The 56294-nt window shown below is 61.7% G+C and carries 52 protein-coding genes and 1 tRNA gene (2 of these 53 only partly in view); 25 read left to right on the top strand and 28 right to left on the bottom strand.

The window, feature by feature from the left end; all coding sequences use genetic code 11:
• Positions 1–707: the 3' portion of a crotonase/enoyl-CoA hydratase family protein gene (locus ACR3XE_RS13880; protein ID WP_473699622.1), read on the top strand. 79 nt of this gene lie to the left of the window's left edge; 707 of the gene's 786 nt are visible here — the last part of the coding sequence; its start codon lies off the left edge, out of view; it ends in the stop codon at positions 705–707.
• Here ACR3XE_RS13880 and ACR3XE_RS13875 read toward each other — a convergent pair.
• The 5 genes from ACR3XE_RS13875 to ACR3XE_RS13855 are packed head-to-tail and all read right to left on the bottom strand — an operon-like array spanning position 704 to position 3832.
• Entirely contained in the window at positions 704–1393 is a 690-nt protein-coding gene (locus ACR3XE_RS13875; RefSeq protein WP_473699623.1) for an ATP12 family chaperone protein, read from the bottom strand. The genes ACR3XE_RS13880 and ACR3XE_RS13875 overlap by 4 nt on opposite strands.
• Positions 1394–1627 carry a hypothetical protein gene (locus ACR3XE_RS13870; RefSeq protein WP_473699624.1) on the bottom strand — a complete coding sequence of 78 codons (234 nt, stop codon included), beginning with the start codon at positions 1625–1627 and terminating at the stop codon, positions 1394–1396.
• Positions 1624–2244 carry an FMN-binding negative transcriptional regulator gene (locus tag ACR3XE_RS13865; RefSeq protein ID WP_473699625.1) on the bottom strand — a complete coding sequence of 207 codons (621 nt, stop codon included), beginning with the start codon at positions 2242–2244 and terminating at the stop codon, positions 1624–1626. The genes ACR3XE_RS13870 and ACR3XE_RS13865 overlap by 4 nt, the downstream gene beginning before the upstream one ends.
• Positions 2244–3458, bottom strand: coding sequence for an RluA family pseudouridine synthase (locus ACR3XE_RS13860; protein ID WP_473699626.1), 1215 nt, complete (start codon positions 3456–3458; stop codon positions 2244–2246). The genes ACR3XE_RS13865 and ACR3XE_RS13860 overlap by 1 nt, the downstream gene beginning before the upstream one ends.
• The gene (locus tag ACR3XE_RS13855) at positions 3455–3832 is read right to left on the bottom strand and encodes a CrcB family protein (protein ID WP_473699627.1); all 378 of its coding nucleotides are present in this window, start codon (positions 3830–3832) and stop codon (positions 3455–3457) included. The genes ACR3XE_RS13860 and ACR3XE_RS13855 overlap by 4 nt, the downstream gene beginning before the upstream one ends.
• A 282-nt stretch (positions 3833–4114) precedes the next feature.
• On the opposite strand from ACR3XE_RS13855, the gene ACR3XE_RS13850 reads away from it, so the two are divergent.
• Both ACR3XE_RS13850 and ACR3XE_RS13845 read left to right on the top strand, forming a co-directional pair.
• On the top strand, positions 4115–5134 hold the full coding sequence (locus ACR3XE_RS13850; RefSeq protein ID WP_473699628.1) for a MarR family transcriptional regulator: 1020 nt from the start codon (positions 4115–4117) through the stop codon (positions 5132–5134).
• Positions 5135–5195: 61 nt separating this feature from the next.
• Positions 5196–5271 (top strand) — tRNA-Val (locus ACR3XE_RS13845).
• A 53-nt stretch (positions 5272–5324) separates the two neighbouring features.
• Here ACR3XE_RS13845 and ACR3XE_RS13840 read toward each other — a convergent pair.
• The 3 genes from ACR3XE_RS13840 to acnA form a co-directional block, all read right to left on the bottom strand.
• Complete coding sequence (locus ACR3XE_RS13840; RefSeq protein ID WP_473699629.1) at positions 5325–6110, bottom strand: DUF4864 domain-containing protein; 786 nt, start codon at positions 6108–6110, stop codon at positions 5325–5327.
• A 142-nt stretch (positions 6111–6252) separates the two neighbouring features.
• Positions 6253–7833, bottom strand: coding sequence for a TIGR00341 family protein (locus ACR3XE_RS13835; protein ID WP_473699630.1), 1581 nt, complete (start codon positions 7831–7833; stop codon positions 6253–6255).
• Positions 7830–10505 carry an aconitate hydratase AcnA gene (acnA, locus tag ACR3XE_RS13830; protein ID WP_473699631.1) on the bottom strand — a complete coding sequence of 892 codons (2676 nt, stop codon included), beginning with the start codon at positions 10503–10505 and terminating at the stop codon, positions 7830–7832. Before acnA ends, ACR3XE_RS13835 begins: the two co-directional genes overlap by 4 nt.
• A 230-nt stretch (positions 10506–10735) precedes the next feature.
• Here acnA and ACR3XE_RS13825 point away from each other — a divergent pair, with 230 nt between their 5' ends.
• Both ACR3XE_RS13825 and ACR3XE_RS13820 read left to right on the top strand, forming a co-directional pair.
• Entirely contained in the window at positions 10736–10984 is a 249-nt protein-coding gene (locus ACR3XE_RS13825) for a type II toxin-antitoxin system RelE family toxin (protein WP_473699632.1), read from the top strand.
• A gap of 21 nt (positions 10985–11005) precedes the next feature.
• Complete coding sequence (locus ACR3XE_RS13820; protein ID WP_473699633.1) at positions 11006–11338, top strand: helix-turn-helix transcriptional regulator; 333 nt, start codon at positions 11006–11008, stop codon at positions 11336–11338.
• 111 nt (positions 11339–11449) lie between these two features.
• Here ACR3XE_RS13820 and ACR3XE_RS13815 read toward each other — a convergent pair whose 3' ends face one another.
• Together ACR3XE_RS13815 and ACR3XE_RS13810 are read right to left on the bottom strand one after the other, a co-directional pair.
• On the bottom strand, positions 11450–11872 hold the full coding sequence (locus ACR3XE_RS13815) for a hypothetical protein (protein WP_486185811.1): 423 nt from the start codon (positions 11870–11872) through the stop codon (positions 11450–11452).
• A 52-nt stretch (positions 11873–11924) separates the two neighbouring features.
• Positions 11925–12848: an HNH endonuclease gene (locus tag ACR3XE_RS13810; protein WP_473699635.1), complete on the bottom strand. Its 924-nt coding sequence runs from the start codon at positions 12846–12848 to the stop codon at positions 11925–11927.
• A gap of 101 nt (positions 12849–12949) precedes the next feature.
• On the opposite strand from ACR3XE_RS13810, the gene ACR3XE_RS13805 reads away from it, so the two are divergent.
• Positions 12950–13414: a RidA family protein gene (locus tag ACR3XE_RS13805; protein WP_473699636.1), complete on the top strand. Its 465-nt coding sequence runs from the start codon at positions 12950–12952 to the stop codon at positions 13412–13414.
• 43 nt (positions 13415–13457) lie between these two features.
• On the opposite strand, the gene ACR3XE_RS13800 is transcribed toward ACR3XE_RS13805, so the two are convergent.
• From ACR3XE_RS13800 to ACR3XE_RS13780, 5 genes are read right to left on the bottom strand one after another with little or no spacing between them, the layout of a single operon-like run.
• Positions 13458–14453: a DUF2891 domain-containing protein gene (locus tag ACR3XE_RS13800; protein WP_473699637.1), complete on the bottom strand. Its 996-nt coding sequence runs from the start codon at positions 14451–14453 to the stop codon at positions 13458–13460.
• A complete protein-coding gene (locus tag ACR3XE_RS13795; RefSeq protein WP_473699638.1) occupies positions 14450–15391 on the bottom strand; it encodes a DUF979 domain-containing protein in 942 nt (313 codons plus the stop codon). Before ACR3XE_RS13795 ends, ACR3XE_RS13800 begins: the two co-directional genes overlap by 4 nt.
• The gene (locus ACR3XE_RS13790) at positions 15388–16062 is read right to left on the bottom strand and encodes a DUF969 domain-containing protein (RefSeq protein ID WP_473699639.1); all 675 of its coding nucleotides are present in this window, start codon (positions 16060–16062) and stop codon (positions 15388–15390) included. The genes ACR3XE_RS13795 and ACR3XE_RS13790 overlap by 4 nt, the downstream gene beginning before the upstream one ends.
• 3 nt (positions 16063–16065) lie before the next feature.
• Positions 16066–19797: a hydantoinase B/oxoprolinase family protein gene (locus tag ACR3XE_RS13785; RefSeq protein WP_486185810.1), complete on the bottom strand. Its 3732-nt coding sequence runs from the start codon at positions 19795–19797 to the stop codon at positions 16066–16068.
• Positions 19790–21451, bottom strand: a complete 1662-nt coding sequence (locus tag ACR3XE_RS13780; protein ID WP_473699640.1) for a CHASE domain-containing protein — start codon at positions 21449–21451, stop codon at positions 19790–19792. Before ACR3XE_RS13780 ends, ACR3XE_RS13785 begins: the two co-directional genes overlap by 8 nt.
• Positions 21452–21617: 166 nt before the next feature.
• Here ACR3XE_RS13780 and ACR3XE_RS13775 point away from each other — a divergent pair, with 166 nt between their 5' ends.
• Positions 21618–22265, top strand: coding sequence for a glutathione S-transferase family protein (locus ACR3XE_RS13775; RefSeq protein WP_486185809.1), 648 nt, complete (start codon positions 21618–21620; stop codon positions 22263–22265).
• Positions 22266–22284: 19 nt separating this feature from the next.
• On the opposite strand, the gene hemH is transcribed toward ACR3XE_RS13775, so the two are convergent.
• The 4 genes from hemH to ACR3XE_RS13755 form a co-directional block, all read right to left on the bottom strand.
• Positions 22285–23283, bottom strand: a complete 999-nt coding sequence (gene hemH / locus ACR3XE_RS13770; protein WP_473699643.1) for a ferrochelatase — start codon at positions 23281–23283, stop codon at positions 22285–22287.
• Positions 23280–25568 carry a xanthine dehydrogenase family protein molybdopterin-binding subunit gene (locus ACR3XE_RS13765; RefSeq protein WP_473699644.1) on the bottom strand — a complete coding sequence of 763 codons (2289 nt, stop codon included), beginning with the start codon at positions 25566–25568 and terminating at the stop codon, positions 23280–23282. The genes hemH and ACR3XE_RS13765 overlap by 4 nt, the downstream gene beginning before the upstream one ends.
• A 69-nt stretch (positions 25569–25637) precedes the next feature.
• Positions 25638–26060, bottom strand: a complete 423-nt coding sequence (locus tag ACR3XE_RS13760; protein WP_473699645.1) for a CoA-binding protein — start codon at positions 26058–26060, stop codon at positions 25638–25640.
• A 1-nt stretch (position 26061) separates the two neighbouring features.
• On the bottom strand, positions 26062–27057 hold the full coding sequence (locus ACR3XE_RS13755) for an Mrp/NBP35 family ATP-binding protein (RefSeq protein WP_473699646.1): 996 nt from the start codon (positions 27055–27057) through the stop codon (positions 26062–26064).
• Positions 27058–27173: 116 nt separating this feature from the next.
• Here ACR3XE_RS13755 and hflK point away from each other — a divergent pair, with 116 nt between their 5' ends.
• The 6 genes from hflK (at position 27174) to ACR3XE_RS13725 (ending at position 33445) form a co-directional block, all read left to right on the top strand.
• The gene (hflK, locus tag ACR3XE_RS13750; RefSeq protein WP_473699647.1) at positions 27174–28298 is read left to right on the top strand and encodes an FtsH protease activity modulator HflK; all 1125 of its coding nucleotides are present in this window, start codon (positions 27174–27176) and stop codon (positions 28296–28298) included.
• 1 nt (position 28299) lies between these two features.
• Positions 28300–29151 (top strand): protease modulator HflC, encoded by an 852-nt coding sequence (gene hflC, locus ACR3XE_RS13745; RefSeq protein ID WP_473699648.1) that lies wholly within the window; start codon positions 28300–28302, stop codon positions 29149–29151.
• Between the two features lie 137 nt (positions 29152–29288).
• Positions 29289–30788 (top strand): trypsin-like peptidase domain-containing protein, encoded by a 1500-nt coding sequence (locus tag ACR3XE_RS13740; protein ID WP_473699649.1) that lies wholly within the window; start codon positions 29289–29291, stop codon positions 30786–30788.
• Positions 30789–30894: 106 nt separating this feature from the next.
• Positions 30895–31263: a VOC family protein gene (locus ACR3XE_RS13735; protein ID WP_473700282.1), complete on the top strand. Its 369-nt coding sequence runs from the start codon at positions 30895–30897 to the stop codon at positions 31261–31263.
• 72 nt (positions 31264–31335) lie between these two features.
• Positions 31336–32943 carry a helicase HerA-like domain-containing protein gene (locus tag ACR3XE_RS13730; protein WP_473699650.1) on the top strand — a complete coding sequence of 536 codons (1608 nt, stop codon included), beginning with the start codon at positions 31336–31338 and terminating at the stop codon, positions 32941–32943.
• 34 nt (positions 32944–32977) lie between these two features.
• Positions 32978–33445: a hypothetical protein gene (locus ACR3XE_RS13725; protein ID WP_473699651.1), complete on the top strand. Its 468-nt coding sequence runs from the start codon at positions 32978–32980 to the stop codon at positions 33443–33445.
• Between the two features lie 10 nt (positions 33446–33455).
• On the opposite strand, the gene ACR3XE_RS13720 is transcribed toward ACR3XE_RS13725, so the two are convergent.
• Positions 33456–36146 carry a M1 family metallopeptidase gene (locus ACR3XE_RS13720; RefSeq protein ID WP_486185808.1) on the bottom strand — a complete coding sequence of 897 codons (2691 nt, stop codon included), beginning with the start codon at positions 36144–36146 and terminating at the stop codon, positions 33456–33458.
• A 122-nt stretch (positions 36147–36268) separates the two neighbouring features.
• On the opposite strand from ACR3XE_RS13720, the gene ACR3XE_RS13715 reads away from it, so the two are divergent.
• A complete protein-coding gene (locus ACR3XE_RS13715) occupies positions 36269–37555 on the top strand; it encodes a cytochrome P450 (RefSeq protein WP_473699654.1) in 1287 nt (428 codons plus the stop codon).
• A gap of 72 nt (positions 37556–37627) precedes the next feature.
• On the opposite strand, the gene ACR3XE_RS13710 is transcribed toward ACR3XE_RS13715, so the two are convergent.
• The 3 genes from ACR3XE_RS13710 to queF all read right to left on the bottom strand — a co-directional run bounded on the left by ACR3XE_RS13710 (position 37628) and on the right by queF (position 39204).
• The gene (locus ACR3XE_RS13710; RefSeq protein ID WP_473699655.1) at positions 37628–38098 is read right to left on the bottom strand and encodes a hypothetical protein; all 471 of its coding nucleotides are present in this window, start codon (positions 38096–38098) and stop codon (positions 37628–37630) included.
• A gap of 175 nt (positions 38099–38273) precedes the next feature.
• Positions 38274–38684 (bottom strand): acyl-CoA thioesterase, encoded by a 411-nt coding sequence (locus ACR3XE_RS13705; protein ID WP_473699656.1) that lies wholly within the window; start codon positions 38682–38684, stop codon positions 38274–38276.
• Between the two features lie 49 nt (positions 38685–38733).
• Positions 38734–39204: a preQ(1) synthase gene (gene queF, locus ACR3XE_RS13700; protein WP_473699657.1), complete on the bottom strand. Its 471-nt coding sequence runs from the start codon at positions 39202–39204 to the stop codon at positions 38734–38736.
• Between the two features lie 126 nt (positions 39205–39330).
• Between queF and ACR3XE_RS13695 the strand changes: the two genes are divergently transcribed.
• The 4 genes from ACR3XE_RS13695 (at position 39331) to ACR3XE_RS13680 (ending at position 44320) form a co-directional block, all read left to right on the top strand.
• Positions 39331–40728: a hypothetical protein gene (locus ACR3XE_RS13695; protein WP_473699658.1), complete on the top strand. Its 1398-nt coding sequence runs from the start codon at positions 39331–39333 to the stop codon at positions 40726–40728.
• 206 nt (positions 40729–40934) lie between these two features.
• Positions 40935–41777: a 3-mercaptopyruvate sulfurtransferase gene (gene sseA, locus ACR3XE_RS13690; protein WP_473699659.1), complete on the top strand. Its 843-nt coding sequence runs from the start codon at positions 40935–40937 to the stop codon at positions 41775–41777.
• A gap of 9 nt (positions 41778–41786) precedes the next feature.
• Positions 41787–43001, top strand: a complete 1215-nt coding sequence (gene metC, locus ACR3XE_RS13685; RefSeq protein WP_486185807.1) for a cystathionine beta-lyase — start codon at positions 41787–41789, stop codon at positions 42999–43001.
• Positions 42998–44320: a mechanosensitive ion channel family protein gene (locus ACR3XE_RS13680; protein WP_473699660.1), complete on the top strand. Its 1323-nt coding sequence runs from the start codon at positions 42998–43000 to the stop codon at positions 44318–44320. The genes metC and ACR3XE_RS13680 overlap by 4 nt, the downstream gene beginning before the upstream one ends.
• A gap of 42 nt (positions 44321–44362) precedes the next feature.
• Here ACR3XE_RS13680 and ppa read toward each other — a convergent pair whose 3' ends face one another.
• Positions 44363–44899, bottom strand: a complete 537-nt coding sequence (gene ppa, locus ACR3XE_RS13675; protein ID WP_473699661.1) for an inorganic diphosphatase — start codon at positions 44897–44899, stop codon at positions 44363–44365.
• Between the two features lie 71 nt (positions 44900–44970).
• Positions 44971–46893, bottom strand: a complete 1923-nt coding sequence (locus ACR3XE_RS13670) for a M61 family metallopeptidase (RefSeq protein ID WP_473699662.1) — start codon at positions 46891–46893, stop codon at positions 44971–44973.
• Between the two features lie 95 nt (positions 46894–46988).
• Here ACR3XE_RS13670 and hisS point away from each other — a divergent pair, with 95 nt between their 5' ends.
• The 6 genes from hisS to ACR3XE_RS13640 all read left to right on the top strand — a co-directional run bounded on the left by hisS (position 46989) and on the right by ACR3XE_RS13640 (position 54587).
• Entirely contained in the window at positions 46989–48320 is a 1332-nt protein-coding gene (gene hisS, locus ACR3XE_RS13665) for a histidine--tRNA ligase (RefSeq protein ID WP_486185806.1), read from the top strand.
• 137 nt (positions 48321–48457) lie between these two features.
• A complete protein-coding gene (gene prfA / locus ACR3XE_RS13660; RefSeq protein WP_473699663.1) occupies positions 48458–49525 on the top strand; it encodes a peptide chain release factor 1 in 1068 nt (355 codons plus the stop codon).
• A gap of 36 nt (positions 49526–49561) precedes the next feature.
• The gene (prmC, locus tag ACR3XE_RS13655; RefSeq protein WP_473699664.1) at positions 49562–50449 is read left to right on the top strand and encodes a peptide chain release factor N(5)-glutamine methyltransferase; all 888 of its coding nucleotides are present in this window, start codon (positions 49562–49564) and stop codon (positions 50447–50449) included.
• A gap of 267 nt (positions 50450–50716) precedes the next feature.
• Positions 50717–51517 carry a DUF4167 domain-containing protein gene (locus ACR3XE_RS13650; RefSeq protein WP_486185805.1) on the top strand — a complete coding sequence of 267 codons (801 nt, stop codon included), beginning with the start codon at positions 50717–50719 and terminating at the stop codon, positions 51515–51517.
• Between the two features lie 75 nt (positions 51518–51592).
• On the top strand, positions 51593–53023 hold the full coding sequence (locus tag ACR3XE_RS13645) for a DUF4139 domain-containing protein (RefSeq protein WP_473699666.1): 1431 nt from the start codon (positions 51593–51595) through the stop codon (positions 53021–53023).
• A complete protein-coding gene (locus ACR3XE_RS13640; protein WP_486185804.1) occupies positions 53007–54587 on the top strand; it encodes a DUF4139 domain-containing protein in 1581 nt (526 codons plus the stop codon). The genes ACR3XE_RS13645 and ACR3XE_RS13640 overlap by 17 nt, the downstream gene beginning before the upstream one ends.
• Here ACR3XE_RS13640 and ACR3XE_RS13635 read toward each other — a convergent pair.
• Together ACR3XE_RS13635 and ACR3XE_RS13630 are read right to left on the bottom strand one after the other, a co-directional pair.
• Positions 54584–54979, bottom strand: coding sequence for an acyl-CoA thioesterase (locus ACR3XE_RS13635; RefSeq protein WP_473699668.1), 396 nt, complete (start codon positions 54977–54979; stop codon positions 54584–54586). The genes ACR3XE_RS13640 and ACR3XE_RS13635 overlap by 4 nt on opposite strands.
• Complete coding sequence (locus tag ACR3XE_RS13630) at positions 54976–55275, bottom strand: hypothetical protein (protein ID WP_473699669.1); 300 nt, start codon at positions 55273–55275, stop codon at positions 54976–54978. Before ACR3XE_RS13630 ends, ACR3XE_RS13635 begins: the two co-directional genes overlap by 4 nt.
• Positions 55276–55397: 122 nt before the next feature.
• Here ACR3XE_RS13630 and ACR3XE_RS13625 point away from each other — a divergent pair, with 122 nt between their 5' ends.
• Complete coding sequence (locus ACR3XE_RS13625; protein ID WP_473699670.1) at positions 55398–55823, top strand: CBS domain-containing protein; 426 nt, start codon at positions 55398–55400, stop codon at positions 55821–55823.
• Here the strand turns inward: ACR3XE_RS13625 and ACR3XE_RS13620 are convergent.
• Positions 55808–56294 carry the final stretch of a lipopolysaccharide biosynthesis protein gene (locus tag ACR3XE_RS13620; protein WP_473700283.1) on the bottom strand. The gene runs 962 nt beyond the window's last position, so only the last 487 of its 1449 coding nucleotides appear in the window; its start codon lies beyond the right edge, outside the window — the gene reads right to left on this strand; the stop codon is at positions 55808–55810. The two genes, ACR3XE_RS13625 and ACR3XE_RS13620, sit on opposite strands and share 16 nt — an antisense overlap.

Here is a 56294-nt window from a genome sequence, read left to right as displayed (position 1 = left end):
CGCTGGACCCTGCCATGTTCGCGGGCATCACCGAAGCCATCGACCAGCTGAAGACCATGGCCGGCCTTCGCGTCGTTGTCCTGTCGGGTGAAGGACGCGCCTTTTGTGCCGGGCTCGATATGGGGAGTATGGCGGGCGGCGGATCGGGCAACGACCTGATGGCGCGCCACGCCGATGGGGCCAATGTGCCGCAATATGTGGCCTGGGGCTGGCGTGCGCTGCCGGTGCCGGTGATCGCGGCGGTGCATGGTGTCGCCATGGGCGGCGGGTGTCAGATCATGTCGGGCGCCGACATTCGCATCATCCATCCCGCCACGCGCTGCGCGATCATGGAGCTGAAATGGGGGCTGGTCCCCGATATGGCAGGTTTTCCGCTGTGGCGCGGCATGGTTCGCGACGATGTGCTGCGCGAGCTGACCTATACCAACCGCGAATTTTCAGGGGCCGAAGCGGTCGAATTCGGCTTGGCAACGCGCACCTCGGATGATCCTTATGCGGCGGCGATGGAATTGGCGCAGGCGATTTCGGGCAAGAATCCGCACGCGATCCGCGGCGCCAAACGGCTGTGCAATGCGCTGGGCGATCTCAGCGATTCCGATCTGCTGCTGCTGGAAAGCAAAGAACAGGCGGCGATTATTCGTAAGCCGAACCAGATCGAAGCGGTAATGGCGAATATGGAGAAGCGCGCGCCCAGTTTTGTGGACTAAAGCAGGCTGATAAAGTGCGCAGCGTTCAGCCACTCTATTTCGCGGCGGTCGCGCATCGCCTGAGCCTCTGCATCAATCCCCCAGCGCCGTTCCTGATAGAGTTCGTCAAGAATGACGGCTTGCCATAAGCTGTTGGCATCATAGCTACCTTCGGTCAGCGCCAGTCCGGCGACCAGTGACCCCCCAATGGTAACCAAGGGTGCCAGCGCCGCGAGGCGAAAGGCATCGTGCGTGAGCACATGGTCGCGCAGCTTTGTCACCGTCACGACTGGCTGATCCACCGGCAAAATGCCTTGCGTCAGCACAAATTCAATTTCGAAGTGCGTCTCCGCCCATGCCAGCAACGGGTTCCACAACTTTGCTTGTTCACCCAGCAGCGCGCTGTCGCGATCCTCACGATAACAAAGCAAATCGCTTGCCGCATAAGCGGCGATAGGTTCGGCAAAGCGTGGCAGATCGGGCGCGGCAAGGTCGATGGCGGCGTTGGCGATTCCGGTCAGCGGCATGGTTTCAGGCGCGATAGTGTCACCCTGCGCCTGCCACTCTGCGGCAATCGCTTCGCCCAGCGCCGCGCTTGGCAGCACGAGCGGCGCGCGCGCGGGCGTGCGAACCGGCCGCCCGTCGAGCACGATACCCCAGCCTTCGCCTTCGGCGACGGCACTGGCCTTGGTCCAAAAGCGTTTCATTCAGTTGCCCGGAGATTTCCAGCGACGCGCCAACAGCTTTGGCATCACGGCAAAATCAAAGGCGCCGATCAAAACCAGCGCGCCGCCGACCCAGCGGTCCACGTCGGGTCCGGTGATGGACCAGCGTCCGGCAATCAGCAGGAAACCCGCCATCAACATCGCAATGCCGATGACACGCATCATCGAGAGCGCGAGATAGCGTTTTTTGGCGAGGTCGTCGGCTGCCTGTGTCATGCGCCCACCCTATCGCCGCCAAGGTGGCGCATCAACTCTGCCATTGCGCCATGGCCCTGCGCTGTCAGGCCGGTGATGACGCGGTCGCGTTCATCGGCGGGTTTGTTCTGCGACAGTTTCAGCGTCGGTCGCCACGCGCTGATCTCGACCTCGAAGCCGATGATCGCGTCGGTCATGCGGCCAAAGCTGGCGGGCGACATTTTTTCGCGTGTCCAGGGCGGGGTGGCACCGATGCGTGCTTCATGCTGCGCCGTCAGGGCATCGAGCTGAGCAATCAGGGCGTTCGTATCGAGCTTGCGGGCGCGGCCCTCCATTTCGACGGCGACATAGTTCCAGGTCGGGACCTGATCGGCTCCCTCATACCAGCCGGGGCTGACATAGGCGTCGGGGCCTTGCACCACGACCAACAGCGTCGCGCCATCAAGGTGGCGGGTCAGGCCATTGCCGCGCGCCAGATGACATTGCAGCGTGCGGGCGTCTTCGCTCAACAGAATAGGGGCATGGGCGACGCGCGGGCCATCGGGCGTGGCGGCAAAGAGGGACGCAAAGCCGATCTCGCGCACCAACAGCGCAGCCAGTGCCTCATCCTTGGGGCGAAAAGCAGGATTGGGATGCATCAGCGTGGCTTGACGGGGCGGGCTGGATGCTTCTTGGCGCTGGGACGCTTGCCTGCGGGCCGCTTTGGCGAAGGTTTGCCGGATTTGGGCTTGGGTGCTCTTTCCTTGCCGGTTTTTCCAACAAAGTCGGTTGGCTTGCTGTCACCCGTCCGTCCGCGCCGTTCGCCGCGGCGTGCCTTGCGGATCTGTTTGCTATGCGCCTTGGCCGCGGCCTTTATTGCGGCCTTGGGCGGTGGCCCGCGCTCTTCGGCGCCGCTACCCACGTCGCCGAGCAGCAAGTCAAAGCCCAGCGCATCGAGGCTGGCAGAAAAATGTTCGGGCGGTTCGGCGCTGATGTCGATGACGCCGCCGTCGGGATGGTCGATCCGCAGCCGCCGGCTGTGCAAGTGCATCTTGCGGCTGATCGTTCCGGTGAGGAACGCGCCCTTGCCGCCATATTTGCCGTCGCCGACAATCGGGTGCCCGATGGCCGCCATATGAACGCGCAACTGGTGCGTGCGCCCGGTCAGGGGCTGCAGCTCGACCCAGCAGGTGCTGTTGCCCGCGCGTTCGATGATGCGATAGCGGGTGCGCGAAGGCAGCCCCTCGTCATGGACGTGCATTTTCTCGCCGCCCGAACCGGGCTGCTTGGCGAGCGGCAGGTCGATCTCGCCCTGTGCGATGTCGGGGACGCCAACGATGATCGCCCAATATGTTTTGCGCGCGCTACGGTTCGAAAAGGCTTTGGCGAACCAGGCAGCCGCGCGCGGTGTACGCGCGACCAGCAACGCGCCCGACGTATCCTTGTCGAGCCGGTGGACCAGCTTGGGGCGCACGGGGCCGTCAAATTTCAGGGCGTCGAGCAGGCCGTCGACATGATGTTCGGTCTTGGTGCCGCCTTGCGTGGCGAGACCCGGCAGTTTGTTGAGGACCAACGCGGCGGCATCGCGATGAATGAGCATCGACGTTGCCAACTCGACATCGGCGTCGGTCAGCGCACGTCCCTTGCGCGCGGGGCGGGCGACGGTTTCAACCGGCGGCATCGGCATGGCCAGCTTTTGCCCCGTTGCAATGCGATCCGACACATCCGCCTTGCGTCCGTCGAGCGTGACTTGCCCCGACCGCGCCCAGCGCGCCAGCAGCGCGTGCGGCGTTCCCGGCCGGTGGCGCTTGAACCAGCGGTCAAGCCGAATGCCGTCATCCTCGGCATCGATTATGGCGTTATCGTCCTTCATGCCGGCAGAGCCCGCATGGCGAAAAGACCGATGCCACAAGCGACAATCGCGCCAATGACCGACGCCAGCACATAGAAGGCGGCTTGCCCGGTCTGACCGCGCTCAAACAACAGCCAGAATTCCATGCTGAACGATGAAAAGGTGGTGAAACCGCCCAACATGCCGACGCCCAGAAACAGCCGCATCGCCTCTGTCCCGCCGCTACGGGCCAGCCAGCCGATCAACAGCCCCATTGCGAGGCCTCCAACGATATTGGCGGTCATCGTCCACCACGGAAAACCCGGCCCCAGCCGCGCCAACATGAAATGGCCCAGCAGGTGGCGTCCTCCGGCGCCGATTGCGCCGCCGATCATCACAGGAAACAGGTTGTTCATCCGCCACGCCCTAGCCGCAAAAGCGGCGGCTGGCAAAGCGGCGATTCAATTGCCCGCGAACGTCTAAGGTCACGCATCGGATGGCCAGCCAAAACCGGGATTGACCTTTGGAACAGAACAGGTCCAAAATGGAGAAAGGTCAACAGGGTCTGCCGACCGATCATCAAGACTCAACACGGCTTTGTCCAAAATGGTGGCAAATCGGTGCGAACAAATCGAGTCTTGTTCCACTCTGACGGCATAAGGGCACCAAGGCGGACTGAGTTATGGGGAGAGGGGCGAATGGCGATGGCAGATTTGGTGATGCCGGTTGAACGTACGGGGTGGACTGGGGATGGTTTCGCCTTTGCCGATGGCGGCCCGCAACCGCGGCTGTTGCTGGTCGGATCTCATATGGAGGATCGGTCGCGCGAGACGCTGGCAAAGCATGGTCATATCGACGTGGTTGCCACCGTCGCGCCCGCCGTTGCTGCTGCGCATCTGGACCGTATGGCGCTTGCCGATATCGTCTGGATTGTTGCGGCGGATGCTATCGGCGACGCGGACCTTGCCGAGCTGAGCATGGCGATTACGCAGCGTGGGTGCCGCCTTTTGTGTGAAACGTCGTTGGCGGGACTCGACCGGATGGCTGCGAGTTTCGGGTCGGCGGTGCGCGTGGAATATCTTGTAGATTGTGACGATGCCGACCGGCTGTTGGCACTTGCCGCTGTTCAGAACGGTCGCGCCACTATGGTCCATGATGTCACACGCGATGGCAGTTTGGAACGGATCGACCAGTTGCAGGAAGAGGTTGCACGGATTTCCCGTGCCCTTGGTGAATTGGCTGGACAAAGGGCGGGTGGCTTTGCCGCGCCACACTATGCTCTACAGCCGGACGACCGGATCGGACTGGCCGCGCACGTCCAGGCGCCGGTGCGCGACTTTGCCGTGGGGCCGCGCAGCTTCGTTCCCGAAGAACGCGGGGCGGTGCTGCGAAACAAGGCAAAGCGTGTCCGGCGCATCATTCGCGAACGGCGGATGCGCGAACAGTTTTTTCCCGCCGACCTGTTTGCCGACCCGGCCTGGGACATGCTGCTCGATCTTTATGCCGCGCGGTTGGAACAACAGCCGGTGGCGGTGTCGAGCCTGTGCATCGCCGCCGCGGTTCCTGCGACCACGGCGCTGCGCTGGATCAAGACGATGACCGATAGCGACATGTTCGTGCGTGAGGCCGATCCGCACGATGGCCGCCGCATCTTTATCGCGCTGGGCGATACGGCGGCACAAGGGCTGGACCGCTATTTCGAGGCGCTCGACGACTAGGGATTCAATCTTGCATCTTGCCAGCCCCGCCAAGCTGTGGCAGTGGCGCGCTCCCGATCAGGGGCGCTTAGCTCAGTTGGTAGAGCATCTCGTTTACACCGAGAGGGTCGGCGGTTCGAGCCCGTCAGCGCCCACCATAACCGGAAAATGCCGAGCCAAGACCGGTGGATAAGCGCAAAGCTTTGGTGCTCTATGCCTCCGGTGAATCTGGCAGCTGAAATTCGAAACTGGCAATTTTCCAATCCTTCCCGTCAGGAAGAAGCTTGTAGGTGAATTGATATCGTCCATCGGCGATATCATAATAGCCCTTGATTTCGAGAACGCCCCTGCTGTTCAGGACTTTAGCTGCTTCGATTGTAGGGTGCCCGTCCAGCAGCAGCTTCAGCTCATGTTTTTCCTCCCGGGCTTTGCCAAAGCTGGCCTCAAGCTTGCTCAGCGTCATGCTGTTGACCCAATGATCGTGGAACGAAGAAAAATCACGGTCATCGAGCGATTCGACAAAGCGATTAGTCATAAGGCGGGTGATGCTGATCTGCGTGTCGAGGGGCGGCGGATCGGAAATGGAGCTGCCGCCCTGTGACCTCATGCCCGCCCATTCGGCCTCGATCGCATTGATCCGCCATTCGCCGTCTTCTTTGACGAGGCGGACGGTCAGCGGGACCACCGCACCTTCACTGGTTGTCGCTGTTCCTTTCAAGGTTCCGATACTGTTTTCTATAGAACGCGAGGACCAACTCGTTTTGGCCACTTTGTCGAACCCATAGGCCTTAATGAACCGCGTCGTTTTTTCGGCGCTATTGTCCTTCTGCAAGCTTTTCGACGTCAAAGCATAGGCCGATGTCATGTCGCCCGCGCGCGTGGCGGCGAAAAAGCGGTCGGCCGTATCGGTGATGCCGCTTGTGGCGTAAATGGCGATGCCAGTGATAAGCGTCACGGCCGCAACAATGCCCAACAGGACTTTCACCCAGGTCTTCATGCGCAATTCCCCTCTTGCGAAATGCGACCTGAAATATTCCGCGATTATACTGTCCAATAGAGTCGGGCAGCTCCGCAGTTTCGCCTCTGACTAACATAGCGGAAGGCGATAAGGCAAATATCGCGCTACGATATGACTATCGTCAAGGAGCGGCGTCGGCGGTCTGCCAATTGGCGGTCACATCGCCGTCGCCTTCGTCGCTGTCCTCGGCGACTGTTACGACTGCCCCGTCGGCGGCGAGCCGTTTTTGCACGACAAGCGCGCCGGCTCCTTTGAGCTCGACCGAGATCGGCGCGCGGCGGATGGCCCATAGCAGCAAGGCGTAATTGGCCGCCGACGCATCGGCGACTTTCCCGTCGGCCACGGTAACAGAGGGCAGCGGCAACAACGGCGGTTCAAGTTCAACCGCCCAGCTGGGACGGGCGCGGCTGAGGCGCATTTCTAGCGCGCGATAGGCGGCGAGTCCGGCGTCGGGCAGTCGCGCTGAACGGACTGTTGCGCGTTTTTTGACATTGTCGACCGTCACCGCCTTGGGGTCGACTCCGGCGAGCAGCGCCAGATCGCGGCTGATTTCTGCATTGTCGTGCATACCGCGCGCCGTGGCGTCGCGCATTTGTTCGATGTCGTTGCGCGCGGCGGCCAGATCAACCGAGGACCCGATCAGATACTGATCAATCGTCACCGAGGCGGCGGTCCCGAGACGGATTTCTAGGGCCGATTTGACGCGACTATCCGCCGCCGTTTCGGCTGTTCGTGTCAGGACCGATGCCTGCACCAATATGGGTGACGTCGAGGCGTCGACGAGCAGGTCCGTCACGCGGCTATTCTTGGGAAACACGTCGCGGATTGCGGCCTTGGACTGCGTTTGCACTGTGGCTTCCCACGCAATCTGGCGCAGCGAATAACCAAGCGGCAGCGCGAGCAGCAGGAAAGAGGCGATAATGATCACGGTCTGCCAGCGCGAGGTGTCGGGCGACAATCGCGCCGAAAAACCATAAGCGCGCGCGACAATCGCCGCCGACAGCGCAATGGTCATGAAGTTGGTAAAGAACAGCAGCAGCGCGCCGCCGAAAATGTTCCACTGTGCGGTGGCAAGGCCGAAACCGACGACCGCGAGCGGCGGCATCAAGGCGGTAGCGATGGCGACGCCGATGATCGTGCCTTCGCGCCCGCGCACCACCGCATAACTGCCGGCGAGGGCGGAAAAGAGCGCGACGCCAAGGTCGAAGAGCGATGGTCGGGTACGTGCCGCGATTTCGCTGGTGACCGCCTCGATTGGCGAGGCCTTGACCAATATGACGCACAAGATCAGCGCCAGAACGACCCCGATCAACAGGGTTCGCACGCTTTCTTTCATCCAGCGGAAATCGCCGGTGGCAATCGCAAAGCCCAGCGCGATGATCGGCCCCATCAGCGGGGCGATAAGCATCGCGCCGATAATTACCGCGACGCTGTTTTGCAGCAGGCCGATAATGGCAATGCCCGCCGACATGCAGATCATGAAGGCGTATCGCGTCGACCAGGCGCTGTCGGGGCGGATTTTGGCGACGACCGCCGACTGGTCGATCTGCGATACTTCGTGGCGCCAGTTGGCGCGGAAATAGACGATCCGGCGGAGCAAGGAACCGCGCCATTGCTGCGCGGTTTCGGTCACTTTATCGGCGACCTTGTCCTTCATTTTCTCCTTGGCCTTATCGGCCGGGATCGCCTCTTCGTTTGTCATGCAGCCAGCTTGCGAAGCACATATTGGAGGATGCCGCCATTCATATAATATTCGATCTCGTTGGCGGTATCGATGCGGCACAGCGTGTCAAAGCTGAAGCTCGTGCCATCAGGACGAGTCACCGTTACCGTCACCATCTGGCGCGGTTTCAGGTCGGCAATGCCGGTGATGGTAAAGCTGTCGTCGCCGGTCAGGCCCAGTGTTTCGCGCGTGTCGCCGTCCTGAAATTGCAGCGGCAGGACGCCCATGCCGACGAGGTTCGACCGGTGGATGCGTTCAAAGCTTTCGACGATGACGGCGCGGACGCCGAGCAGGTTGGTGCCCTTGGCCGCCCAGTCGCGCGAGCTGCCGGTGCCATATTCCTTGCCGGCGACGACCACCAGCGGCGTGCCGTCGGCCTTGTGGCGCATGGCAACGTCGTAAATCGGCAGCACTTCGTCGCCATAGCGCGACATGCCGCCCTCGATTCCGGGGACCATTTCATTCTTGATGCGGATATTGGCAAAGGTGCCGCGCATCATGACGTCGTGGTGGCCGCGGCGCGAGCCATAGCTGTTGAAGTCGGCGCGGTTGACCTGATGTTCCATCAACCATTTGCCGGCCGGACTGTCGGCCTTGATCGCGCCAGCGGGCGAAATATGGTCGGTGGTGATCGAATCCCCCAATAACGCCAAAGGCTTGGCGTCGATGACATCAGCGACGGGCGCAGGGGTCATTTCCATGCCGTCAAAATAGGGCGGGTTGGCGACATAGGTCGATCCGGCGCGCCATTGATAGGTGTCCGATCCTTCGACGTCGATTTTCTGCCAATGTTCGTCGCCGCGATAAACATGCGCATAGCGGGCTTCGAACATGTCGCGGTTGACGCTGGTCGCAATCGTGTCGGCGACCTCTTGGCTCGTCGGCCAAATGTCCTTGAGATAGACGTCAACACCATCCTTGCTTTGCCCGATCGGGGTGGTGGTGAAGTCCTGCGTCACTGTGCCTTTCAGCGCATAGGCGACGACGAGCGGCGGCGAGGCGAGATAGTTGGCGCGCACGTCGGGCGACACGCGGCCTTCAAAGTTGCGGTTGCCCGACAGGACGGCGGCGGCAACGATGTTGTTGCCGTTGATCGCCTCGGAAATCGGCGGCGCCAGCGGCCCCGAATTGCCGATGCAAGTGGTGCAGCCATAACCGACAAGGTTGTAACCGATCGCGTCCAGATGCTCCTGCAACCCCGATTTGACCAGATAGTCGGTGACGACCTGTGACCCCGGAGCCAGCGAGGTTTTTACCCACGGCTTGGGCTTCATGCCCAGCGCATTTGCTTTTTTGGCGACCAGCCCCGCGGCGACCATGACGCCGGGGTTCGACGTGTTGGTGCAGCTGGTGATCGCGGCGATGACAACGTCGCCGTCGCCAATGTCGTGGCTGGCGCCCGCAACGGGAACGCGCGCGGGCGAATCCTTGCCATAGACCGATTTGAGGTCGGCGTGGAATTCGTCATCAACCTCGGTCAGCACCACCTTGTCCTGCGGGCGCTTTGGTCCGGCAAGGCTGGGCACCACGGTCGACATGTCGAGCCCGAGGGTCGATGTGAACACCGGATCGGGCATATCGGCATGACGCCACAGCCCCTGCGCCTTGGCATAGGCCTCCGCCAGCGCCAGCGTCTCTTCGCTGCGGCCGGTCAGGCGCATATAATCGAGCGTCTTGTCATCAATGCCAAAAAAGCCGCATGTCGCGCCATATTCGGGCGACATATTGGCGAGCGTCGCGCGGTCGGCGAGAGTCAGCCCGTCGAGGCCGGGGCCATAATATTCGACGAAGCAGCCGACAACGCCATGCGCGCGCAGCATTTGCGTCGCGGTGAGCACCAGGTCGGTCGCGGTGACGCCCTCGGCCAGCTTGCCGGTCAGTTTGAACCCGACGACCTTGGGGATCAGCATCGACACCGGCTGGCCCAGCATCGCCGCCTCTGCCTCGATCCCGCCGACGCCCCAGCCGAGCACGCCCAGCCCGTTGATCATCGTCGTGTGGCTGTCGGTGCCGACGCAGGTGTCGGGATAGGCGACCATCGTGCCGTCGGCATCGTTCGACGACCACACCGCCTGCGCGATATGTTCCAGGTTCACCTGATGGCAGATGCCCGTTCCCGGCGGCACCGCCTTGAAATTGTCGAGGCTTTTCGATCCCCATTTCAGGAAGTCATAGCGTTCGCCATTGCGGTAATATTCGATTTCGACGTTTTTCTCGAACGCCTTGGGCGTGCCGAATTCGTCGACCATGACCGAATGATCGATGACAAGGTGGACGGGGACCAGCGGATTGATCTTTGACGTGTCGCCGCCCAGTTTCGCAATCGCATCGCGCATCGCGGCCAGATCGACGACGCAGGGAACGCCGGTGAAATCCTGCAACAGCACGCGCGCGGGGCGATATTGAATTTCCTTGGAGGATGTCGGGTCTTTTTGCCAATCGACCAGCGCCTGCGCGTCGTCGGTCGATACGGTGAAACCGCCATCTTCGAACCGCAGCAGATTTTCCAGCAACACCTTCATCGAAAAGGGCAGGCGCGACACATCGCCCAGCTTCGCCGCCGCCTTGGCCAGGCTGTAAAAGGCGTATTTTTTGTCGCCAACGCTTAACGTGTCGCGGGTGCCCAAAGTGTCGGTGCCGGTGCTAGTCATAAAACCATGTCCCTGTTGTGGCGCGGCGGGGAAAGACCCCCACGCCCAGCCGGGAGAGCGGGGCCAAGAGAGTCGCGCGCGCGGGTTTAAATACGTTGCGCTGCACTAGGCCGCGAAAGGGGGGAAATGCAAGGGGGGAGGGGGTGTGCGGGGTCCATAATCGCGACGGACTCAACCCACTGTCGAATGTAGTTCTTGACTACAATGTAGTTGCAAACTACATAAACGCCATGAAGCCGATCAGCTATACGCGATCCGCGATCAAGGCGTTGGCGCGGATGCCCGCGAATATGTCAACGCGGATCGTCGCCAAAATCGAGGCCTATGCCGCCGATCCCGCGTCACAGGCAAACAATGTCAAGGCGCTGAAAGGTCGTGACGGCATCCGCCTGCGGGTCGGGGATTGGCGCGTTATTATGGACGATGGCGTCGTCCTCGCGGTGCTGGAAATCGGCCCGCGCGGCAGCGTGTATGAATGAAGGAGTGATGCGGTGAACAAGATGGTGACGATTCCCCAGGCCGAATATGACCGCCTGCGTGATGCGGCCGACGATCTGGCCGATCTGCGCAGCTATGACGCGGCCAAGGCCGCTCTCGCATCGGGTGTCGACGAACTGATCCCTGCCGAATTTGCCAAGCGCCTCATCGCCGGGGAAAACCCGCTGCGCGTTTATCGCGACGTGCGTGGCCTGTCACAGGTCAAGCTGGCGGAAAAATCGGCCGTCAATCGGGTACAGATCGCCGACATCGAGGCGGGACGCAGCAGAGGGTCGGTGGCGACGGTGCGCAAACTGGCCGAGGCGTTGGGGGTAGCGATGGATGATTTGGTTTGAGGGGTGATATTATCGTCGTTCAAATCAATGATCGCGAAGCTATTGAGGGAATATTGAACAGCTAATTGCGTCTATTGTATCTGGGCAGTTTTTCGGATGTCACAGTAACTTTTATGAGCAATCGGACATTTTGGTCGGCGCGAAAATGATTAAACCACTATCGTCGCTCAATTCGTTCCAATAAATGCCGAGGCGACGAAATGGCAAGTAAGCCGAAGGATGATCGGCTACGAACCGCACCAAGCTGACTCTACGATTTCGCCGGTTGCGAATTTCTCCATGGGCTGGCGCTAGCAGATAGTCGCGTTTCCTCCTTAGACTGCGTAGCAGCAGCAATGGTCCCGAACGACGATAATCATCAAACCATGGATTTTCCTTCACGCACCAGTGCGAGCGATAGAACCAATAGTCGGCGGCTTGTCTGTTCTCGATTCGATAGATTTCAAGATAGGCGTCAGCATGCAATAGCCTGCTGCCGCGAATGGCCGCCGCCACATATTCATTCATATAATCGCAGAGCATTGATGCAGCCATTTGCAATGGTTGATCGCAAGCCAGATAATGTCAATAAAATGATCTAATACAGTCAGTTAAGTCTGTATGTGCCAACATTTTCAACAAATGATATAACTCGTGCGTCTCGTAATTCTTGAAGTACACGGCTCAGCGTTTGGGCTGGCGTGGCACCTTCACTTTTTACCGAGGCAGCAATTGAATCCAGTTCGTCATCAATGAGCAATTGGCGTGAAAATTCTTTGCTGCCATATTTTTCCACTAGGCGGTGGATTGCGGCCTCAACAGCGACCTTCCAGCTCTGGCGAACCGCTCTGACTGTCTTCATTTCGGAGGCAAAACTGTCCGGTCTTGATAAAATATCAGCGAGTTCTTCAACACGCATCGGATAATTGCGATGAATAGCCCGATGACAATTAGAGCAAAGCGCAGCCAAATCGGATAGCTTCGTTTCGCGTCCTTCGTCACTTGCGGCAATTGCAATGCGATGATGTGCTTCAATATAGCCCGCTGCACGCTCGCCATAGAATTCGGCAAAGCTCATGTCACATGCTTCACAGCGAGGGTCTGTTAGACGAGCCTTGAATTGGCGCACAAGTTCTTGGTCGCGTTCGCGCACCAAATGAGACTTAAGCTGCTGACTACCTTCATCAGCAACATATTCGCCTGACTCCTCCCTCAGCCGATTATCATTGGGCAGGGAAGACGAAACGGAAGTCCGGAATTTCCAGATACCGCTACCAGGTTCGCTATCGAACAGATCAGCTTGACCAAGATAGGCTTGATATGAGGAGCAACGTTCTTGAAGACGTGCCCTAACACTGGCAGCCGGATCGGCTGGAAATGGTGGTTCCGCATGTTCCAGAACATGGGCAGTTAAGTCTTGATAGTGGGCTTCTCCGCCTAGCGAAGTAAGGGCATCAACGATGTCACCTAAAGTAATCGGCATAAGCTCTGCTGTCAGAGCAAGCCGTGCTACTGTCAACAGATAGTTCAATCAGTCACATACATTTTCAGCCCTGATTGCCACTATGCAACGCCTCTGTCACAGTAGGATTTTGACGACAGCATTTCTGGCTATCTGTCTATTGGGGATGAATGATGAGAAAATTTCTTTGGGCAGCACTCCTAGCCACCACACTCGTCGCCTCCCCAGCGCTGGCGGGCGAAGCGAAGACTTCGTTGATGCCGACCGATCCGCAGGCGCTGAGCTTTCAGGAATCTGTGGGCTATGCCGATGCGGTGGTGACGGGCGACACGATTTACCTGTCGGGGGTGATCGCGGCGCCACGGCCGGGCGAGGAGGGGCTGGCACCCGCCTTTGACCGCGCCTTTGCCGCGATTGGTGCGACGCTGGCGCGCGCGGGGGCCGGCTGGGACGATGTGGTCGACCTGACGACCTATCACACCGACCTTGCGGGACAGATCAACGCATTTGCCGAGGTCAAGAACCGCTATATCAAGGCGCCCTTTCCGGCGTGGACCGCGATCGGGATAACATCGCTGTATGAACCCACCGGCGTGGTCGAGATCAAGGTGACGGCGCGGCGGCCCAAGGATTAGCTCGGACGCCTCCCCCTGAACGGCCTGACAGGCCATGACCTGATCACAGACCGGCGAGCGCGAGCAGGGCAAAGCTCGCGAGCCAATGTTCGCCCATATAATCGCCGGTGACATGCGGCAGCGCGGCGGCGAGATGGTCTTGCGCGGCACGCTCTGCGATGGGGGCGAGCGCGTGCGCGGGGCCGAGCGCGGCGGCGATGGCGCGCCAGTTCCACGCGCGGCTGAGGCTGAGCCCGTCGAGGTGCGCGATCTTGCCGTCGCTGCGGTCGGAGACATGCGCGGGGGTGAACAAAGTCGCGGGCTGGCGCTGATCGAGGCGGGGCAGAAAGGCGGCGAACCAGTCGGCAAAGGCGGCGGGGGGCAGGATGACGCTCATCAAATGCGCCTCGCTGAGTGCCGGAGAGAGAAATTCGTCGCCGCCCGGCTCCCACGCCTGACAGGCCTTGTCGTCACTGAACCATGCCAGCGCGCGGGCATCGATGAGCGCGACGAGCGCGGGGTCGCGCGGCGCTGCCCAATCGCGCGCGAGGGTGAGCGCGAAGGCGATGTTGAAATGGGTGCCGACGCGCAAGGGATAGCTGAGCTTGGGCAGGAAGGCGTGGAAGCGCCGGGCAAAGGCGGCGGCGAGCGGGGCGAGGGCGGCGGCCCAGGGCGCGTCGTGCCGTTCTGCCTCTGCGTGCAGCGCGAGCAGCCAGGCCCAGCCATAGGGGCGTTCAAATCCGCTGGCGGTGGGGCGCGCGAGGAAGGCCAGCTCGCCCGCCACCTTGTCGGGCACCAGCATGGCGTCGGCGCGGGCGCGGATGTCGGGCGCGGCGGCAATGGCGGGGTGGAGGCGGAGGAGGCGCAATATCTGCCACCAGCCGTGGACGCAGCTGTGCCAGTCAAAGCTGCCGTGGAAAATCGGGTGATGCGCGCGCGGCGGCTTTGCATCCTCTGGCCCCGACAGCACCAGATCCATCTTGTACGGATATTCGCGGCCCAGGTGCGACAGGGTGGTGCCGGCGAACAATTGGGCGGTTTCGGGGGTGAGATGCGTCATCGGAAGGCAAAGACATAGATGATGGCGATGTTGACCGCCAGCAGCGGAATCGCGGTGCCGATTTGCGCCTTGATGACGCCATAGGGGTTTTTGAGCTCGAGCAGCGCGGCGGGGACGAGGTTGAAGTTGGCCGCCATCGGGGTCATCAGCGTGCCGCAGAAACCGGCCAGCATACCCACGGCGGCGATGACCGCGGGGTTGCCGTGATATTGGGTGATGAGCAGCGGCATACCGACCGCAGCGAACATCACCGGAAAGGCGGCAAAGGCGTTGCCCATCACCATGGTGAACAGCGCCATGCCGAGACCGAAAGCGAGCGTCGCGCCGAACAGGCTGCCCTGCGGGATGGCGGTGCCGATCAGCTGCCCGACCACATCGCCCACACCGGCGAGCGCGAACACCGCGCCCAGACTGGCGAGCATTTGCGGCAGGATCGCGGCCCAGCCGACCGCATCGAGCAGGCGGCGGCCTTGCTGGGCGGGGAGCAGCAGCGGCGGTTTGAGCCGCGCCATGCCGACGCCCAGCGCGATGATGACTCCAAAGGCGAGCGAGACGAGCGTCGTCTGTTTGGCCTCGACGAGGCCGGGCACCCATTTGAACAGGAAAGTGCCGGTGAGCGCGACCGCGGGAATGATGAGCGCGACGAGCATCAGGAAGGGGCCATGTTTGGCGGCGCGCACTGCCTGCTCCTCTGCGGGCACCTCGCCGCCCGACCCGCGCCCGATGGCCCCGACCCCCGCAATGGCGACGAGCGCCAGGACGAGCAGCCCGTTGCCGAAATCGCCCAGCTGGTCACCCGCCAACATCGACAGCGCAAGCAGACCCCAGAAAATGGCATTGCCGATCCGCTTGGGATGGCTGCGGTCAAGGAAACCAAGCACAGCAAACAACACAAACGTCAGCCCTGCGAAGACATAGACGAATTCCAGCGTAATCATGCGTTTGGCTCCGCAGGAGCAGCCATGCGTTTTTCAAGCCGTCGCAGCCGGAAGCCGTGGATCAGGAAGGCCGCAATGGCGGTCGGGATGGCCCAGACCGACAGGTGGAGCGGTTCGAGGCTGATCCCATAGCCTTCGAGGATGCCCTTCATTAGCAGGATGGAGCCGATCGCGAGGAAGATATCTTCGCCAAAGAACAGCCCGACATTATCGGTCGCGGCGGCATAGGCCTTGACTTCTTCGCGTTGACCTTCGGTCAGCGCGGGGTTTTTGGCGTCGGCGGCGGCTTCGGCCATCGGTGCGACGAGGGGGCGGACGGTTTGCGGATGGCCGGCGACTGAGGTCAGCCCGACAGCCGACATGACCTGACGCAGCAGCAAATACCCGGCGAGCAGCCGCCCCAGCGTCGCTCCTCTCATCCGGCCAATCAGTGTGCGAGCGTGGTTTTGCAGTCCAAAAGCTTCGAGCAGGCCGATGACAGGGAGGACGATCCAGACGATGCTGACATAGCGGGTGTCGTTGAACGCTTTGCCGAATGCAGCGATGATCGCGACCAGATCGAGCCCTGCCGCCAGTCCGGTCGCGAGTGCGGCGGTCATGATGACGAGCAGCGGATTAAAGCGGAGCAGAAAGCCCGCGATGATGACAATGATACCGATCAGGACCCACATGAGTCAGGTGCCTCCCTTTGGCTTGCCATAACCGCCGCCGCCGGGGGTTTCGATGACGAAAATGTCTCCGGGTTCCAGACGCGCGCTGCCGGTGGCCGCCAAGGTTTCGATGCGGCCGTCGACGCGCTCGACCCAGTTACGACCCGGTGCGCCGTCTTCGCCACCGGCGAGGCCGGTGGGCGGTATTTTGCGGCGGTTGGCGAGGATGTTGGCGTCCATGGCGGTGCGGAAGCGGATGCGGCGGGTTGCGCCGTCGCCGCCCCGATGCGCGCCCTTGCCTCCCGACCCGCGCCGGATCGAAAATTCCTCGACGATGACGGGAAAGCGGGTCTCCATGACTTCGGGGTCGGTCATGCGGCTGTTGGTCATATGGGTCTGGATGACCGCGGTGCCGTCGAAATCGGGGCCGGCGCCTGACCCGCCGGCGATGGTTTCATAATATTGGTAATCGTCATTGCCGAAGGTGAAATTGTTCATCGTCCCCTGTGACCCCGCCATGGCGCCAAAAGCGGCAAACAGCGCGTCGGTGATGACCTGACTGGTTTCGACATTGCCCGCGACCACCGCCGCCGGAAAGCGCGGGTGGAGCATTGAATCCTCGGGAACGATCAGCGTGACGGGGGCAAGGCAGCCCTCGTTCATCGGAATCGGATCGTCGAGCATGGTGCGCAGCGCATAGAGAACGGCGGCGCGGACGACGGGCAAGGGGGCGTTGAAATTATTGTCCTGCGTCGGCGATGATCCGGTGAAATCGATAGTGACATGGCGCGCGGCCTGATCGACCCGGACCGCGACGACGACTTCGGCCCCATTGTCCATGGCATAGCGAAAATGACCATCAGCGAGGCGCGCGATGAGGTGGCGAACGGCGGTTTCGGCCTGATGCTGGCCATGCGCCATATAAGCGGTGACGGTGTCCGTGCCCTGCGTGGCGGCCAGATCGACGAGCGCGCTGGCACCGCGCTGGCACGAAGCGACCTGCGCCTTGAGGTCGGCGATATTGAGGGCGGGATTGCGCGCCGGATGCGCGCCCGATGTCAGCAGCGTCCTGACGGCATCGTCGCAAAAGGCGCCGTCGTCGACGATCAGCATATTGTCGAACAAAATGCCTTCGTCATGAATTGTGCGGCTGTCGGGCGGCATCGACCCGGGGGCAATGCCGCCGATATCGGCATGATGACCGCGGGCGGCGACAAAGAAGGCGGGTGTGTCGCGCTGATCGGCGACGAATACCGGCATGACGACGGTGATGTCGGGCAAATGGGTGCCGCCGTCATAGGGGGCGTTGAGGGCATAGGCATCGCCGGGGCGGAGGCCGCGTCCGTCGCGGGGCCGCCCGTCGTCATCGGGGCCGCGTTGGCGCAATATGGTGCGCACGCTTTCGCCCATCGAACCGAGATGCACGGGCATATGCGGCGCGTTGGCGACAAGCCGACCCTGTGCATCGAACAACGCACAGGAAAAATCGAGCCGTTCGCGGATGTTGATCGACGAGGCGCTATGTTGCAGCGCGCCGCCCATTTCCTCGGCAATCGCCATGAACAGGCTGTTGAAAATTTCGAGCCGGACGGGGTCGGGAGCAACAGAATCCCCCCTCTCCTTTAGGGGAGGGGCAGTGAGACTTGGTTCGGCAAGGCCGGACCTAGTCGCAACGGGGTGGGGTTTTTCGGCCTCAGCTGTGGCTCCGAGCTCCCACCCCAACCCCTCCCCTGAAGGGGAGGGGCTTTTTGTGAGCGACAGCGTTCCATCGGCGATGACTTCGGCGTCCCAGCCGGTGTCGGCCAAGGTGGTCGACAGGGCGTCGACGATGATCGCGGGGCCAGGAATATGCGCGCCGGCGGGAAGATGGTCGCGCTGATGCAGCGGGGTATCGCGCCATCCGCCAGCCAGCCAGACGCGCGTGGTTTCGGGGGTGGGTGCGCTTTTCGCTGTCGGGCGCGGCAGGGCAGGGACGGTGGCGGCGGCGATGCTGACCTCGACCCGAATGCGGTCGATGACCAGATTGTCGTGCGGGGCATAACCGAATTGCTGACGAAAGGCGGCGGCAAAGGCTTTGGCGGTGGCGTCGGGAGCGGCGCGCGGCAGTTCGATGACATTGTCGCTGTCGGCGAGGCGGACGAAGAGCAGGATTTCCACTGTTCGAGATCCCTCGTCTGCCAATTCCGCGTCAGCTTCGGTGGTCAGATCTGCCTCGACCTGATCGAGGATGGCGGTCGAGGCGTCGTCGAGTGCGATGTTGATCGTGCGCTCGCGAATGGCTGACGGACGGGCGAGGCCCATACCATAAGCCGACAGCACGCCGGCAAGCGGGTGGAGCAGGATGCGCCCGATACCGAGCGCATCGGCGACGAGGCAGACATGCTGCCCCCCCGCGCCGCCGAAACCGACCAGAGCATAATCCCGTGTCACATCATGACCGCGCGCGATCGAGATGCGCTTGATTGCATTGGCCATTTGCTGAACCGCGATGGCGAGCAGCCCTTCGGCAAGGGCTTGTGGCGTGAGTGATTGGCCAGTGGCGGCGTTCACTTCGGCGGTGAGGGCGCCAAAGCGCGCGGCGACCGCGTCGGTATCGAGCGGCTGATCGCCTTGCGGCCCAAACAGGCGCGGAAAATGGCCCGGGCTGATCTTGCCGAGCAGGACATTGCAATCGGTGACGGTGAGCGGGCCGCCACGCCCATAAGCGGCGGGGCCGGGGTTGGCGCCTGCGCTTTCGGGACCGACGAGCAGGCGCGCGCCGTCCCAGCGGCAGATCGAGCCGCCGCCCGCCGCGACGGTGTGAATGCGCAGCATCGGGGCACGGATGCGGGTGCCCGCGACCATCGTTTCATTGTCGCGCTCCAACCGGCCGGCATAATGGCTGACGTCGGTCGAAGTGCCCCCCATATCGAACCCGATGAGCCGCGACAGACCGAGCGCTTGGGCGATGCCGACCATGCCGACGATGCCGCCCGCCGGCCCCGACAATATCGCATCGCGGCCGTGGAAATTATCCGCCGCCGCCAGTCCGCCCGAGCTTTTCATGAACTGCGGTGCCATGTCATCGCCCAGCGCGGCGCAGACCTGATCGACATAGCGGCGTAAGATGGGAGAGAGATAGGCGTCGGCGAGCGTCGTGTCGCCGCGCCCGATGAGTTTTATGAGCGCGCTGACGTCGTGGCTGGTCGAGATTTGGGTGAAGCCGACTTCGCGCGCAATGGCGGCGAGTTGTTGTTCGTGGGCGGGGTAGCGATAGCCGTGCATCAGCACGATGGCGATGCTGTCGAGGCCCCCCTTGTGCGCGGCGGTCATCGCGGCGCGGGCGGCGTCGGGGTCGAGCGGAGTGACGACGTCGCCGTCGGCGGTGACGCGCTCGGCAATCTCTATCACCGCAGCATGGGGCGGGGCGATGCGGTGATGGGCGCGGGCGAACAGGTCGGGGCGATCCTGCGTCCCGATGGTGAGCGCGTCGCCGAAACCCTGTGTGATTGCGAGCAAGGTCGGCGCGCCCTTGCGTTCGAGCAGCGCATTGGTGGCGACGGTCGAGCCCATGCGGATGGCGCAGGCGGGAATCGCACCCGTGGGGCAGTTGGTGAGATCGCGGATTGCGTTGACGGCCGCGTCGCCGGGGCGGGCGGGGTCTTCGCTGAGATATTTGGCGGTGACGATGGCGCCATCGGGGCGCTGTGCCACGACATCGGTAAAGGTACCGCCGCGATCAATCCAGAATTGCCAGTCGGTGCGCGGTTCAGACATTGAGCGGCCAGTGGATCCTTATGGTCAGGCTGTGGTCGCCCGCGGTGCGCGTCCATCCGCCCTTGAGCTGGCGCTCGATGAGCGACCGGATGAAGTGCGAGCCGAAATTTTCCTGATCAAACACAGGCGTCTCGCTAAGCGCGCTTTCGCTCCAGTGCAAGGAGACTTCGTCGCCTTCGTGTTGCCAATCGACAGTAAGATCGCCCACGCCCGACAGTGCGCCATATTTGACGCTGTTGGTCGCGAGTTCGTGGACAGCGAGCGCGATGGCCTGCGCCGCTTCGTCATCGAGCGCGACTGTGGGGCCGGATATGGCATCGACCTTTACGCCGGGCCAGCCCGCGAGTTGCAGCTCTTTGCGAACGATCGCCCCCAATTCTACCGTATCCACCGTGCCGGTGACGAGCAGTTGCTTGGCGTTGGACAAGGCGCGCAATCGGCCGTCGAATTGCTGTTCAAAATCGGTCAGGCTTTCCGATTCATGCAGCGTGATGCGCGCGAGGGCTCCGATGCGCGCAAAGGCGTTTTTCATCCGATGCGCCATTTCGCCGATCATCAGCTCGCGGTCCTCGGCATGGCGCGCCCGTTCTTCGGCCAGCTCCTGCAGATCGCCGATGCGGCGGCGCTGCACATCGTGCAGCTGCGCCGCGACCAGCGCTAGCGCGATGCCAAAGATCAATATGCCGAGTGGACGACCGAGCCGCCCGGTAAAGCGGCCATAGGACAGGCGTATCGACCATGTCTGGTCGGCGACCTTGATGCGTTGATTATGCGCCCCCCAGTGCATCGTGCCGTTGCTGTAAACCAGAGGCGCGTCGGGTCGCGTTCCGGCGCGTACTTCGATGCCCTTTATCGACGACAGTTGCGACCCGAGCGCTGCTTTCATCAGATCATGGGTGCGAAACGGGGCAAAGACGAAACCCTCGGCCGGTTGCGCTTGTTGCTCCGACGTGCCGGGGTAAACGCTGTCGGTCGTAGCGGTTGTGGGCACGCCGGCACTGCTCTGGGCTATGCCGTCAACCTGCGCTTCGTTATGGCGGGCATAGAGCGGCAGGTAGATCAGAAATCCCGGTTGCATTACCTCCTTACCCTCTTGCACCAGTTCGACGAGGCCGCTGGCGGCGGGCTTTCCCGAGCGCCAGGCGCGCTCCATCGCTTCACGGCGGACGGGTTCGCTATACATGTCGAAACCCAGCGCCCTTTGGTTGCGTTCGTTGTCGGGCTCGATCAACACGATAGGGAAACCGATGGGCTGATCGCTGTCCGGCCAGACAGGGATGGTGCGTCCGTAATTTTTGACGAGCCGGTCTTCAACCGCCGCCGGGGTTGCCTGTTGCATGGCGACGGCAATCCCGACGCCCTCCATTCCCGGAGCGCGAACTTGCGGCTGCAGATCGGTCAGAAAATGACGGATCGCCGGACCGTTGGCCGGCGCGCTCGATTGATAAAAAGCGCGGACGCTTTCGAGCACCGCCTGCTGATCCTGAAGGCGTACATTGATCTGCATCGCCAACCGGCTCGCCTGATCGGCCTCTTGTTTCTGGTTATAGAGAAAACTGCCGACCGCCGCGATGAGGGTGGCCAGCAGGATAACCAGTCCGACAAAGCGAACCAGCAGCCCCATCAGCCGATCTGCCCAAGGAAATGGGCGCATTTTCTTTATCCTGCTAGCTGGCCGCAGTCGCCGCGTCCCCGAGGCAAATTTGTTCCATGCAATTCAAGGATTAGCAAGCGCATTGTACGTTTTCCATCGCCGCTCGGACTTGGGTTGCAACGCGCAACGTATCGCGTAACATGGGCCGCAAGGCAGGAGTTGAAGCATGATTATTTACGGGTCGTTGGTGTCACCATTTGTGCGCAAGGTGCTGGGCTATCTGGGCGAAAAGGGGCTGGAGTTTGAGGTCAAGGGCGTCGGTATCGGCGATCCCGATCCCGATTTTCGTGCGGCATCTCCGCTGGGCAAAATGCCCGCGATGCAGGACGGCGACTATCGGCTCGCCGATTCGAGCGCGATCATCCACTATCTGGAAGCCAAATATCCCGATCCGGCGATGATTCCGTCCGATGCAGAGGCGCGTGGGCGCGTCATCTGGTGGGACGAGTTTGGCGATACTGTGCTCGCCGCATGTGGTGGCAAGATGTTCTTTAACCGCATTGTTTCGCCCAAATTTCTGGGCCGCGAAGGCGATCTGGCGGCGGCTGATTTGGCCGAGACCGAAGAATTGCCAAAGCTGCTCGCGTATCTGGAGGAGGCAATTCCGGCCAGCGGCTTTCTGGTTGGCGATGCGATCAGCCTGGCCGATATTGCGGTGGCGTCGAGTTTTGTGAACCTTCGCCATTGCGGGATTGTCGCTGACCCCGCGACCCATCCCAAGGTAGCGGCATGGAGCGCGGCGACGTTGGCCCGCCCCAGCCTAGCCCCATGGATCGAGAAAGAAGAACGGATGATGGCGAAGGTGCTGGCGTAAAGCGCCAGCGCTTCAACCGTCACAGCCATCCCGCCAGTTCACGCCGCACCAGTGCCTCTAGCATTGCCATCCCCGACGCCTCGGCGTTGAGGCAGGGCAGATAGGCAAATTGCGCGCCACCCGCGCTCGTAAATTGTTCGCGTCCCCGGATTGCCAGTTCTTCCAGCGTTTCCAGACAGTCGGCGGAAAATCCGGGCGCGAAAATGGCAATCTTTTTGCCTTCCTTGCCAAAGCGGACAAGTTCGGTATCGGTAGCGGGTTCGAGCCATTTGGCGCGGCCAAAGCGCGACTGGAACGCAACCTCGATCGGCCGGTCCATCGCTTCGGACAGCAGGCGCGCCGTTTTGCGGCATTGGCAATGATAGGGGTCGCCGAGTCGCAGCGTGCGCTGAGGCATCCCGTGAAAGCTGGCGAGCAGCACATCGGGCGTGAAATCGAGCGCCGCCAGCCCCGTCTCGACCGACGCCTTCAGTGCATCGATATACAGCGGATCATCATAATAGGGCGGCAGACTGCGGATCGTGGGCTGCCACCGCAGCGTCGCCAAATGCGCCCCCACGGCGTCTGCCACCGTCGCCGTCGTTGCGGTGCAATATTGCGGATAGAGCGGCGCGATCAGGATGCGCTGGCACCCCTCCGTCACCAGCGCGTCGATCATCGCGCCGATGGCGGGCTGGCCATAGCGCATCGCAAAGGCCAGCCGGACATCCGCGCCCAGACGCGCTTGCAACTCCGCCGTCTGCGCTGCGCTGTGCACTGCGAGCGGCGACCCTTTCTCGGTCCACACTTGTGCATAAGCATGGGCCGATTTCTTGGGGCGCGTGGTCAGGATGATGCCGCGCAAGATGGGTTGCCAGAGCGGGGCGGGGATCTCGACTACGCGGCGGTCGGACAGAAATTCGGCAAGATAGCGGCGCACCGCCCCCGGTTCGGGCGCATCGGGTGTGCCCAGATTGACCAGCAGAACGCCGATGCGCGGCGGTGTGACGCCGGGGTGCGAAGGCGGCAAAGCGCTCATAAGGGATTCGCCGATAGTGGCAGGCGCCGGATGCGCCGCCCGGTGGCGGCATAGAGCGCATTGGCGATGGCGGGGGCGACGACCGGCACCGCGATTTCGCCAATCCCGCCGGGATCGCGGTCGCTGTCGACAAATTCGATCAGGATTTCGGGTGTGTGCGACAGGCGCGGCAGACCAAGCTGCGCCAGTTTGCGCGCGGTAGCGACGCCGCCTTCATAGTCGGTGACCGCTCCGACGGCGGCGGCGAGGCCAAAGATCAGCCCACCCTCGATCTGTTGGCGGGCGATGGCGGGATTGACGATGCGCCCGCAGTCAACGACCGCGACCAATTGTTCGACCTGCAAGCCCTTGTCGCTGGGTCGGGCGGTCGCCATCAGGGCGATATGGCTGTCGCGCATAGTGTGGCAGGCGATGCCCTGCGCGGTTCCGGAAATGCCGCCTTCCCAGCCGCCGAGGCTGGTCGCGGTGAGCAGACAGCGGGCAAGCAAGGGCGCGCCGCCCAGCATTGCCATGCGATAGGAAAGCGCATCGGTGCCCGCGTGAACGGCCAGTTCATCGACGAAACATTCGATGAAAAAAGCGGTGTAGCTGTCCGAATTGCCGCGCCAGCGCCCGACCGGCAGGCCGATATCAACATGCATATGGTCGACCGCGATATGCGGAATGGCATAGGGTGGCCGTGCGCCCCCGACCGCCGATGCGTCGCTGATTCCCGCCGATGCCCGCTGCGCCACATCGGGATGCTCGCCATCAATCAGGCGACGACGAATTTCATGGCCGACCGCGGGCACAGCAATCTTCGCCAACAGCGCATCAATCCCGCCCTCTGCATTCAGGCTGGCCGACAGACGGGCGCGGGCGGGCGGGCGCGGCAGGTCGCGCATGATTTCCTCGGCGCGCGACCAAGTCAGCTGAACCGGACGCTTGATGGTGCGTGCAATTATTGCCGCCTGCACTGCGACACTATGGTCGAGCGCGGCGCCGAACGACCCTCCGGCTATCAGCGGGAACAGCGTGATTTGCGCCTCGTCGAGGCCGGTCGCGTTGGCGATGGCGGCGCGACACTGCGCCGGAGCCTGTGTGGCCACCCAGACGCGCAACCGGCTGCCGTCGGGTGCGGCGGTGGCGCTGCGCGTTTCGATGGCGGCATGTTGCGCCGGAGCAACGACATAGTCGGCGTGCAGCGCGGCGCGGCCGAAAAAAGCCTCTGCCGTGTCGCCCACCGAGATGATGCGCGTTCCGTCGCCCTTGATCGCAGCCTTGAGCTGGCTTTCGATCCGCGTCGTGGACACGGGCGGGCCATCGGTTTCGAACACCGGCGCGAAACTGTCGAGCGCGCGATGCGCGGCCCACCAGTTGCGCGCGACCACCGCAACCCATCGCTCATGCTCAACGACTTGCAGCACATCGCGCACTGCCAATCCGGCCTTGCGGTCGATGGATTTCAAACGTGTTGCCCCCACCGGCCCTTGGCGAATGGCGGCAAACACCATGTCGGGCAGCCGGATGTCGGCGGCATAATTGGCCGACCCATCGACCTTTGCCGGCAGGTCGAGCCGCGTCAGTTCCTTGCCGTACAGCGGGTCGGCGCTGTTGGCGCGATAGACGGGCTCGTCGGGTGGGGTCAGCGTCGCCGCGACGGCGGCCAGATCGCCAAAGCGCAGTCGTTTCTTACCCAGCACGACAAAGCCATCCTGCGTGTCACATTCTTCCCAGTCGGCGTCCCACCGGTCAGCCGCCGCCATCATCAACAGCGCGCGCGCCTGTGCGGCGGCGTCGCGGCACGGGGCCTCGAACATGCGGACCGAGCTGGACCCTGCGGTCAGCATCACCGCATCGCGGACGCCAAATTCGTGACGCATCCAGCTGCGCGTGTCGCTGACAAAGTCGGGGACCAGCGAGCGCGGGGTGATCGCTGCGCTGTCTTCGTCGATGAGCAGGCTGTTGGCGTAAAGCGGGCTGATGGGGGCCATCTCGACCGCGATGGTCCGCCAGTCGGCACCCAGTTCGTCAGCCATGATCTGCGGCAAGAGAGTGGTGACGCCCTGACCCATTTCGCATTGCGGGACGATGGCGCTGATATGTCCGTCGTGGCCGATTTTCAGATAGGCGTTGAAGATATGCTCGTCTTTGGCGGCGCCAAGGTTGGGGGCATAATCGCGCGGCCAGAAGGTCCAGGCAACCACCAAAGCTCCCGCGGCACCCGCCCCGACCAAAAGCGAACGGCGACTAACCGCCGGAAAAGGCGAGGAGGTTGAAGACAGGCTGTCGCGAATGCGGCTCATGCCCGTTGCTGATAGTGAGGCCCTTAAACGGGCGCAAAGAAAATCGCTTGGGGTCTTTCGCGTCGACGATCAGCGCAGCAAGCCGAGCCGCGGAATCTCGATCTTGGGGCAGCGGTCCATGACCACGGTCAGCCCTGCCGCGTCGGCGGCTTCGGCGGCGGCCTGATTGATGACGCCGAGCTGCATCCACACCGCTTTGGCACCATGCGCGATGGCGTCGTCGACGACGCCCCCCGCATCATCGCTGTTGCGAAAAATATCGACCAGATGCACCGGCGGTTCGATGTCGGACAGACTGGCGACGACGTGCGCGCCGTGGATGTCTTTACCGACATGGCCCGGATTGACCGCGATGACATCATGCCCCTGTTCTTTCAGGAACAGCAGGACATAGTTTGAGGCGCGTTTGGGGTTGAGCGAGGCACCGACCACCGCGATACGGCGCGGCTGGCACAGCAATTCGCGGATTTCGCCTTCGTCATTGATCGCCATGTCAGGCTCCTTGCTTGCGGTTGTCGAGCCAGCGCGCGATGCGGGCGGCGATGGCATGAAAGGGCTCGCTCAGCGCCTTGTCAGCGGCCGCCGGAGGGATTCCGGCGTCGCTGGAGGTGCGAATATCAATGGCGAGCGGGATGCGGCCCAGAAAGGCGATGCCCATAGATTTTGCCGCCGCTTCGGCTCCTCCATTGCCAAAGGGATCGCTGACCTCGCCGCAATGCGGACAGGCATAGCCCGCCATATTCTCGACCAGCCCGATAATCGGCACCTCGGCCTGTTCGAACAGGCCGATGGCGCGCGTGGCGTCCATCAGCGCCAGATCCTGCGGGGTCGATATGATGACTGCACCCGCCGGTTTGTGTCGTTGAATCATCGTCAGCTGGACGTCGCCGGTTCCGGGCGGCAGGTCGACGATCAGTGTGTCGATATCGCCCCACGATGCGTCGACCAGTTGTTCGAGCGCCTTGCCCGCCATCGGGCCACGCCAGGCTATCGCTTGTCCCGGCTGGGCGATCTGGCCGGTCGACAGCATCGGCACACCCCATTTGTTGGGGACGGGGACGAGCTTCGAGCCGCGCGCTTCAGGCTTTGTGCCTTCGCTGTCCATCAGGCGCGGTTGCGACGGGCCGTAAATATCGGCATCGACCAGCCCGACCTTGCGCCCCTGACGGTGCAGGGCGACCGCCAGATTGGCGGCGAGGGTCGATTTTCCGACCCCGCCCTTGCCGCTGCCGACGGCGATGATCGTCATATTTTTCTTTTCCGCCGTCATGGCGATGCGGACCTGATTGACCCCCGCTTCGGCGAGCAGTCCGGCGCGCAATTTTTCTTCGAGCGGGCTGCGGTCGGCGGCGTCGATGCCCGTGACATCCAGCACCACCGCCAGCGTTCCGTCGTCATCGAGCAGGCGCAGGCCCGAACTGCGGCCATCGCTGAGCGCGGCGGCGGCCTTGGTCAATTGGGCGATATTGGCTTGATTTTTATTGGTCATAGTAGCGGCAGATAAGAGCGCGCGACAGATATGCCACCCATTTTCGTGCCGGACCCCCTGTTAATCGCGCCCAGCGCCCCTATAAATGAGGAATGAGTAATAAAAAAAGCGATAGCATGACGCATCGTGGCCCGGGGGGCTTGCGGCGTTTTTTCTCTTCGATCAGCCAGATGGCGAACAGCCCGTGGGGCGGCGGCGACAAAGGCGGCGGGGATGGCGGCAAGGGCACAGGCCCGCGCAACCCCTGGACCAGCCCCGACCCGGTTGATATCCGCACCGGACGCAAACCACGCGGCCCGTCGGCGCTCGACGAACTGCTGCGGCGCGGCCGCGGTTTTGGCGGCGGCGGTTCGGGCGGCGGCGGTGACGGCCCCAGCCTTCCGGCTGGCGGAAAATTGTGGGGCTGGGGCATCGGGGCTTTTGTCCTGGTCTGGATTTTCAGCTCATCCTTTCATGTGGTGCCACCGGAAAAAGAGGCTGTGGTCACCCGCCTCGGAAGCTATTCGCGCACCCTTGACCCCGGATTCAAAATTACCTGGCCAGCGCCGATTGAGCGTGTCCAGCAGGAGGATGTGCGGCAAATTCGTACTCTTGGCATCGGGTCGCCGAGCGCCAATGACGAAAATTTCGTGCTGACGCGCGATCAGAATATCATCGATCTGGCCTATGAAGTGCGTTGGCTGATCAAGGACCCCGAACTCTATCTGTTCCAGATCAAGGATCAGGAAGGCACGGTGCGTGAAGTCGCCGAGAGCGCGATGCGTGCGACCGTCGCCAACTATGATCTGGTGCAGGCCATCGGCCCCGGTCGTTCGGCCATCGAGGCCGAAGTTCAGCAACGGATGCAGGTGCTGCTCGATCAATATCGGTCGGGAATCAGCGTTCAGGGCATTGCAATCCGTCAGGCCGATCCGCCGCAGCAGGTCAACGAAGCCTTTAAGGAAGTGACCGTGGCGCAGCAGGAACGCGAATCGAACATCAACAATTCGCGCGCCTATGAACGGCAAGTGCTCGAACGCGCGCGCGGCGACACGGCGGCGTTCGACAAGATTTACGAGCAGTACAAGCTTGCCCCTGAGGTCACCAAACGCCGTCTTTATTATGAAACGATGGAATCGGTGCTATCGAATGTCGACAAGACAATCGTCGAGGCGCCTGGCGTGACGCCCTATCTGGCGCTGCCAGAACTGAGGAAGCGGGCCGTGACTGTGCCTTCGGCGCCAAGCGGGGAGGGTCAATAATATGTTGGATAATCTGAAAAACCGTCCGATCCGTTTGCTGATCGCTTTGGTCGTGGTGCTGGTCATCGCGACATCGACGCTGAGCATCGTGCCCGAGGACAAGCAAGCCATCGTCCTGCGTTATGGTGAAATTGTCGGGATCAAGAACCAGTATAAACCGAACCAGCAATTTGGCGCATCGGGTGCCGGGCTGCTCGCCCGTGTTCCCTTTCTCGACAATGTGCAGATCATCGAAAAGCGCGTGCTGGGCGTGAATATGGAGCGTCAGCAGGTGCTTTCGACCGACCAATATCGGTTGAATGTCGATGCCTATGCGCGTTTTCGCATCACTGATCCGGCGCGTATGTACACATCGATCCGCACCGAGGACCGGTTGACCGACCAGCTGCGGACCATTTTGGGGTCGTCGCTGCGTAACGAACTGGGCAAGCGGCCCTTTGCTGCTCTGCTCAGCCCCGAGCGCGGCAAGGTGATGGAGAATATCCAGACCGCGCTCAACCGCGAAGCCCGCAAATATGGCGCCACGATCATCGACGTGCGGATCAAGCGCGCTGACCTGCCCGAAGGCACGCCGCTCGATTCGGCCTTTGAACGGATGCGCACCGCACGCCGCCAAGAGGCGACGGCGATCCGCGCCGAGGGTCAGAAAGAAGCGCAGATCATTCGGGGTGATGCCGATGGTGAGGCCGCCAATATCTACGCCGCCAGCTTTGGCAAGGACCCCGATTTCTATGACTTTTATCGCGCCATGCAAAGCTATCGCCAGACGTTCCTCGGCGAAGGCAACAAGGGTGAGACATCGGTCATATTGTCGCCGGACAATGCCTATCTGAAACGCTTTCGGGGGGGCTAGGTCAGCCACGCGGCGGTCGGGCGGCGGATGAACAAGTTGTGCAAGCAGCGTTCATGTTCAAATTCCGTTCAGCCGCCACGCGGCACAGAGCCGCCACCGGGGACTAGAATTTTCATGTAAGAAGAGGAATTGCGATCGTGCGTTATGTTTATGGCATTACTTCGGCTTTGCTGGTGGGCGGCACCGCGCTTGCGCTGACGACCCAGTCGCCGCTGGGCGCGCAGGTGGCGCAGAATGAACGCAGCGAGATCGCAAAGGTCGTTCCGCGCTCGGGCGCGCCCGACAGTTTCGCCGACCTTGTTGAGCAATTACAGCCCGCCGTGGTCAATATCGCCACCAAGCAGGAAGTGACGCTGGGCCGCCGCATCAATCCGTTCGCCGGAACCAGCGAGCCGATCACGCAGGAACAGCAGGGCGGCGGATCGGGATTTCTGATTTCTGCCGATGGCTATATTGTCACCAACAACCATGTCATCACCGGCGGTCCGCGCGGCGAGCAAGTGAATCAGGTCACGGTGACGCTGACCAATCGCAAGGAATATAAGGCAAAGATCGTCGGCCGCGATGTCGCATCCGATCTGGCGCTGCTCAAGATTGACGCGACCGGCATGCCCTTTGTTCATTTTGCCGAAGATACCAGCCGCGCGCGCGTTGGTGACTGGGTGGTGGCAATCGGCAATCCCCTTGGGCTCGGCTCGACCGTGACCGCGGGCATCATCTCGGCGGTGCAGCGCAATATCGGAAGCGGCGGCGCCTATGACCGCTATATCCAGACCGACACCGCGATCAACCGCGGCAACAGCGGCGGGCCGCTGTTCGATTTGCAGGGCAATGTTGTCGGTATCAACAATATGCTGATCTCACCCGTTGGTGCCAATATCGGCGTCAACTTTGCCATTCCCGCTGTTGCCGCTATTCCGGTGATCAAGGCGCTGAAGGCTGGTGAAACGATCAAGCGCGGCTATCTGGGTATCGGCATTGCGCCGGTTGACGAAGATCTGGCTGCGGCGCTTGGCCTGCCCAAGGATCGCGGTGAGTTCGTCCAGCGGGTCGAGCCCGATCAGGCGGCAGAAAAGGCCGGATTGAAGCGCGGTGACGTCGTGACCAACGTCAATGGCAAGGAAGTGCGCCCCGACCAGTCGCTGTCGTACATCGTGGCCAATATTTCGCCCGGCACACGCATCCCGATTGAAGTGGTGCGCGACGGTAAGAAACTGTCGCTGAACGCCACCGTTGGCACACGTCCGCCCGAGGATGAGCTCGCACAGGCGAGTTTCGACCCCGAAGAAAAGCAGACGATGCCCGACGAGCCGACCAATACGGCAGATCAAACTGTCCAGACAGAGCTGGGCATGTCGGTTCAACCCCTGACTGTGGAGATTTCTCGTGCGATCGGGGTCGACACGGATACCAAGGGTCTGGTGATTGGCGCCGTCGGTTCGAGCAGCGACGCCGGACGCAAGGGTTTGCGGCGCGGTGATGTGATTGTCAGCGCCAATCGCGTATCGGTGACCAGCAGCGAAGCTTTGGCCAAGGTGGTTGCCGACGCCAAAAAGGCGGGCCGCGATGCCATCTTGCTGGAAATCCTCCGGCGCGGTTCGCCTTCGGCCTTTATCGCGATCCGCATCAAGGAGTGATTGCAGACCAATAGCGGGCGTCGGACCATAGGGTCCGGCGCCCCGAGCGGCTTGACTCACTAGCCATGTTCGACATATGTTCTCCCGCACAATCGGGAGAATGATGATGATCGGCTATGTGACTCTTGGAACCAAAGATCTGGCGCGCGGCGCGGTTTTTTATGATGCCATCGCCGCCGAACTGGGCGTCGGGCGAATGATGGAATTTGACACATTTATCGCGTGGGGCGCGGCCGATGGCGCACCCGGCATCGGGCTGACTCAACCCTTTGACGGCAAAGAGGCGACGGTCGGCAATGGTGTGATGGTGGCTTTGGCGGCGAAGGATCAGGCGCAGGTCCAGCGGCTCTATGACATTGCCATCACGCAGGGCGGAACCTGCGAAGGTCCGCCGGGACCGCGTGGCGACGGTTTTTATGCCGGTTATTTCCGTGACCTCGACGGCAATAAACTCAATGCCTTTGTGATGGGCTGATTGCTTGCTTTCCCTCGCCTTCGCCTTAGGGTCTGACGCTTGAGATCAGAACCAAATGCGAAGGATGACAGGGTGAGTGACGCAAGCGAGATTTACATCGGTTTGGGCGGTGGTGGTGCGAAGGATGGACCACGCCAGTCGCTCGTGCTCAAACGCGCCAACCGTCACGGCCTTATCGCCGGGGCGACCGGAACCGGCAAGACCGTGACGCTGCAGGATCTGGCCGAGGGCTTTTCTGCCGCAGGGGTGCCGGTATTCGTCGCCGACGTCAAAGGCGATCTGTCGGGCCTTGCTATGGCGGGCAGTCCGACCGGCAAGCTGCACGAGATTTTTTCCGCCCGTGCCGCCGAAATCGGCGACACGGATTGGGCCTATCGCGACAATCCGGTGATCTTTTGGGACTTGTTCGGTGAACAGGGACATCCGGTACGCACGACAATTTCGGAAATGGGGCCGCTGCTTCTCGCACGCCTGATGGGGCTTAACGAGACGCAGGAAGGCGTGCTCAACATCGTGTTCCGGTTCGCCGACGAACAAGGCATGTTGCTGCTCGATCTGGAAGATTTACAGGCGATGCTGTCCTTCACCGCCGAACATGCCGCCGAACTGACGACCAAATATGGCAATGTCAGCAAGGCGAGCATCGGCACCATCCAGCGCCAGCTGCTGACACTCGACACACAGGGCGGAGCGCAATTTTTCGGCGAGCCCGCGCTTGAAATCAACGACATGATCCAGAATGACGATCAGGGGCGCGGCTATATCAACATCCTCGCCGCCGACAAATTGATGGCGAGCCCGCAGCTTTATGCCACTTTCCTGCTCTGGCTGCTCAGCGAGATGTTTGAAACGCTGCCCGAAATAGGCGACCCCGATAAACCCAAGCTCGTGTTCTTCTTTGACGAGGCGCATTTGCTGTTCGACGACGCGCCCAAGGCGCTGACCGACAAGATCGAACAGGTCGTTCGCCTGATCCGGTCCAAGGGCATTGGCGTCTATTTCGTCACCCAAAACCCCATCGACGTTCCCGAAGATGTGGCCGGACAGTTGGGCAACCGCGTCCAGCATGCGCTGCGCGCCTTTACCCCGCGCGATCAAAAAGCGGTCAAGGCCGCCGCCGACACCTTCCGTCCCAATCCCAAGATCGACGTCGCGCGCGAGATTACCGAATTGCGCGTCGGTGAAGCGCTCGTTTCGCTGCTGATGCCCGATGGCGCGCCGTCGCCAGTCGAGCGCACGCTGATCAAGCCGCCCTGTTCGCGCGCCGGCCCGCTAACCCCCAAAGAACGCGCGATCATCAAATCCATCTCTCCGGTCGAGGGCAAATATGACACCCGCGTCGACCGCGAAAGCGCCGAGGAGGTCATCGCGCAAAAGGCCGCCGATGCCGCCGCAACCGCCGTAGAAGTGGCGGAGAAAGGCAAGGAAGAGGTGGGCAAGCGCGAACGCAAGACAACAAGTCTATGGGGTAAGGTCGGCAAAGCTGTCAGCGGTGCGGTGCTGTCGTCGGCAGGGTCTTTGGCCGCCGCCGCCATTTTGGGGAAAAAGAGCCGATCCAATCCCAAAGCGTCAGCCGCCAGCGCCGCCGCCGGGACGGTGGCGACCGAATTAGGCAAAAGCATCGGCATCCCCGGGTTGGGTCGCTTTGCGCGCAACCTGATGGGCGGATTGATGCGGTGAAGGCGCAAGGCCGTTCGGAGATGAAGTCCGCCGGATGACTGAGGCCGCCGCCTTGATGGAGGCGAGTCTGGTGGCCGTCGCCGAGGCGGGTATCGACATACGCCATAGGCTGTTTGATCGCTTCTTCGCCGCCTTTCCCGACCGGCGCACGGCTTTCATCAATGTCGATGCAGCATCGCGGCGGATGACCGATGAAACGCTGCAGATCATGTTCGGGCTGGCCAGCGGCGAAAGCTGGGTCTGGCCGCTGGTCGCCGAACTGGTGGTCACGCATCGCAATTATGGCGCGCTGCCGATGGCCGAATATGATGCCTTTATCGATATGGCGTTGATCGAACTGGGCGCGGCGGCGGGCGCGGCATGGACGCCCGAATGCGCCGCTGCGTGGGCCGATCAGGCCAGCGCGTTAAAGGCGATGATCCGCCGCGCGCAAGCCGAATGGCAGAGCGCTATGCCCGATGCGAGGGTGCCGCCCGACGCCAGTGGCGCCGTGACGGCCTGAACTCATTTTCTTATCGGACCGCGAGCCAAGCTTGGACTTCGGACTTGGTCCGTGGCCTGCTGACCGCCCGTTCTTTCAGGACCGCAATTGTGCGCGCATAGGATTTGCGGACATCGGCGGGCATATCTGCGGAAATCTTTTCCAGTCGGGTGATCATCGCCGGATCGGTGGATGTCAGGGCCAGCTTGCTGGGGAAGCGTGCGCGCGCCGAAGCGTCGATCAGTCCATCGACTTCCTTTTGATGCGCCATCACAAAATCGAACGCCATATCGGCATGGCCGCGGGCGACCGCACTGATGATCGCCGCGCTGACCGTCTTGCCGGGTTCATCGGTGATCGCAAGGTCGAGGGCTTGTTGCGCCAGACCCTTGTCGACCGTTGTACCCAGCAGGCCATAAAATGCGCTGCTTTCAACCGTTGATTTGGCGGTCTGCGCCAGCTTGCGCAGCTTGTCCCAATCGGCCTGATTGGCGTGCGCCGCGATGATCGCCAGCCAGCGCGTCTTGAGCGGGCCGTCGAGGGCGGCGGGGTTGGTGTCGAGCAACGCAAAGCGCCGTTGGGCCTCGGCGAGGACCGCCGGATCACGCATCGTGCCTAGCGCCTTTAACAAGTCGGAGCGTAGCACGGTATCGAGCGCCGATTCGCCGTCATGCGGTTCGAAACCCAATCGCTGCATCGCGGGCTCCAGCGCCTTTGTGCCCATTGCCGTAATCTGCTGCTGCACCTTGGGTTGATCGTCGAACAAATCATACAGCCTGGCATATCTGTCCGCTGCATCGCCCAGCACTTTTGGGCTGGCGTCGGACGGTGTCGCGACGAGCAGATCAAGCGCGGACCCCATCGGTTGATATCCCGCCTGTGACAGCGCGAAATTGTCGCCGAGCAGACCGAGCTGATCGATAGCTGCCAATGTGCCAAAGCGGTCGCGCAGCGCCGTCAGCGCGGCGGGCGTATAGAGGGTGCGATAATAGCCTGCTTGCCCCGCATTGATCAGCACGGGTCCGCAGCCGGGCAGGGTCAGCGTACCAGCGCCGCCGCTGATGACCTGTCGCGCGATTTTGCCATCGCCTGCCTGACCGAGCACCGGCACGCGCCAGCGATGACCCAGACTGTCGATGCTGTCGGCGCGGTCGCGCGAAAACTCGCCCTGGGTCAGCGCGACGCTGGTCGTTCCGGCGTTGCATTGGGTTGCACCGACACGGATCAGCGGAACCCCGCCCTGATTGGTATAATCATGCGCGATGGCGGTCAGGCCTTTGGCGCCTTGTGCTTCGACTGCGTTCCACAGATCATCGGTGCGCGAATTGCCATATTTATGCTCGGCGAAATAACGGCGCAGGCCATCGCGCCACACATCGGCTCCGGCATAGGATTCGAGCATGGTGATGACTGCTTCACCCTTTTGATAGGTGATGGCGTCAAAGGCCTGATTTGTGTCTTCGACGGTACGGATTTTCTGGATGATGGGATGGGTGGTGGCATAGCCATCGAGGCTCATTGCATATTCGCGTCCCGCAACCCGGTTCAGCATCGGCTGCCAGTCGGGGTGGAAATGATCGGTCGCCTTGGTCTCCATCCAGCTGGCGAAACCCTCGTTCAGCCACAGATCGTCCCACCACGCCATGGTGACCAGATCGCCGAACCACTGGTGTGCGGTTTCATGCGCCTGAACCACGAAAATAGCTTGTCGGGTGCTTTCGCTGGTAATTGCCGGGTCGTTGAGCAGGATGCGTTCAAAAGTGAAAATGCTGCCCCAATTTTCCATCGCGCCGAAAAATTGCGACTGGCCGGGGCCGGCAATATTGTCGAGCTTGGGCAACGGATAAGGCTGACCGAAATAATCGCCATAATAGGTTAATAGCGGCCCCAGACTATCGAGCGCAAAGCGCGCTTGTTCGCCCGATCCGGTGGGCGAGACAATGCCGACTTCGGCACCGCTCTCGCTTTTTTCGGCCAGTCGTTCAAAATCGCCGACACCAAAGAACAACAGATAAGACGACATTTTCGGCGAGGTCTGGAACACCACCTTTTTCTTACCGCCCTCGACCGGCGTTTCGCTGGCCACTGGCATGTTGCTGACCGCAAGCTGATCGGCAGGAACGGTTGCGGTCAAAGAGAATGTGGCTTTATAGCTCGGCTCATCAAAGCTGGGGACGAAACGCCGCGCATCGGGGGCTTCGAACTGGGTGAACAGCCCGCGACGCGGGTCGCCGGTTTTCTTGTCCTGATAATCTAGCGCGAACAGGCCGTTCGCCTGGGTGTTGATGATGCCGGTATAGACTGTTGTCAGATGATAAGCGCCCGGTGCCAGAGTGGCGGGCGCGGTAAAAGTGACCGTTTGCGCGTCGGCATCCATCGTTGCGGTCATCGGGATGGCGGTGGTGCCATCGGCTTTGGTCAGCGTCGCGCTGGCGATTTTCAGATTGGCCGCGTTCAGGACGATATTGTCCGATGCCGCGAACAGGTCGAGGTCGATGTCGGCGTGGCCATCAAAGGTCAGCGCCGTGGCGTCGGGGGTGATGCTGATGTCGTAATGCGACGGGCGGGCATTGCGGGGGAGCTGGCTGGGCACGCTATCGGCGAGCGGGGCGGCGACAACCGCCGATGCAGCAGGGCCGCTGGTTTGGGCCAATGCCGGCGTGGCGATCAGGGCGAGCGGCGACAGCGTGGTGAGTAGTAAGTTACGGCAGCAAGTCTTCATATTATCTTCCCCGGATATTTTCTTGCTTTGGCTAAACGCCGCATAGGGGCCGCGCAATGTCCCTTTTCGACAGGCGACCTATCGCGCTCGACAGACGACCCATATTGCGGCAGCCTTGCACCATGACAAACACCACGCTGCCCGCCGAGATCGCGAATGCCGTGACCAACCCCGCCGCCTATGCGGCATGGGACCCGCTGCACGAACAGTTTCGCTGGGCGCGCGCCCATGCGCCGCTTGCGGTCGCCAGTCCCGACTCGCACGACCCTTTCTGGCTCGTCACCCGCCACGCCGACATCATGGCGATCAGCCGCGATCCGGCGCGCTTTGCCAGCGGCATCCGCCCGACCGTGCTCACTGACCGGGCGGGAGAGGCGCTGGCGCGCGCCGCGACGCCGAACAACGACGGCCACCTCATCCGTTCGTTGGTGCAGATGGATGCGCCCGACCATATGAAATACAGGCTGCTCACGCAAAGCTGGTTCATGCCCAAAAATCTGAAAATGGTCGAAGATCGGGTGCGGCAGATCGCCCGCGAAACGGTCGATACGATGCTGGCGATGGACGGAACATGCGATTTTGCACGCGATGTCGCCGCCTTTTATCCGCTGCGCGTCATCATGGATATTATGGGTGTGCCCCGCGAGGACGAGCCGCGCATGTTGATGCTCACCCAGCAATTGTTCGGCCCCACCGACCCCGAACTCAACCGCAGCCGCGAGGCGATTACATCGAGCGAGCAGGCGATTGCGATGCTGGACCATGTCATCGCCGATTTCACCCAATATTTTGCCGCGCTGACCGCCGAGCGTCGCGTGCAACCCCGCGAGGATATTGCCACCATCATCGCCAATGCGACAATCAACGGCGCGCCGATTCCCGACCGCGAAATGTCGGGATATTATATGATCGTCGCCACCGCCGGACATGACACAACCAGCGCCTCGACCGCGGGCACGCTGATGGAGCTGGCAAAAAATCCGGCGTTGTTCGAGCGCTATCGCGACGCCGCGAGCGACAAGGCGGGGCTGATCGAGGAAACGATACGCTGGTCGGTGCCGGTGCAACATTTCATGCGCAGCGCGCGCGAAGACGTCGACATCGGCGGCCAGAAAATCGCCAAGGGCGACTGGCTGATGCTCAACTATGTTTCGGCCAATCGCGACGAAGATGTTTTCGACGACCCCTTCACCTTCAACCCCGACCGCGCGAAAAATCCCCAAATCGCCTTTGGCCACGGCGCGCACGTCTGCCTTGGCCAGCATCTGGCGCGGATGGAAATGCGAATATTGCTGGAAGAATTGCTGCCGCGTTTGAAGCGTGTCGAGCTGGACGGCGAACCGGCGCGGGTAGAATCGGTGTTCGTCGGCGGGCTGAAACGCCTGCCGATCCGGTTTGAGGCGGCATAGGAAGCGCGGATAGGCAGGCGATGGTTGGTTCTGTCGTTCAGCATCCCTGCCGACATCCGGCTTAAGCTTTTTCTAGCCGGGCATCCGGCATTTATATCCATGCATCGCCACCACCTCGTCGCCCTCACAGATCGGTGCGGCGATCAGGCGCACCCAGCGTGGTTGCCGCGGATTTGGTGCAATCTCGACGTCAACGGTAAAGCCGCGCCGGTGGGTGATGGCGTGCGCGCGCAGCCGCTCCATCGCCGCACGCGACTCCTCGCAATAGAGCGACACGGCCAATGATCGGGAAACCTCGGTATCGCGGGCTATGCCAAAGATGTCATAGGTGGTTGGCGACCAGTTCAGACGGTTGTCTGTCAGGTCGCACTGCCATAACCCGACACCGTGGCGCGCCAATGCTTCTGGGTCAGGGCCGGTTCCGGTCGTCAAGGAAAGCAGCGGATATTCGCCGATCTCGTCGAGCCACTCCAGAGAGAAATGATGGGTGCGGTCGGCCAATGGCCAGCTGTGATGAAGGGGCAGGGGATAATGAGGTCGCACGCAGAATCGACTCCTTTCATGCCCATGGCAGGTCCTGACCCTAGACCCGCATCGTTGATGAAGTGTTGAAAACCAGTTGTCCGCTTCGATCACGCGGAAACCTTGCCGAAAAGCGATATCAGTACGGGGGTGATGCGATAGGGCAGCCTGACGTTGGCCGCGCCGAGGCCGCGTCTTAAACCTTCTCGCCCGGAAAGAATCGCGCCACCACTTCGCTCGCCAGACGGGCGGGGCGGAGGGTTTCGGCGTCGATGCAGCACCAGCTTGATTTGACCTCGGCCAGCACATCTTCGCCGCGCTTGATGATCGTTTCGTAAAAGGCGCGGGCGCCCTGCACTTTTTCCAAAATGACCGTTGCGATCACCTTGTCGTCGAGGAAGGCGGGGCGGCGATAGGTAATCTCATGCTTCAGAGCGACCCACAGATGCTCGGCTACCGCATCGGGCGGCGCGATGCTGCGCCAGTGCGCCAACACGGCGTCCTGTACCCAGCTGAGATAATGGGCGTTGTTCACATGGCCCATGAAATCAATCTGGTCGGCGCCAACCTTGATGGCATGGTCGTGGGGAAGGGCAAAAGCGGTCATATCGCTTACAATAGTGTCAATACGTCGCTGCGCATAGATGAATCTGAATTTATCCCCGTCCGCGATAGGGCGCGACGCCCTGATCGGGGATCCACAGACCGGCGGGTGGCGGGCTTGATTGCCAGAAAACGTCGATGGGGATGCCGCCGCGCGGATACCAGTAACCGCCGATGCGCAGCCATTGCGGCTGCATTTCGTCGAACAAACGTCGCCCGATGCCGACGGTGCAATCCTCGTGGAACGCGGCGTGATTGCGAAAACTGCCGAGGAAAAGCTTGAGCGATTTTGATTCGACGATGGTATCGCCGGGCGCATAATCGATCACCAGATGCGCGAAATCGGGCTGGCCGGTCACCGGACAGAGCGAGGTGAACTCGGGCGCGGCAAAGCGGGTGAGGTACAGCTCTCCGACGCGCGGATTGGGAACATAGTCGAGCGTCGCAGCCTCGGGAGAGGTCGGCAGGTCGCTTGTTTGGCCCAGATGGACCGGCGAAAGCGGGGGGCGGGTGGATTCGGACATGCACTTCGTCTAGTCCGCCGCACGGCTGATGTCATTCCTCTCGTGATATCGGCAGTAAATAGGACATGTTCAGCGCCAATTCAGCCGCGCAAAGGACATGCGGTGGTTTCGGGGGCGCAAGTAAATATGGCGGACAAGATGATCGGTGACGCGGGGAAGCGAACGACGGCGTTGCTGTCGCTGACGGCGCTTGCGCTGATGGTGGGCGGAGCGACGACGGTTTTTGCTCAGGACAACCAGCCCACGCCCCCTGCTTCCGAACCGGTCCTTGGCCCGACAACGACCCGTCCGCTTGGCCGTTTCCAGCTACCGCCCGCCGATGATGGCCGCGCGCCGGGGGTTCAGGGGCCGTCGAACAATGGCTTGCCGCCCGTTTCGCCGAATGATCGCCGGATTACGCCGACTCCGACGCCCACACCTAAGATTACGCCGCCTGACGTCACGCCGGCTCCGTCGCAAACTCCATCCAGATCATCGGCTCCGACGACCAGCCAGTCGCGTCCGCAACCCGCACCATCGCCTTCGCGTACAGAGCCCGCGCCATCGCGCGCCGCCAATCGGGACGCCGCGCGTCCGGTTGCGATAACTCCGGCACCAGCACCCGCAGCTTCGGCCTCTGATTCGCTACCCAACACAGACAATCCGCTCGCCGCGCCGCCGTCCGATCTCAACAGCGACGATGCTGCGCCCGCGCCCGCAACGCCCGCACCCACCGAATCGCCCAGCTTTGGCTGGCTATGGATTTTGGCGGCAATATTGCTCGTGGCGGGCGGCCTGTTGTTCTGGCGCAAACGGCGCGCTGTGGCGGCTGACGGTCCGGCAGAGTCTGCCTTGCCCCCGCTGTCCCGGACGCCTGCGCCCAAGCCAGCGCCAAGTCCGGCACCCAAGCCAGCACAACCCGCAACCCCGCAACCCGCAGCAGCCAATCCGTCGCAATCGGCGGCGCGCGCGCTGGGCGTCGATCCCGGTCATCGCATACCGTCACCGCTCGTCACGCGCCCGACGGATGAACGCCGCGCGTTTCTGTCGCTGTCGCTCGAAGTGCTGCGGATCAACGTCACCGCTACCAATATTATGGTCAATTTCGTCCTGACCATCCAGAATCAGGGGACGACCGATGCGGTCGGTGTTCTGACGCGTCTGGCGCTGCAACAGGGATCGGCGATGCCCGAGGAGGTGCTTGCGCGTTTTTATGACGGAGCGGGGGGAAGCGTGCTTCGCGACGACATCAGCATCGCTGTCGGCGCGCGCGAAGTGCTGACGACAGAGGTCAATCTGCCGCGCGGCGGTATCGAACCGATCATGATGGGCGGCAAGCCCATGCTCGTCCCTGTCATGGCGATCGACGTCACCTATCATTGGGACGGCCCCGCCGACGCTTTTGGTCAGGTGGCGCAGGCCTTTGTTCTGGGGCGGACGTCAGCACCGGGCAGCGACCGGTTGGGGCCGCTGCGGCTCGACCAGGCGGCCTATATCGTCAAGCCTGCGGGCGCCCACGCCACGACGATGCAACGCAGCCAGTGATTGCCGGATCAGGCCGCCTGATGGCGTTGCGCGCCGTCTTTTTGTGTTGCAGTGCAGCATTGAGTGGGGCAGAGCGCCACTGCGCTTGAAAAAGCGTCAAGGGGGGCATAGGCTGACGCCCTCCCCGGAAAAGGCCTTACATCTAGGCGGATGGGCGAGGACAGGCAGTGCCGGGACTCGTCGGTCGGTCATAACAGGAGCATGAAATGGACGCTTTGGTCTCTACCGACTGGTTGGAACGCGAACTGGGGGCATCCGACCTGCGGGTCGTTGATGCGACCAAATTTATGGATGACGCCGGACGCGATGCGCGCGCCGAATATGAGGCCGGGCACGTCCCGGGCGCGGTGTTCATGGACCTGTCGGACCTGACCGACACCAATGATCCCATCGGCAATATGGCACCGCAGGCGGAAAAATTTGCCAGCCGGATGCAGTCGCTGGGTCTTGGTGATGGCAGCCGCATCGTGATTTACGACGACAGCCCGCTGAAAAGTGCGGCGCGCGCTTGGTGGCTGCTGAAACTGTTTGGCGCGCATGATGTCGCGCTGCTCGACGGCGGGCTTGCCAAATGGAAGGCTGAAGGCCGCGCGCTCGAAATGGGCAAACAGACGCTGCGCCACCGCCACTTCACCGTGTGGCGCGATGCCAAGGCCGTCCGCACCAAGGATGAAATGCTCGCCAATGTCGATGGCGGCGGCGAACAGGTTGTCGATGCCCGCCCGACGGAGCGCTTTACCGGCGAGCAGCGCGATTCGCGTCCCGGCCTTGCCCCCGGCCATATCCCCGGCTCGCGCAGCTTGCCGCACAGCAGCCTGTTCAACGCCGACGGCACCTGGAAACAGGGTGATGATCTGAAGGCTGCCTTTGACGCTGCTGGTGTCGATCTCGACAAACCGCTCGTCACCACCTGTGGCAGCGGGATGACCGCGACCGTCTTGGCCTTTGGTGCACATCTGCTCGGCCACGAAAATGTTGCTGTTTATGACGGCAGCTGGCTGGAATGGGGCGCCGATCCTGCGACTCCAAAGGCGACGGGCGCGGCCTGAGCCGAAGCGGTGGCCGGACCTGAAAATAAGGACAAAGACGGCCGCCGGTCGGCAACGCGGCTGGTGCAGGGCGGACGGCGGCCCGAATGGACGGGCGACCCGCGGCTTGGCGGCGGGGTCGTCAATCCGCCGGTGTGGCGCGCCTCGACCATCCTTTATGACAATGTCGCCGACTTAAAGGCGCGGGGTCATGCGACGCATGACAAGCTTTTCTATGGCCGGCGCGGAACGCCGACGGTGTGGGCGCTCGCCGATGCGCTGACCGAAATGGAACCCGGCGCGGCGGGGACATTGCTTTACCCTTCGGGCGTTGCGGCGATTTCTTCCGGGCTGCTCGCGTTGCTCGAACCCGGCGATCATCTGTTGATGGTCGATAGCGTGTACGAACCGACGCGGCTGTTCTGTGACGGGATGCTGGCGCGCTTTGGCGTCACCACTACTTATTATGACCCGCTGGTCGGCGGCGCGATTGCCGACCTCATCACCCCGCAGACCAAGCTGATCTTCCTCGAATCACCGGGCAGCCTGACGTTCGAGGTGCAGGATATTCCGGCGATCACCGCGATTGCCCGCGCGCGCGATATTGTGACGATGCTCGACAACACCTGGGCGACACCGCTGTTCTTTCCGGCGCTATCGCACGGCGTCGATGTGACGATGATGAGCCTGACCAAATATGTCGGCGGCCATAGTGATGCGATGATGGGGTCACTGACCGCAACCAAAGCCGTCTGGTCCCGATTGCGCCACGCGGCTTATCAGTTGGGGCAAGCGGTTTCGCCCGATGATTGTGCGCTGATGCTGCGCGGATTGCGGACGCTTGATGTGCGGCTGGAGCGGCATGACGCCAATGCCCGCACGGTTGCGGGCTGGCTTGTTGAGCATCCGGCGGTGGGACGCCTGCTGCATCCCGGTCTGTCCGGCGACCTCGGCCATGCTGTGTGGGCGCGTGATTTTTCGGGAGCGAGCGGGTTGTTCGGCTTTACGCTGGCGGGCGCTGATGCGGCGGAGCGGGAACATTTTATCGACGCGCTGCGTTATTTCGGCATCGGCTTTAGCTGGGGGGGCTTTGAAAGTCTGGCGCTTCCGACCGATCCCGCCAGCCTCCGTACCGCTACAGCTTGGTCGGACCCGGATCCGCTCATCCGCTTGTCGATCGGGCTTGAAGATCCCGCCGACCTCATCGCAGACTTGGAGCGCGGCTTTGCCGCGATGACACCATGATCAATATTGATGACTTTCTGGTCCGCATGGGCTTTCCCGCTCTCGCCGAGGCGCAACTGGTCGAGCTAGGGATCGCCGGAGCATTGGCGGGGGTTGCGCTGGCGGCAGGCTGGCTGATCAAAAGGAGCTTTGGCACGCGGCTGGCAAAGTGGCTGCATGGCCAGGATATTGGCGCCCCCGGGCCGCTGACCGAACGAGCGGGGACAGTGCTCGGCTGGCTCACCGCCTTGCTGATGGTGGGCATCACCCTCGCGGTATGGCCCTGGCACCCTTACACTGTTTTGCTGTTCAATATCGTGCTGGCGGTCAGCGCCGCAGCCCTTATTCGCAACCTGATTGTCGGCGTTGGCATCGGCAACACACCAGCCCTGATAGCCGCCTTCGTCGTGCTTGTGACGATGTTGTCGCGCGCTGTCGGCGGGCTGGAAATCTTGCAGGAACGTCTGGCCAGCGTCGGTTTTACTGCGGGCAATCGCAATTTCTCGGTGCTGTCGCTAATCAACATCGCGCTGACACTTATCATCCTGTTTACGCTGGTGCGTATCGCCAACCGGGTCTTGCGGCGCATCGTCAAAGGCAACCGCGAATTTGACGCGACGCAGCAGCTGCTTATCGAGAAAATCGCCGGTGTCGCCATCATCATCGCGGCGTTTTTTGTCGGCATCGATATGCTGGGTATCGACTTTACCGCCTTTGCGGTCTTTTCGGGCGCGCTCGGCCTCGCGGTTGGTTTTGGTCTGCAGAAAACCGTCGGCAATCTGATCGCGGGCATCATCCTGTTGATGGACCGGTCGATCAAGCCGGGCGATGTCATCGCGGTTGGCGACAGCTTTGGCTGGGTGAATAAAATTGGCGTGCGCGCGGTGTCGGTGATTACCCGCGACGGCAAGGAACATCTGATTCCGAACGAAAATCTGATGACCCAGGAGGTCGAGAATTGGAGCTTTTCCAGCCGCAAGGTGCGGCTTCGTATTGCGGTCGGCGTATCCTATAACGCCGATCTGCGGCTGGCGCAGAAATTGATGCTGGAGGCCGCAACCGAATCGTCACGCGTGCTCGACAAGCCCGAACCCGTGTGCTGGATCACCGGCTTTGGCGACAGCAGCGTCGACCATGAACTACGCATCTGGATTACCGATCCCGAAGGCGGGCTCGGCAATATCCGGGGTGATGTGTATCAACGCATCTGGGACAAGTTTAAGGAAGCGGACATCGAAATTCCGTTCCCGCAACGCGATGTCCACGTCCGAACCCTGCCCGAAGAGGCGAAGAAGCCGGTGCGCGTTGCCAAGCCGACAAAGCCGAAACCCGCCAAATAGATGGAGCGGCCCGGTGCCGCTCCATCACAGGCCGGATAGGCTTTAGGCTTCGGCCTGCTTCGCCCGCTCGACGCATTCCATGATAATGCGCTTGGCCTCGTCGACGTCGCCCCACCCGTTGAGCTCGACCCATTTTCCCGGTTCCAGATCCTTATAATGGGCAAAGAAATGCTCGATCTGCTGGCGCACGATCGGCGGCATATCCTGATAGCTGGCGACTTCGGAATAATAGGGGAAAGTGGCGTTGATCGGGACGCAGAGCAGTTTTTCGTCACCGCCGGCATCGTCGACCATTTTGAGAACGCCGATCGGGCGGCATTTGACCACCGCCCCGGCAATGATAGGCGACCGCGCCACAACCAATGCATCGAGAGGATCGCCATCCTCGCCTAATGTATGTGGGACAAAGCCGTAATTGGCGGGATAGCGCATCGGCGTGTGCAGGAATCGGTCGACAAACAACGCCCCCGATGCCTTGTCGAATTCATATTTGACCGGCTCGCCTCCAATCGAAACTTCGATCAAGACATTCAGGCTTTCGGGCGGATTATCGCCGGCGGGAATCAAGTCAATGCGCATGGGAGAGCGTCCTTTATTGTTTGCGCCCGCCCCTTAGCCCCACGTGCAGCGTGAAGTCGAGACGCGCCGCGCTAAAGTTTGCGCTTTGCCGCGAACAGGCGGTCAAACCAGTCGGGCCCGTTCCCGACTTTCTCCAGATGCGGCCAGCGCAGGCCATCATGATAGGCAATGTCGACGGTGCGATAGCGGCTGCCGCGTTTGAGCAGCAGTGTCACCGGTGTCTTGCCGTCGGCGGCGGCGCGAATGGCGGCTTCGATACGCTCGCGGCTGTAGCTTTGGCCACTGACGGCGACGATCTTGGTGCCATTGACGATGTCGGATTTGAACGCCGGACCGTTCCACATGATGCTGCCGACATCACCATCCGAATCGACAGTCATGCCCAGCGATCCTGTCAGGTCGACATATTTTCCCGCCGTCATTTTGTCGCGATCATAGACATTGGGGGTGTCGCGCCAGACGAGTTGATATCCCGCCAGGGTAAATCCGCCCACCGGCGCTGGCTGTCCAGCAGTCTGAAGCCGGTCGCGCAGGAATGTGGCCCAGTCGTATGGATAGACGCGGTTGAGTTCGGCGACCACATCGTCAAATTCATAGGGTGCTTCGCCCCAATCGCCGTCCTTGCCGCCGAAAAATCCGCGTGCGAAATCGTCGAGGCTTTTGGCATTGTTCGTTTTGGTGCGGATCAGCATGTCGGCCTCCAGCCACACCAGCGACCCCTCGCTGTAATAATCTTCGGTGCGCGACCAGCTGATGAAAGGGCGTGGTTTGCGGGCGGCGGTGATCGGGTCGTGGGTTGTATCCTCGACCGAGCGCCATTCGCGCCCCGCCTGATTGCTGTAATATCCCGCCTTTGATGCCCATTCGCCAAGGATGAGCGCTGGCGTCTGCATCCCCGACCGGCCCGCCAGAACCAGATCCCAGAAACTGGTCTGGCCTTCGTAAACCCACAACAGATTGTCCTGCATGGGGGTGCGGAAATCGGGGGTCCACAGCTTGGCAGGCCGACGATATTTGCCGTTCCAGCTATGGGTGAATTCGTGCGGCAACAGCCCGCGCAATGTCCCATTATCGTCCCATTTGGTAAAATAGTCGGGGTCGCTGCTATTCTCGCTGCTGCGATGATGCTCCAGCCCGATGCCGCCCATTTCGTCGGTAAGAGCGAGCAGGAAATCATAATGGTCGAAATGGCGGGTGCCGAACAGGGCAATGGCTTCGGCGACCATCGCGGCATGGGTGGCGATCTGGTCGGGCTTGGCCTCCAGATATTGGGGTTCGTCGGCGACGACATTCAGCGTGACATCATGCCCCAAATCCCATTTGCGGAAATATTTTCCCGCAAACATCGGGCTGTCGATCAAGGTTTCATAGCTGGTGACGGCATAGCTATAGCGATTGCCTGAAATATTCAGCCCGTCGAGCGCGCTCGCGCCGGTCCAGCCAGCGGGCAGAGTCACATCCAGGTGCACAGGAATCTGCCGTGTGAAATATCCGGCGGGATAAAAACTAACCTGCTCCCATTGCAGGTTCATCATCGCGGGTGTGACCACGACGCGCCCTTCGTTGCTGCGCGTCGGCGACAGGAAATCAAAGGCGAGGTCGATGCTCTTGATGCCCGACGGCACGTCGATTTCAAAGGCATAAACGTCGGTCGGCTGGCGCGTCCAGCTCAGCGGTTTGCCGTTGGCCGATGGTTTGAACCCCGCAACCTCGGCTATGGCTCCGCGTGGAGCGTGCTTGCCCGGTAGCCATTGGGGATAGAGCAATGTCAGCTTGCCCGCTTTCGCCACCGGAATCGTCTGCCGGACATGGAAAATTCCGCGCGCCACGTCGCTGGCATCGACGCGCAACTGCATCGTGCCGGGATAGGCTTTGTCGACCGGCAGCGGGATGGTCAGCGGCGTGACGGCCGGTTCGGGGCGGCTGTTGCTATCCTGAGCATGGGCGGGAAGGGCGACGATCATGGCCGATGCGGCGAGCAGTGCATTTTTCATGGTGCAACCCTCTGCCGATAAATGGCCGCGAGGTCCAGAGGGGCTATGCGCGAGACACTTTGCGTTTCGGCAAAAAGCCATTAGACGCCGCGACCATGAGCAAGGACAAGTCCACCCGTATTCCGACCCCGCAGGCCATTCGCGGTACGCAGGATATGCTCGGCGACTTCGCCGATCGCTTCACCCATGTCGTCGAGACATTTGAACGGGTGCGGCGGCTTTATGGTTTCAAGCGCATCGAAGTGCCGGTGATCGAGCCGACCGCCGTTTTCGCGCGCAGCCTGGGTGAAACGACCGATGTGGTGTCGAAGGAAATGTATTCGTTCGACGATCGCGGCGGCGATTCGATCACACTCCGCCCCGAATTCACCGCCGGCATAGCGCGTGCTTACATCACCAACGGCTGGCAGCAACATGCGCCGCTGAAGGTTGCGACGCACGGCCCCTTGTTTCGCTATGAGCGTCCGCAAAAGGGTCGCTATCGCCAGTTCCATCAGCTTGATGCCGAGGTGCTGGGCAGCGACAGCCCGCTCGCCGATGTCGAATTGCTCGTCTTTGCCGATCAACTGCTCAAGGAGTTGGGAATCAACGAGGGCGTGAGCTGCACCCTCAATACGCTGGGCGATGCGGCAAGCCGCGATGCGTGGCGCGACGCGCTGGTGGCACATTTCGAGGCGCATCGTGGTGACTTGTCCGAGGACAGTCTGGCGCGGCTCGACAAGAATCCGATGCGGATATTGGACAGCAAAGACCCGCGCGACCGCCCGATTGCCGACAGCGCGCCCGACATTGACGCCTATCTGACTGGCGAAGCGCAGGACTTTTTCGGCGCGGTGACGGCGGGGCTGGATGCTGCCGGTGTCGCATGGGAGCGCAACGCGCGGCTGGTCCGCGGCCTCGATTATTATCGCCACACCGCGTTTGAATTTGTCACTGACCGGCTGGGCGCACAAGGCACAGTGCTGGGCGGCGGTCGCTATGACGGGCTGATCGAAGCGCTAGGCGGACCGCCGACGGCGGCGGTCGGCTGGGCTGCGGGGATCGAGCGGCTGGCGATGCTTTTGGAGTTTGGGACTGATAAGACGCTATTTGTCCCCATCATACCAAGAAAACCCGAAATGCTGGGCCTTGCTCATGAAATAGCTGCTCTGTTGAGGGCTGTTGGTATCGCCTGTTCCGTCCCGATGAATTTTCGGAGCCCACAAAAGCTCTTCGACAAGTTAAGAAAGTCAGGTGAGCGGTATATTCTTGAAGTGGATGGGCCTCAGTTTGATGGAACAATCTCGTATGTACGCCTCTCACAAAGTTTAGAAGATTTCGACGAGGTAATGTCTGTTGCGAACAAGATAGATTGCGCGTTCCGAGAAAAATTCCAAATTCGGCAGCCGGCCAAAAGCGGCACGGCATGGGATTTGTTGGCAAGCTGATCCTTGTTGAGTTTAGTCGTCACCCTGAACTTGTTTCAGGGTCCATGGTCTAAGGGTGCGGCGTCAGGCCATGGATGCTGAAACAAGTTCAGCATGACGCATTTAATGAATCGATTTTTTGAAATGATAGCGAGTAAATGACCTCCATCCCTGCCCAACGCATTGCCGCGATCATCGAGCGTCACGCTGCTTTGCAGGCGCGGATGGCGACGGGGGATATGGCGCCCGCCGACTTTGTGGCGGCGTCGAAGGAATTTGCCGAGCTGGAGCCGGTCGCAGAGGCTGCGCGTGAAGTGGTGCGGCTGCGTGGTGAGCTGGTCGATCTGGAAGCCATGTTGGCCGATCCCGAAATGAAGGCGATGGCGGCTGAGGAATTGGCGAGCATCGAGGCGGCGCTGCCCGCCGCCGAACAGGATCTGGCGATCAAGCTGCTCCCCAAGGATGTGGCCGACGACCGTTCGGCGATGCTCGAAATTCGCGCCGGAACCGGTGGCGACGAGGCGGCGCTGTTCGCGGGCGATTTGCTGCGTATGTACAGCCGCTATGCCGACGCGCAGGGCTGGAAGGTCGAGATGATCTCTGCCAGCGAATCCGAAGCGGGCGGCTTTAAGGAAGTCGTCGCCAGCGTTGCGGGGCAGGGGGTGTTCGCCAAACTGAAATTCGAAAGCGGCGTCCACCGTGTCCAACGGGTGCCTGCCACCGAAAGCCAAGGGCGCATCCACACCAGCGCTGCCACCGTCGCGGTGCTGCCCGAGGCCGAAGAGGTTGATGTCGAAATCAACGACAATGACCTCAAAATCGATATTTACCGCGCGAGCGGCGCGGGCGGGCAGCATGTCAACACCACCGACAGCGCGATCCGTATCACCCATTTGCCCACCGGCCTCGTCGTCATCCAGCAGGACCAGCGCAGCCAGCACAAGAATCGCGCCAAGGCGATGGGGGTGTTGCGCACGCGGCTGTATGAACTGGAGCGCGACAAGCAACATGCCGAGCGTGCGGGCAATCGCAAGCTGATGGTGGGATCGGGCGACCGGTCCGAACGCATCCGCACCTATAATTTCCCGCAAGGCCGCGTTACCGACCACCGTATCAACCTGACCCTGCATCGCTTGCCCGAAATATTGGAAGGCGCGATGGACGAGATGATCGACGCGCTGATCGCCGAGGATCAGGCTGACCGTCTGGCGGGATTGAATGATTAGTCCCCCTCCCGCAAGCGGGAGGGGCTAGGGGTGGGCATGTCCGAACCACCTAAAGCACAAGGCCGCGCCCACCCACCGACCCCCTCACGCAAACGGGAGGGGGAGGTGGCGACAGCCCTGCGCGAGGCCGTGTTAAGGCTGGCTGAGACTTCCGACACACCGCGCCTCGATGCCGAAGTCTTGATGGCCCATGCGCTGGGGGTCGAGCGCCAAAACCTATTGCTAGATCCTGCGCGTTTCTCCGTTCCCGACTGTTATGCCGCTTTGGTTGCGCTCCGCGCGGCCCATGAACCGGTCGCCTATATTATCGGTTGGCGCGAATTCTGGTCGTTGCGGCTGGAAGTTGGACCCGGAGTCTTGATTCCGCGCCCCGACAGCGAGACGCTGATCGAGGCGGCGGTTGCGCATTTCGTTGACAAGCCTCCGCAGCGCATCCTCGACCTCGGCACTGGGCCGGGTTCGCTGCTGCTGGCCGCCCTGACCGAATTTCCGGCGGCGACGGGGTTGGGGGTCGATGCGTCGGCTACGGCGCTATCCTATGCCCGTACCAATGCCGATGCGCTGGGGTTGGCGGATCAGGCCGCGTTTCAGTGCGGCGACTGGGGCGACGGCCTGTGCGATCGTTTCGACCTCATCCTGTGCAATCCGCCCTATATTGCCGACGCCGAAGTCTTGATGGCCGATGTCGCCGAGCATGAACCCCACGCCGCTTTGTTTGCGGGGGAGGACGGGCTGGCCGATTATCGCCGCATCATCCCCGACCTGCCCCGCCTGCTGACGCCGCAGGGCATCGCCATATTGGAAATCGGCGGTGCGCAGCGCGTTGCTGTGACGGCGCTGGCCACTGCTGTCGGGTTCATAGTTCGCTGTCGGCAGGACCTTGGCGGGCGCGACCGCGCGTTGATCCTGTCGGTCCATGGTTAAGCCGCCGTGCAAGAATTTTCTTGGTTTCCGTCAAAAAGCGCGATAGACGTTTAGGTGCAGACCTGATCGGGGTCCCTTTGGCGGTGCACTGGCATCGATACTGGTCCGGCAGGTTTGTTTCCCACAAGCGGCGTTTGTGCGGGCTACGGCCCCATAAACGGTGAAGGGCAACGTCCCGCGATGGTTCGCGGATTCGATCAGCGCCCGAAGCGCGATCGGCCAAAAGGGGTTTGGCATTAGCATTTCGACAGGATGTCTCAGTTGAATATGAACAACCGACAAAGCGGTCGCCGTCGCGGCCGCAACAATAACAACAATCGCCAGTCGTCCGGTGGACGCGGCGGCATGGATCAGGCCAACCGGATCGACAGCCGGGCGCGGGGCAACGGCGCCCAGATGATCGAGAAATTCCGCAACATGGCGCGCGATGCGCAATTGGCGGGGGATCGGGTCCAGACCGAATATTATCTGCAATTCGCGGATCATTATTTCCGCGTTGTCAGCGATTTTCGTCAACGGCAGGAAGAGCGCTCGCAAGGGCAGGATCGTCCGAACGATCGTCAACGCGAATTGCGCGGGGTCGAAGATTTTGACGGTCATGACGATGCCGACGACAATGATCGCGATGACAGCGACAACAACTCTGACTCCAACGAACGGCGCAGCGATAATCGTGGCGATCGCCAGACACGCGACCGTCAACAGGGTGACGACGACAATCGCGCCCCGCGCCAGCAACCCCGCGCCAAAAAGACACGGAACCGCGACGACGACAGCAACAGCGATCAGCGCGACGATGCCAAGGGCAACAGCGAAGAGGCGGAGGCGAAAACTGCGCCTGCACCGCGCAGCCCCCGTCGCACGACCCGTGCCCCGCGCACGGCAGAAGCCAGCGAAACAACCGGAATTGACAGCGCCGCTCTGCCGCCCGCTATCGGTCGCACGGCCAATGGCAATGGTAAGGCTGCGGACGCCGAACCGGCTGGCGACGATGCACCGGCTCCCAAGGTTCGCCGTCCGCGCCGGACGCTGGCCAAGCGTGATGAAGGTAGCGAAGCCGCCGAATAAGCGGCTGCGCGCTTGGCGCTGGTCTTTGGACCTTTCCTGACATAGTCTTCTGCTTGGCATAGCGGGAGAGTGGATATGCGTGGAAAAGCAACGGGCTGGGCGATGCTGATGCTGGCCGGACTGGCGAGCAGCGGCTCGGTCGCGGCGCAGGATGGGTCTGCACCCAATGCGCAGGGTGATCTGTCCGTTACCATCTATAATGGCGGGCAATCGCTGGTTCAGGACGTCCGGCGGCTCAACCTGCCCAGCGGTCGCACACGGCAGGAATTTCCCGATGTTTCGGCGCAGATACGGCCCGAAACCGTGTCGTTCAGTGCCGATGGAACGGCGATTGTTGAACAGAATTTCGACTATGACCTGCTGTCGCCCAATGCCTTGATGCAAAAGGCGGTGGGCGAAATGGTGACGCTGCTCCGTATCAATCCCGCCACAGGCGTTGAAACGCGCGAGCGCGCCAAGGTGCTCGCGGTCAACGGCGGTGTGGTGTTGCAAATCGGCGGGAAAATCGAAATCCTGCGCGACGACGGGCTGCCGGTGCGGGTCATTTTTGACAAGATACCGCCCAATCTGCGCGCCAAGCCGACTTTGTCGATCACCCTCGACAGCCGCAAAGCGGGGACGCGACCGGCCACCCTGTCCTATCTGACCAACGGGCTGGGCTGGGTCGCCGACTATGTCTCGCTCTATGATGAAAAGGCGGGAACGATTGATGTGCAGGGGTGGGTGACGCTGACCAACCGAACCGGCACGACCTTTGACAATGCCCGCGCGCTGCTAGTAGCGGGGACGCCTGCGAGTGCAGCGACGAATGGCCGGTCGCGAGGGGGGTATCGCCCGCCGTCGCCGACGCAGAACAATATTCGCCGGGCAGGCACCGAAACGGCGCCGCGTGAACAGCTTGGCGATTATTATCTCTATCCGCTCGCCGAACGCACGACGATTGCCAATGCCCAGACCAAGCAGGTCAGCTTTCTGGATGTGCAGGGCGTGCCCGCGCGCAAAGTCTATGCGTTCACGCTGAACGGCTTTGCCAACATGACCGAACCGGAGAGCGCGGCAAGCATGATCAAATTTTCGTCAAGCGCGCAGGGCGGGCTGGGCGATGCTTTGCCGGCGGGGACGGTGCGGTTTTATCAGCGCGACCTGCGCGGCGAACCGCAGTTTATCGGCGAGAACAGCATCGGCCACACCCCGATGGGCAGCGAGTTGGCGCTCAAGACCGGCGATGCCTTTGATGTGAAGGTCAAGGCGACGGTCGTTTCGCGGCAGCGGCTTTCCGAATCTAAATGGCGTTCGTCGATGTCCTATCTGCTCACCAATGCGCGCAGCGAGCCGGTGACGCTCGAGCTGACCCAACGCGGGCTCGACTGGTATTGGTCCGAAACGCGGATCATTACCGAAAGCCAGAAAAGCGACCGGCTCGACAGCGACGGGACGCAATGGATCGTCACCATCCCCGCCAATGGAGAGACGACTGTCACCGCAACCTTTGAAACGCGATATTGATGCGTCGCTGATGCGCTGGCTAATCGCCCTCGCGTTGCTGACCGTTGCGCCGCCCGTCGCGGCGCAGACGGTTGTTACGTCCAGCGCACCTGAATCGCTTTCGGTCAGCGTCTATCGTGATCCCCAACGCGATGCGGGCGGCGCGATCAACCTCAACTGGCTTCGGGGCTTTGCTCTTATCACCGAAACACGGACTATCGACCTGCCTGCGGGCGAATCCACACTGCGATTCGAAGGCGTGGCCGAGGGGATGGTGGCGGTCAGCGCCATTGTCACCGGATTGCCGGGCGGGGTGGTGCAGAAGAATCGCGATGCGGCCTTGCTGTCGCCCGCCAGCCTGCTCGACGGCACATTGGGCAATCACGTCCATCTCCGCCGTACCAACCGCGCGACCGGCGCGGTGCGCGAGGAAGACGCGATTATCCGTTCAGGCCCCGATGGCGCGGTGGTGCTCCAGACGGCGACGGGTTTTGAATTGCTGCGCTGCACCGGCTTGCCCGAATCGCTGATCTATGACGGCGTTCCCAAAGGCCTGTCGGCCAAGCCGACGCTGTCGGTCACAACGCGCAGCCCGACGGCGCAGCGCGTCACCGTCACCTTGACCTATCTCGCCACCGGATTTGACTGGGCCGCCAATTATGTCGCGCATATGCGAGAGGATGGCAGGACGCTCGACCTCTTCGCCTGGCTGACTGTTGCCAACAGCAATGAAGAAAGCTTCCCCGACGCCAAACTGTTTGCGCTCGCCGGGACGCTCAACATCGACAGCAATTTCGCCGCGCTGGTCGAGGCTCCGGCAACCCCGACGCTTCGCCTGTCCTGTTTCCCCACGGGCAGCGGCAGATATGGCGCCCCTCCGCCACCATCTGCTCCGCTGCTATCGCCAGCGCCGATGATGGACGCTGCGGCCGAGAGCATCGTTGTTACCGGCTCGCGGCGTATGGAAGGCATGATGAAGGCCCCCGCCGCCATCGCGGTGCAGGAAGAATTGGGCGATCTGAAACTTTATCGCGTCCCGATCCCCGTCACCGTCGCCGCCAATGCACAGAAACAGGTCGCACTGTTGGTCAAGGATGATGTGCCGTTCCGTCGCATCTATCGCCTGACCCTGTCGCCAAAGCAGACGGGCGACCCGATGCCGACCGAACTGGTGCTGCGGATGCAGAATAAGGAAGCGGAGAAGCTTGGAGTTCCCTTGCCAAGCGGAAAGGTCGCGGTGCTCGAACCGGTGCAGGGACAGGAATTGCTCGCGGGCGAGGGCAACCTGCGCGATCATGCGGTGGGCGAGACAGTCAATTTGCTGGTCGGGACAAGCCATCAGGTTCAGGTGCAGGTCGAAAATTTCCTGCCGCCCAAGAATCGCGACGATTATTATCGGGCGACGATCACCAATGCGAACCCCTTCGCCGTTGCGGTAGAGCTGGCCTTTTATGGCAGCGACGACCGTATGCTTGGGTCACAGCTACGCAAATTGCGGCGCAAGGATGGCCTGCACACTTGGTTCGTTACCGTGCCAGCGAATGCCAGCCGGACGCTGAATTATCATATGGCGGATGACAGCTAGGCTGGCGGCAGCGCGCGGGGCCTGTGATTCTCGTCGAGCGCCACGAATGTGAACAACCCTTCGGTCACCTTGACCTCTGTCTCGCCGCGATCGCGCGTCGCGATGACTTCGATTCGGATGCCCATTGACGTGCGTCCGCGCTTTTCCAGACTGGCGTAAACCGACACAATGTCGCGGACCAAAATAGGCGCGAGAAATTCCATCGTCTGAATGGCCACGGTGGCGGTGGCCCCTTTGGCGATCCGCGCCGCGACGATGCCGCCCGCTATATCCATTTGCGACAGCACCCAGCCGCCGAAGATATGGCCGTTGCTGTTGATGTCGGCGGGCTGGGGGACGACGCGCAATATCGGGTCGCCGCGCGAGGGCAGGTTCTGGACGGAGTCGGTCATTTCAAATGATCCTCGTCGGCAAGCCGGTCTTCGATCGCTTCGTCATGCCCCGATCCGCTCGACAGAAACACCAGCCCCATCAGCGCCGCCGCCAGCATGATCGAAAGCCCGATTCCGGCGGCAGTGGCGATAATCATGTGGATCGACAATTGCGTGCCCATCATCCAGCGCAGCACGACCAGCGCCACCACGACTGCTGTGACGGACAATATGGTCATCCAGCGCATCAGCCGTCGATAGCGATTCCAGGCGATCTGTGCGGTGGTCGGATTGTCGAGCGGTGAATATTTAGCCATGGCCGCCCCATGGACCAACTCTCCGCGCAGGCCAAGGGGCAATGGGGTGACCGGCGTTTCAGCTTTGCGGTAAAATATGCTAAGCTTGGCCGCTAAAGAATCGACATGGGGAATGGATAAATATGACAATCGGAGCGATCCTGCACGGCCGCAAAGGCCCTGTGATTTTAGCGCGCAAAACCGATCAGGTGCGCGCTGTGATCGACTTGCTGGCCCAGCATCGCATCGGCGCGGTTCCGGTGATGGAGGGTGAAACGATTGTCGGCATATTTTCCGAACGCGATCTGGTCCGCCTCTTGTCTTCCTATGGTACCGAGGCGCTCGACCGCACCCTTGATGACGTGATGACCAAGACGCCGGTGACCTGCGACTCGCAAATGGCGGTCATGGGCGCGCTGTCCCAAATGACCCAGCGGCGGATTCGCCACCTGCCCGTTGTTGACGATGGAAAGCTGACCGGATTTGTCTCGATTGGCGATCTGGTCAAATATCGCATCGACCGCATCGAGGCAGAGGCCGCTGCGATGCGTGACTATATCGCGTCCTGAACCGGCGGATTAGCGGGCGGCTGCGCTTTACGAAAAATCAGTCGTTTCACTTCTTCAATCGCCTCGCGCTCCAATACCCACAACAGAGCGGGGTAAATCAGCACGCCTGCTCCAACCAGCACAATCAGACGTATCGGTGCCGCCAGACCTGTCGCGCCGATCCACTGACCCAGCAAGCCGACGCTGACCGCCATGACCAGCGCGGGGGCGAGGCCGGGGAGAGCGGCGCGACCAATATCGCGCAGCGTCACCCCGATGATCGGCGACGACAGCCGCGCGGTGATAAGCAACAATATCGGCATGGAGATCAGCCAGCCCCAGGCGAGGCCGATCAGCCCGAATCGCGACCCAATCAGAAACGCGACCGGAAACAGCACCGCGCCCGACAAGGCGGAACGCACCGCAATGCCGGGCTTTCCCATCGCATTGGTGACGGGCGAAAAGAGAATCTGGACCGACGTAAAGATCATC

The organism is Sphingopyxis sp. 10G20-10 (assembly GCF_057365075.1).
This window is presented reverse-complemented; position numbering and strand designations above follow the sequence as displayed.

Bases quoted from the DNA above. Each gene is read 5' to 3' on its own strand.
- ACR3XE_RS13875 (WP_473699623.1), bottom strand. From the start codon at position 1,393: ATGAAACGCTTTTGGACCAAGGCCAGTGCCGTCGCCGAAGGCGAAGGC.
- ACR3XE_RS13870 (WP_473699624.1), bottom strand. From the start codon at position 1,627: ATGACACAGGCAGCCGACGACCTCGCCAAAAAACGCTATCTCGCGCTC.
- ACR3XE_RS13865 (WP_473699625.1), bottom strand. From the start codon at position 2,244: ATGCATCCCAATCCTGCTTTTCGCCCCAAGGATGAGGCACTGGCTGCG.
- ACR3XE_RS13860 (WP_473699626.1), bottom strand. From the start codon at position 3,458: ATGAAGGACGATAACGCCATAATCGATGCCGAGGATGACGGCATTCGG.
- ACR3XE_RS13855 (WP_473699627.1), bottom strand. From the start codon at position 3,832: ATGAACAACCTGTTTCCTGTGATGATCGGCGGCGCAATCGGCGCCGGA.
- ACR3XE_RS13850 (WP_473699628.1), top strand. From the start codon at position 4,115: ATGGCGATGGCAGATTTGGTGATGCCGGTTGAACGTACGGGGTGGACT.
- ACR3XE_RS13840 (WP_473699629.1), bottom strand. From the start codon at position 6,110: ATGAAGACCTGGGTGAAAGTCCTGTTGGGCATTGTTGCGGCCGTGACG.
- ACR3XE_RS13835 (WP_473699630.1), bottom strand. From the start codon at position 7,833: ATGACAAACGAAGAGGCGATCCCGGCCGATAAGGCCAAGGAGAAAATG.
- acnA (WP_473699631.1), bottom strand. From the start codon at position 10,505: ATGACTAGCACCGGCACCGACACTTTGGGCACCCGCGACACGTTAAGC.
- ACR3XE_RS13825 (WP_473699632.1), top strand. From the start codon at position 10,736: ATGAAGCCGATCAGCTATACGCGATCCGCGATCAAGGCGTTGGCGCGG.
- ACR3XE_RS13820 (WP_473699633.1), top strand. From the start codon at position 11,006: ATGGTGACGATTCCCCAGGCCGAATATGACCGCCTGCGTGATGCGGCC.
- ACR3XE_RS13815 (WP_486185811.1), bottom strand. From the start codon at position 11,872: ATGGCTGCATCAATGCTCTGCGATTATATGAATGAATATGTGGCGGCG.
- ACR3XE_RS13805 (WP_473699636.1), top strand. From the start codon at position 12,950: ATGATGAGAAAATTTCTTTGGGCAGCACTCCTAGCCACCACACTCGTC.
- ACR3XE_RS13800 (WP_473699637.1), bottom strand. From the start codon at position 14,453: ATGACGCATCTCACCCCCGAAACCGCCCAATTGTTCGCCGGCACCACC.
- ACR3XE_RS13795 (WP_473699638.1), bottom strand. From the start codon at position 15,391: ATGATTACGCTGGAATTCGTCTATGTCTTCGCAGGGCTGACGTTTGTG.
- ACR3XE_RS13790 (WP_473699639.1), bottom strand. From the start codon at position 16,062: ATGTGGGTCCTGATCGGTATCATTGTCATCATCGCGGGCTTTCTGCTC.
- ACR3XE_RS13785 (WP_486185810.1), bottom strand. From the start codon at position 19,797: ATGTCTGAACCGCGCACCGACTGGCAATTCTGGATTGATCGCGGCGGT.
- ACR3XE_RS13780 (WP_473699640.1), bottom strand. From the start codon at position 21,451: ATGCGCCCATTTCCTTGGGCAGATCGGCTGATGGGGCTGCTGGTTCGC.
- ACR3XE_RS13775 (WP_486185809.1), top strand. From the start codon at position 21,618: ATGATTATTTACGGGTCGTTGGTGTCACCATTTGTGCGCAAGGTGCTG.
- hemH (WP_473699643.1), bottom strand. From the start codon at position 23,283: ATGAGCGCTTTGCCGCCTTCGCACCCCGGCGTCACACCGCCGCGCATC.
- ACR3XE_RS13765 (WP_473699644.1), bottom strand. From the start codon at position 25,568: ATGAGCCGCATTCGCGACAGCCTGTCTTCAACCTCCTCGCCTTTTCCG.
- ACR3XE_RS13760 (WP_473699645.1), bottom strand. From the start codon at position 26,060: ATGGCGATCAATGACGAAGGCGAAATCCGCGAATTGCTGTGCCAGCCG.
- ACR3XE_RS13755 (WP_473699646.1), bottom strand. From the start codon at position 27,057: ATGACCAATAAAAATCAAGCCAATATCGCCCAATTGACCAAGGCCGCC.
- hflK (WP_473699647.1), top strand. From the start codon at position 27,174: ATGACGCATCGTGGCCCGGGGGGCTTGCGGCGTTTTTTCTCTTCGATC.
- hflC (WP_473699648.1), top strand. From the start codon at position 28,300: ATGTTGGATAATCTGAAAAACCGTCCGATCCGTTTGCTGATCGCTTTG.
- ACR3XE_RS13735 (WP_473700282.1), top strand. From the start codon at position 30,895: ATGATCGGCTATGTGACTCTTGGAACCAAAGATCTGGCGCGCGGCGCG.
- ACR3XE_RS13725 (WP_473699651.1), top strand. From the start codon at position 32,978: ATGACTGAGGCCGCCGCCTTGATGGAGGCGAGTCTGGTGGCCGTCGCC.
- ACR3XE_RS13720 (WP_486185808.1), bottom strand. From the start codon at position 36,146: ATGAAGACTTGCTGCCGTAACTTACTACTCACCACGCTGTCGCCGCTC.
- ACR3XE_RS13715 (WP_473699654.1), top strand. From the start codon at position 36,269: ATGACAAACACCACGCTGCCCGCCGAGATCGCGAATGCCGTGACCAAC.
- ACR3XE_RS13705 (WP_473699656.1), bottom strand. From the start codon at position 38,684: ATGACCGCTTTTGCCCTTCCCCACGACCATGCCATCAAGGTTGGCGCC.
- queF (WP_473699657.1), bottom strand. From the start codon at position 39,204: ATGTCCGAATCCACCCGCCCCCCGCTTTCGCCGGTCCATCTGGGCCAA.
- ACR3XE_RS13695 (WP_473699658.1), top strand. From the start codon at position 39,331: ATGGCGGACAAGATGATCGGTGACGCGGGGAAGCGAACGACGGCGTTG.
- sseA (WP_473699659.1), top strand. From the start codon at position 40,935: ATGGACGCTTTGGTCTCTACCGACTGGTTGGAACGCGAACTGGGGGCA.
- ACR3XE_RS13680 (WP_473699660.1), top strand. From the start codon at position 42,998: ATGATCAATATTGATGACTTTCTGGTCCGCATGGGCTTTCCCGCTCTC.
- ppa (WP_473699661.1), bottom strand. From the start codon at position 44,899: ATGCGCATTGACTTGATTCCCGCCGGCGATAATCCGCCCGAAAGCCTG.
- ACR3XE_RS13670 (WP_473699662.1), bottom strand. From the start codon at position 46,893: ATGAAAAATGCACTGCTCGCCGCATCGGCCATGATCGTCGCCCTTCCC.
- hisS (WP_486185806.1), top strand. From the start codon at position 46,989: ATGAGCAAGGACAAGTCCACCCGTATTCCGACCCCGCAGGCCATTCGC.
- prfA (WP_473699663.1), top strand. From the start codon at position 48,458: ATGACCTCCATCCCTGCCCAACGCATTGCCGCGATCATCGAGCGTCAC.
- prmC (WP_473699664.1), top strand. From the start codon at position 49,562: ATGTCCGAACCACCTAAAGCACAAGGCCGCGCCCACCCACCGACCCCC.
- ACR3XE_RS13650 (WP_486185805.1), top strand. From the start codon at position 50,717: ATGAACAACCGACAAAGCGGTCGCCGTCGCGGCCGCAACAATAACAAC.
- ACR3XE_RS13645 (WP_473699666.1), top strand. From the start codon at position 51,593: ATGCGTGGAAAAGCAACGGGCTGGGCGATGCTGATGCTGGCCGGACTG.
- ACR3XE_RS13635 (WP_473699668.1), bottom strand. From the start codon at position 54,979: ATGACCGACTCCGTCCAGAACCTGCCCTCGCGCGGCGACCCGATATTG.
- ACR3XE_RS13630 (WP_473699669.1), bottom strand. From the start codon at position 55,275: ATGGCTAAATATTCACCGCTCGACAATCCGACCACCGCACAGATCGCC.
- ACR3XE_RS13625 (WP_473699670.1), top strand. From the start codon at position 55,398: ATGACAATCGGAGCGATCCTGCACGGCCGCAAAGGCCCTGTGATTTTA.